Source organism: Kluyvera sp. EC_51, from assembly GCF_019584505.1.
Classification (GTDB): Bacteria; Pseudomonadota; Gammaproteobacteria; order Enterobacterales; family Enterobacteriaceae; genus Kluyvera; species Kluyvera sichuanensis.
In genome coordinates this window covers 1-57,331 of the sequence record NZ_VDAG01000104.1, presented here as the reverse complement: position 1 = coordinate 57,331, position 57,331 = coordinate 1, and the positions used below count along the sequence as shown (strand labels likewise).

Below are 57,331 nucleotides of genomic sequence, written 5' to 3'. Positions count from 1 at the left end.
CGTGCTACCGATGACCACAACAAACGCGTTGAGCTGTACAAACAGGCTCAGGTGGTGATGCACGATCAGGCTCCAGCGCTGATCATCGCTCACTCCACCGTATACGAGCCGGTGCGTAAAGAAGTCAAAGGCTATGTGGTTGACCCATTAGGTAAGCACCACTTCGACAACGTATCTATCGAATAATAAAGACGATGCCCTAACCGGCAGCGCATCGCTTCCTGCCCCCCTTGGGGTGGGAAGCTGTGCCGTATCTGCGCCTCTCGCGTTTAAGAAAGGCGGCAGATTTGTGAGCAATACAGACGACCTGTGACCAGGCGGGCCGTCATTAGAGAGAATCAGGGTTATGTTGCAGTTCATCCTCAAACGATTGGGTCTGGTGATCCCGACGTTTATCGGTATCACCCTCCTCACGTTTGCCTTCGTGCATATGATCCCCGGCGATCCGGTGATGATTATGGCGGGCGAGCGTGGTATTTCCCCTGAGCGCCATGCCCAGCTTCTGGCCGAACTCGGCCTGGATAAGCCAATGTGGCAACAGTACCTCCACTATATCTGGGGCGTACTGCACGGTGACTTAGGCATTTCATTGAAAAGCCGACTCCCGGTGTGGGACGAGTTCGTGCCGCGCTTTAAAGCGACGCTGGAGCTCGGTATCTGCGCCATGATTTTCGCCATTGCCGTGGGTATCCCGGTGGGCGTGCTGGCCGCGGTTAAGCGCGGTTCCATCTTCGATCACACCGCCGTTGGCCTGGCGCTGACCGGTTATTCCATGCCGATTTTCTGGTGGGGCATGATGCTTATCATGCTGGTGTCGGTGCACTGGAACCTGACCCCGGTCTCTGGACGCGTCAGCGATATGGTGTTCCTTGACGACTCTAATCCGCTGACCGGCTTTATGCTGATTGATACCGCCATCTGGGGCGACCCGGGCAACTTCATTGATGCGCTGGTGCACATGGTTCTGCCGGCCATTGTGCTCGGGACTATTCCGCTGGCGGTGATCGTGCGTATGACCCGTTCCTCCATGCTGGAAGTGCTGGGCGAAGACTATATCCGTACCGCGCGCGCCAAGGGTTTAACCCGTATGCGCGTGATCATCGTTCACGCCCTGCGTAACGCGATGCTGCCGGTGGTGACCGTTATCGGCCTGCAGGTGGGTACGCTGCTGGCAGGTGCGATTCTGACGGAAACCATCTTCTCCTGGCCGGGTCTCGGACGCTGGCTGATTGACGCGCTGCAACGCCGTGACTATCCGGTAGTGCAGGGTGGGGTGCTGCTGGTGGCGACGATGATTATCCTCGTCAACCTGCTGGTAGACCTGCTGTACGGCGTGGTGAACCCGCGCATTCGTCATAAGAAGTAAGGGGCCATCATGTCACAAGTTACTGAGAATAAAGCACCGGTGCCGATGACCCCGTTCCAGGAATTCTGGCACTATTTTAAGCGCAATAAAGGCGCGGTTGTCGGCCTGGTTTACGTGGTTATCGTGCTGTTTATCGCTATCTTCGCCAACTGGATTGCGCCGTACAACCCGGCCGATCAGTTCCGCGATACGCTGCTCGCGCCGCCGGCGTGGCAGGAAGGTGGCACCTGGGCGCATCTGTTTGGTACCGATGATGTGGGCCGCGATGTGCTGTCCCGTCTGATGTACGGTGCGCGCCTGTCGCTGCTGGTTGGCTGTCTGGTCGTGGTGCTGTCGCTGGTGATGGGCATTGTACTGGGGCTGGTTGCGGGTTACTTTGGCGGCCTCGTCGATAACATCATCATGCGCGTCGTCGACATCATGCTGGCGTTGCCAAGCCTGCTGCTGGCGCTGGTGCTGGTGGCTATCTTCGGCCCGTCGATCGGCAACGCCGCGCTGGCGCTGACCTTTGTCGCCTTGCCGCACTACGTCCGTTTAACCCGCGCTGCCGTTCTGGTGGAGGTGAACCGCGACTACGTGACCGCTTCCCGCGTGGCGGGTGCCGGGGCGATGCGCCAGATGTTCGTCAACATTTTCCCAAACTGCCTTGCGCCGCTGATTGTTCAGGCATCGCTCGGTTTCTCCAACGCCATTCTCGATATGGCTGCCCTCGGCTTCCTGGGGATGGGCGCACAGCCGCCTACGCCGGAGTGGGGCACCATGCTCTCTGACGTACTGCAATTTGCGCAAAGCGCCTGGTGGGTTGTGACCTTCCCTGGGCTGGCAATTTTGCTGACGGTACTGGCGTTTAACCTGATGGGTGACGGTCTGCGTGACGCGCTCGATCCCAAACTGAAGCAGTAAGGGGACCGAGATGGCGTTATTAAATGTAGATAAATTATCGGTGCACTTCGGCGACGAAGGCACACCGTTCAAAGCCGTAGACCGCGTGAGCTACAGCGTAAACCAGGGCGAGGTTGTCGGCATCGTCGGCGAATCCGGCTCGGGTAAGTCCGTGAGCTCGCTGGCGATTATGGGGCTGATCGATTATCCCGGCCGCGTGATGGCCGAAAGCCTGCTGTTTAACGGTCAGGATCTGAAGCGCATCTCTGAGAAAGAGCGTCGCAACCTGGTGGGCGCCGAAGTGGCGATGATCTTCCAGGACCCGATGACCAGCCTTAACCCGTGCTATACCGTCGGCTTCCAGATTATGGAAGCGATTAAGGTGCATCAGGGCGGCAACAAGAGCACGCGTCGTCAGCGGGCCATCGACCTGTTAAATCAGGTGGGCATCCCTGACCCGGCTTCGCGCCTGGACGTGTATCCGCACCAGCTTTCCGGTGGGATGAGCCAGCGCGTGATGATCGCCATGGCGATTGCCTGTCGTCCGAAGCTGCTGATTGCCGATGAACCAACTACCGCGCTGGATGTGACTATTCAGGCGCAGATTATCGAGCTGTTGCTGGAGCTTCAGCAGAAAGAGAATATGGCGCTGATCCTGATCACTCACGATCTGGCGCTGGTGGCCGAAGCCGCGCACAAAATCATCGTGATGTACGCCGGTCAGGTGGTAGAGACGGGCGCTGCGGGCGATATTTTCCGCGCCCCGCGTCATCCGTACACACAGGCGCTGCTGCGTGCGTTACCGGAATTTGCTCAAGATAAAGCGCGTCTGGCATCACTGCCGGGCGTGGTGCCGGGTAAATACGACCGCCCGAACGGCTGTCTGCTGAACCCGCGTTGCCCGTATGCTACGGATAAATGCCGTAGCGTAGAGCCTGAGCTGAATACCGTTGACGGTGCTCGCCAGTCAAAATGTCACTACCCACTCGATGATGCCGGGAGGCCCACACTATGAGTACGCACGAGGCCACCTTGCAACAGCCGCTGTTGCAGGCAATTGACCTGAAAAAACACTATCCGGTGAAGAAGGGGATGTTCGCCCCGGAACGCTTGGTGAAAGCGCTGGACGGCGTGTCATTTACCCTGGAGCGCGGCAAAACGCTGGCGGTGGTCGGGGAATCCGGCTGTGGTAAATCGACGTTGGGCCGTCTGCTGACGATGATCGAAACGCCGAGTGGCGGTGAGCTTTACTATCAGGGGCAGGATCTGCTCAAACATGATCCGCATGCGCAGAAACTGCGTCGGCAGAAAATCCAGATTGTGTTCCAGAACCCGTACGGTTCTCTGAACCCGCGTAAAAAAGTGGGGCAAATTCTGGAAGAGCCGCTGCAGATTAACACCTCGCTCAGCAAAGAGCAGCGCCGCGAAAAAGCGTTGGCGATGATGGCGAAAGTGGGCTTGAAAACCGAGCACTATGACCGCTATCCGCACATGTTCTCCGGTGGCCAGCGTCAGCGTATTGCGATCGCCCGTGGTCTGATGCTTGACCCGGACGTCGTGATTGCCGATGAACCGGTCTCCGCGCTCGATGTTTCCGTGCGTGCGCAGGTGCTGAACCTGATGATGGATTTGCAGCAGGAGTTGGGGCTCTCTTACGTCTTTATCTCCCACGACCTGTCAGTCGTAGAGCACATTGCTGATGAAGTTATGGTGATGTACCTCGGCCGCTGCGTGGAGAAAGGGACGAAGGACCAGATCTTCAACAATCCGCGTCACCCGTACACCCAAGCGCTGCTCTCCGCGACGCCACGTCTGAATCCGGACGATCGCCGCGAGCGCATCAAGCTGACCGGCGAGCTGCCAAGCCCGCTGAATCCACCGCCGGGCTGTGCTTTCAATGCCCGCTGCCGTCGCCGCTTTGGCCAGTGCACCCAGCTGCAACCGCAGCTGAAAGAGTATGGTGGTCAGTTGGTGGCATGCTTCGCGGTCGATCAGGATGAGAATCCAGAGAAAACGGCGTAACCCGATAACCGAGCCGCAGAGGTAAAACTCTGCGGCTTTTTTCATTTTTGTAGCCCGGGCAAGGCGTTTACGCCGCCCCCGGGACAGCTCGGTGCCTATCCCGGCATCGATTCCCGGCGTCGCATGCGCTCGGCCGGGCTACGCGTAGGTCGGGCGCAATTCTGAAAATGGGGTTGTGACGGCGAGCTGAAAGGTTGTTTGCAGTAGTATCGTCGTCAAGCCGGGTTTCCGGTGAGGCGCAATGTTGCGGGGGCTTGATCCCCGGTGGCATAGGTTGCTGGAATGAGAAAACCCCCGCACGTTGTTTGGTATAAACCAGCAACATAACGGGGGCCATTCTTTGACTCGCAAACAAAGGATAGCCGCGAACTGTTGCTATTGCAACCAAGGCGGCTACATGACGCTTGCAGAGCTTGGCGTGCTTTTCTGGCACGATCTGGCAGCTCCGATTGCGGTGGGAATTATCACCAGCGCCATTCTGAGCTGGTGGCGTAACCGGAAATAACGCTCGCTGAGGGGCGTCTGTCCGCCGCAGTGGCAACATGCGCCCGAACCGGGTCGCAGGAGTAAAACCCTGCGGCCCTTTTCGTTTTTGTCGCCCGGGCAAGGCGTTTACGCCGCCCCCGGCCGGGCTACGCGTAGGTCGGGCGCTATTCTGAAAATGGGGTTGTGACGGCGAGCTGAAGGGTTGTTTGCAGTAGTATCGTCGTCAAGCCGGGTTTCCCGGTGAGGCGCAATGTTGCGGGGGCTTGATCCCCGGCGGCATCGGTTGCTGGAAAGAGAATACCCCCGCACGTTGTTTGGTATAAACCAGCAACATAACGGGGGCTATCACTTGCCTGAACAACAAGAGAATAGCCGCGAACTGTTGCTATTGCAACCAAGGCGGCTACATGACGCTCGCAGAGCTTGGCGTGCTTTTCTGGCACGATCTGGCAGCTCCGATTGCGGTGGGAATTATCACCAGCGCTATTCTGAGCTGGTGGCGTAACCGGAAATAACGCCCGCTGAGGGGCGCCTGTCCACTGCAGTGGCAGCATGCGCCCGAACCGGGCCGCAGGAGTAAAACCCTGCGGCCTTTTTCGTTTTTGTAGCCCGGGCAAGGCGTTTACGCCGCCCCCGGGACCGCTCGGTGCTCATCCCGGCGTCGCTGCGCTCGGCCGGGCTACGCGTAGGTCGGGCGCTATTCTGAAAATGGGGTTGTGACGGCGAGCTGAAGGGGTGTTTGCAGTAGTATCGTCGTCAAGCCGGTTTCCCGGTGAGGCGCAATGTTGCGGGGGCTTGATCCCCGGCGGCATAGGTTGCTGGAAAGAGAAAACCCCCGCACGTTGTTTGGTATAAACCAGCAACATAACGGGGGCTATCACTTGACCAGACATCAAGAGAATAGCCGCGAACTGTTGCTATTGCAACCAAGGCGGCTACATGACGCTTGCAGAGCTTGGCGTGCTTTTCTGGCACGATCTGGCAGCTCCGATTGCGGTGGGAATTATCACCAGCGCCATTCTGAGCTGGTGGCGTAACCGGAAATAACGCCCGCTGAGGGGCGTCTGTCCGCCGCAGTGGCAGCATGCGCCCGAACCGGGCCGCAGGGGTAAAACCCTGCGGCCTTTTTCGTTCTACTGCGGGTACGGCACCCAGGAACCGCCGTTTAAGCGAACGTACGGTTTGCCCTGGTATTGCACGACGACGGCGTTGGAGTTTTCTGACACCGCGGCGGTCTGCGGCAGGTTGCCGGTGAAGGCCGACCAGTCGACGCTATCTTCGGTAAAGATTTTGCCGTCTACCGCGCGGGCAACCAGTTCGGAAATTGCCAGGTAACTGCTTGGCTGATTGATATCAATGGCGGCGCCCTGATGCGGTGCTTTCATGCCAAAGAATTTAATCGCAGCCGGTACGTGGGTAATCGACGGGCTTGGGATATCGCGCAGGCCGGAGACCTGCATTTTATCGCCCTGCAGCGCCGCACCATGCTCTGGCACCACAACCACCATCACTCGACGGCCAGACTTCTCAAGTTCGGTAAAGAAAGCATCCAACTCATCAAACAGCTTCTGCGCGCGGGTCTTGTAGTCCGCCGTTTTGCTCTGTCCCTGGAAGTGGTTACCGTCGTGCAGCGGCAGGATGTTATAGAAGGTTGCCGAGCGGCCACCGGCTGGCATATCCGGTGACTGCAGCCAGCGGTCGAGCACCGCCAGGTCGTCATACACCGGGGAACCGTCGAAGGAGAGCAGGTTAACCGGCAGCTTGCTTTGATCCATCAGCGGGCTCTGCATGCCACCGTTCTCACGTACTTCTTTGAGGAAATCGCCGAATACGCCGTTATGGTCAAGCATCAGGTGCTGGGTGAAGCCGAGTTTGGACAGGTTATCAAACAGGTAGCACTGGTTGCCTGCGGGCTGATACAGATTGGTATGCGACGGCTGACCGCAGCTTGCGCGCAGTAAACGAATCGCGGCCGGGCCGCTGTACGAAGTCGCAGAGTTGAAGTTGCTAAAACGAATATCAAAGTGTGACCACAGCGGATGCTGCATCAGACCCGCCGCTTCGATATCGGAGCTAGCCAGCGAACAGATGTTGATAACCAACAGGTCAAACGGCTGTGCATCTTCCGGCAACTGTGCCGGGAAGGTGGTGGTGCGTTTGCTTTCCGACGCGTAGAAGCTGTTTAACCAGGCATTCAGGTTATCTGACGTTGGCGCGGCGGTTTGCGCGGGAAGGTCGCCGCTTGCCGTCGTGCTGCCTGCTGCTGCGGCGGGTGCCGAGGAAGTTGCGGCGGCAGTAGCGGTGGTTGCTTGCCCGGTTGACCACAAGTTAATGGATGGAAGCAGTGGGCCGACGTTAATCCATACCATCGCAGCGACCACAAAAACGGTAATGCGGATCCACTGATTTAAAAACAGCCAGGCGACCACGAGCACGAAGAAAGCGCCGACCATCTGCCAGTTAATAAAACGGGTGACGAGATCCCAGATGTAATCCGCGCTAAAGCCCGCAATCTGCGAGCCCTGACTCATGATACTCTCCGGGCCCGGCAGCCAGGTATCATGCCAGAACAGCCCTATACCGAGCGGAATGGCAATCCAGTGGCGCCAGCGGTGCAGTCGGCTGTTTGGCAATGGGAAGAGCAGGAATGCCATGAACACCAGGTTCATCATGGGATGGAAATTGAGGTATCCCGCCCACAGCAGGCCAAATTTGACCAGGAAATAGAGGTTCCAGCCAGAGAGGCCCCGCCAGTAGTGCCACAGCGGAGAAGGAGTAACGGCGGCGTTTTTCGTCGAATTAGTCATTTTTTGATTTTGCCCTGACGGCCTGATCCCGGCGTATTACGCCGACGGGTTTAACAAAGCGCGGTTTTAGAAACATCAGACGGAACGCGTTCTCAATACGGCGCTGGTGATGACGTGCCAGATAACCCAGCGGGAAAAAGATCAGCGCGCAGAGAATCACGAGTTGAATAATATCGCTTATCGACATCATGACGATGTTCCTTCGGTATCCGTAGACAGGCGGCACGGCTCGGGATAACGGCGCCAGCTGTTATCTTCATAGGTCGCATTAATCACGTTTTTCGGTTTCGGTGAGATACGCAGTGGCTGCGTCCACAGCTCCGGCTTCACGCTACGCATATCAATCAACTCGGCGGAAATCTGTTTATCTTCAAACCACATCATACGGTTAGAGAAAATATCCCCGGTTGGCAGGGGGAAAATATGGTTGAGTGCTTTATCGAGGTCGTTAACGCGGCAGAAAGGGAGGAACAGCACCAGGCGACGATCGGCGATGGTCACAATATCGCCCATACGGTGCGGACGGCACAGCGTCAGCGCCTGCTCGACGCGTAACCCCGGCGCGGGTCGGAGCGCCACCATCACGCCTTTACTGTCCGCGGGCAGCAGCGTGTTGTTGATGACCTTTTGCACCGCATCGCAGAACACGTCCCACTTCTGGTAGCCCTTCAGCTTCAACGGTTCGGTGTTGGCGAGCAGAGTGGCTAAATCTTCCGGTACGTGACGGTTAAACTGCTGTGTCTGTACGCTTTCTATCAGGGTCAGGCTACGAGAGAGCGGCGCGCTGGCGGAGATAACGATATTGGCCCCGCAGCTTAACAGCAGGCGCTCATCGGTGGCTCGCAGGCTAGGAGTGGTCTCTCGGACAATAAGTTTTAAAGCACTTCCGCGCTGTCGACGCAGAGTATGAATATATCGGGCAAGCTGCTCAACCTGGCTATTTTGGTTTAGCGAGAATATGACGGTTGCGGCCTGTGCGGTACGTGCAGCATTAAAAACAGCGTCATTGGTATCAAATAAAGTCCAGTGCTCTGAAAGTGCCGGTGCGCCTTCGAGAATATTGATGTTACTGAGCACTTCTTTTTCATCGCTGCGCGGCTGGACGTTCGCAACTTCGTCCTGCGCCAGGTGCCAGCCGTGGTCATTTTGTTTAATTAACAGCTGCTGGCGGGCGCTTACCCCTTTTTCATTTGACCAGTAAGATATATCCAGTAGTTGACTATCACCCTGGTAACGTAAACTTGCCAGGCCAGAAAGGGCACGATATTCACCGAGTAAAACGGAGGTTTGAGCGTCGGCATTGTTGCCAGGATTCAGTACCAGAAGCGTGCAGCCATAGTATTTAGCCCATTTTTGAGACTTGTTTACCCAATCATGAACTTTATCAGCAGGAATATTTTTCCAGGCGTTATGTGAGCATAACAGGATAACGAAATAATCGTTGGGTTCGAGCGTGCGCAGTAAATCGCGGCGCATAAAGTATAGACTATCTACGCTATCCTGCATGGTAAACAGCGACACTTTTTTAGGGCCGATATTTCCCTTTAATTCTATAAGGTTATTAGGGTTTTCACCCATGCAAACCACCGCCACTTTCGCCGCATCTTGCTGTGCTGAAAGCGTCTGGTTTAGCAGGCTGACGGCATCCTCATGGCGATCGGTATTCACCCACCACACGCCGCCTGCAGGCATATGACTCACTTCATCCCACAGCGACTGGATACCAATAGAAAATATGGGGTTCATCGTGTCCCTCTTATCGACGATAATCCTGCGTATAAGTTTACTAGTGTAAACGTCAGAATAAACCTAATATTGAAATTAAATAGCATCAGATTTAGCATGTATACTCTGATTTATTAGCGTTATCGTCAGGCGATAAGTGAGCCAATCCCCTGAAACCTGCATAACTATGTGGTTGAAATGAGTAAAAGCAAAACTACTCATCTGCAATCAGAAGTATGACGAGTATAAACGAATTTCATGGAAAGGTTGCCCTTCGAATGATGGGGCGCATTTGTACTTTGATTTCAGAGGGAGCAAAAAAATGTCAGATAATGAACCAGTGACATCAGCTGATTCTCAACTTGGCTACACTTTCCAGAATGATTTTCTCGCACTGAGCCGGGCTTTCTCTCTACCCAATATAGATTACACTGATATTTCCCAGCGTGAAAAATTAGCTGCGGCGTTTAAACGCTGGCCGCTGCTGGCAGAGTTTGCAGAACAAAAAGCCGAACAAAAATAAGGAAGCCATAATGGCTATTCTGGGATTACAGGGCGTTCGCGGTGGCGTGGGTACGACGTCCATCACGGCGGCATTAGCGTGGTCGTTACAGCTGCTCGGGGAGTCGGTGCTGGTCATCGATGCTGGCCCTGACAATATGTTGCGTCTGTCGTTTAACGATGAGATCGGACGGCAGAGCGGCTGGGCGCGCGCGGCGTTGGACGGCGAGGATTGGCGTGACGCGGGATTACGTTACACTTCACTGATTGATGTGCTGCCGTTTGGTCACCTCCAGCCGGGTGAGTTGCAAAACGCGGCCGCGTTGGGCGATACGCTATCGACCATTGCCGATATCGCCGAAACCTTAGAACGCGAAGGGCGCTACCAGTGGATCTTGCTGGATCTCCCGCACGGTTTTTATCCCTGGACTGCGCCGCTGGTCGAAGCCAGTCACTTTACGCTGACGATTCTGAAACCAGACGCTAACTGCCATATTCGCCTGCATCAACAGCCGCTACCGGCTGATACCCACCTTTTGATCAATGGGTTACGCATGAGCAGCCCGCTGCAGGAAGACCTTTATCAGGTCTGGCTGCAAACCCAGCGTCGTCTTCTGCCGGTGGTTATCCATCTGGATGAAGCGATGGCTGAAAGCCTGGCGAACAAGCAGCCGCTTGGCGAATACCGCCACGATTCCCTTGCCGCCGAAGAGATGATTACGCTCGCCAACTGGTGCCTGATGCACTACGCAGGCCGCCGTCCGGTCGCGGAGCGCGAAGCATGATTCGCCTCGGCAGCTGGATATTCGTCCCGCCGGTCTACGTTCGCCTGCGCGAGCGCTATCTTGGTTATCGAAAGGCGGGATCGTCCTGGCTTTCCGCGACATTGACCTGCCTATGGGTGGGGCTGGCATGGCTCTTTCTGCCGTTGGAAAATGCCCGCTGGCAGGCGCTGACTGACCGTCACGACGAACTGTTCCCGCACATTAATTTCTCGCGACCACGCCCGCTGGATCCGCTGCGCTTTGCGCTACAGGCGGTCTGGCTCATTGCCACCAAGCCTGCAGAACAACGCAGCGCTCGCCCCTGGCGACCGCTGGCAGGCATCGATCGTCTGCGCGAGCGCTACAACCGCTGGGCTGATGAGCTGCCGGGCCGGATGAATGCGCAAACCGGCCATCTCGATGAGAAGAAAGAGCTGGCGCACCTGAATCCAAAGCTGCGCCGCCTGATCCTTGGCGTGGTGGTTACGCTCTCCTTAATTCTGGCCCTAGTCTGCATTACCCAACCGTTTAACCCGCTCTCGCAGTTTATCTTCTTGCTGCTGCTCTGGGGCGTGGCGCTGCTGGTGAGGCGCATTCCGGGGCGTTTCTCGGCGCTGATGCTGATCGTGCTCTCGCTGACGGTCTCCTGTCGCTACATCTGGTGGCGCTATACCTCAACGCTCAACTGGAACGACCCGGTAAGCCTGGTATGTGGCCTGATCCTGCTGTTTGCCGAAACCTATGCGTGGATTGTGCTGGTGCTGGGTTACTTCCAGGTGGTCTGGCCGCTGAACCGTCATCCGGTGCCGCTGCCGAAGGACATGAACGAATGGCCTTCGGTCGATATCTTCGTCCCGACCTATAACGAAGATTTGAACGTCGTCAAAAACACCGTTTACGCTTCGCTCGGTATCGACTGGCCAAAAGATAAGATTCAAATCTGGATCCTTGATGACGGCGGCCGCGAAGAGTTTAAGCAGTTCGCCAAAGACGTGGGCGTCCACTACGTAGCACGCACCACGCATGAACATGCAAAAGCCGGGAACATCAACAACGCGCTGAAGTATGCCAAAGGCGAGTTTGTATCGATTTTCGACTGCGACCACGTGCCGACGCGCTCGTTCCTGCAGATGACCATGGGCTGGTTCCTGAAGGACAAGAAGCTGGCGATGATGCAGACGCCACACCACTTCTTCTCGCCTGACCCGTTCGAACGTAACCTGGGCCGTTTCCGTAAAACGCCGAACGAAGGCACGCTGTTCTATGGGCTGGTGCAGGACGGTAACGACATGTGGGATGCGACCTTCTTCTGCGGCTCGTGTGCCGTGATTCGTCGTAAACCGCTGGATGAAATTGGCGGCATTGCCGTGGAAACCGTGACCGAAGATGCGCACACCTCGCTGCGTCTGCACCGTCGCGGCTACACCTCTGCCTACATGCGTTTGCCGCAGGCGGCGGGGCTGGCGACGGAAAGCCTGTCGGCGCATATCGGCCAGCGTATTCGTTGGGCGCGCGGCATGGTGCAGATCTTCCGCATGGATAACCCCCTGTTTGGTAAAGGGCTGAAGCTACCGCAGCGGCTGTGCTACCTCAACGCCATGTTCCACTTCCTGTCGGGCGTACCGCGGCTTATCTTCCTCACCGCACCGCTGGCCTTCCTGCTACTGCACGCCTACATCATCTACGCCCCGGCGCTGATGATCGCGCTGTTCGTGCTGCCGCACATGATTCACGCCAGCCTGACCAACTCAAAAATTCAGGGCAAATACCGCCACTCCTTCTGGAGTGAAATCTATGAAACGGTGCTCGCGTGGTACATCGCGCCACCGACGATGGTCGCGCTTTTTAACCCGCACAAAGGCAAATTCAACGTCACCGCTAAGGGTGGCCTGGTGGAAGAGGAGTACGTCGACTGGGTTATCTCCCGCCCGTATATCTTCCTCGTCCTGCTGAATCTGGTGGGCGTGGCGTTTGGGATCTGGCGCTATATGTACGGCCCGGCGGATGAAACCCTCACCGTGTGGATAAGCCTGGTGTGGGTGTTCTATAACCTGATTATCCTCGGCGGTGCGGTGGCGGTGTCGGTGGAAAGTAAACAGGTGCGTCGTTCGCACCGTGTTGAAATCAAAATGCCGGGGGCTATCTCCCGTGAAGACGGGCATCTCTTCTCCTGTACGGTACATGACTTCTCTGACGGCGGCGTGGGTATTCATATCAACGGTGACGCTCAGGTGCTGGAAGAGCAGAAGGTTAATCTGCTGCTCAAACGCGGCCAGCAGGAGTACGTCTTCCCAACCCAGGTCGTGCGTGTACTGGGCAGTGAAGTGGGGCTCAAGCTGTTGCCGATGAGCACCCGTCAACATATCGATTTTGTACAGTGTACGTTTGCGCGTGCGGATACGTGGGCGCTCTGGCAGGACAGCTTCCCGGAAGATAAACCGCTGGAAAGCCTGATGGATATCCTGAAGCTGGGGTTCCGTGGCTATCGCCACCTGGCCGAGTTCGCGCCACCGGTGGCAAAAGAGATTTTCCGGTCGCTCACCATGCTGGTGGCGTGGGTGGCTTCGTTCATTCCGCGCCGTCCAGAACGTGAGGCGGTAATCGAGCATCCGCTATCGGCTATGGCTCAACAATAATGATGATGAACCGATGAAAAGAAAACTTTCCTGGATTTGTGCAGTGGCGGTGGGCATGGGCAGTTTACTGCCGCTCACGACGCATTCAGAACCGACGACAGAGGTGGCGGTAGCGCCGACTGTTCAGGACAACGCCGCGGCGTCTGCTTCTGCCGACGCGGCAACCACGACGCCGGTGGTGGTGGAAGATGCGCCGTCGCGTGACGTAAAGCTTTCTTTTGCCCAGATTGCGCCGCCGCCGGGCAGCATGGTGCTGCGCGGATCTAACCCGGACGGCGGCATTGAGTTTGGCATGCGCAGCGACGAAGTGGTGTCGAAGGCGATGCTGAACCTGACCTATACGCCGTCGCCGTCGTTGCTACCGACGACGTCTCAGCTGAAGGTCTATCTGAACGATGAGCTGATGGGCGTACTGCCGGTCACCAAAGAGCAACTGGGTAAAAAGGTCTCGACGCAGATCCCTATCGACCCGCTCTATATCACCGACTTTAACCGCGTGCGCCTTGAGTTTATTGGCCACTACCGCGACGTCTGTGAAAACCCGGCGAACACCACCGTCTGGCTGGACGTGGCGCGCAACAGCTCGCTGGATTTGACCTATCAGGCGCTGAAGGTGCGTAACGATCTGTCGCACTTCCCGGTGCCGTTCTTTGACGCCCGTGATAACCGTGCGCTGAACCTGCCTATCGTCTTTGCCAACTCACCGGATCTGCCGCAGCAGCAGGCGGCCGCCATTGTGGCTTCGTGGTTTGGCGCTAAGGCGGGCTGGCGTGGCCAGGCCTTCCCGGTGCTGTTTAATACGTTGCCGGATCGTAATGCCATTGTCTTTGCCACCAACGATCGCCGCCCGGACTTCCTGCGCGATCATCCGGCGGTGAAGGCACCAACGATCGAAATGATCGACCATCCGAACAACCCGTATATGAAGCTGCTGGTGGTGTTTGGTCGTGACGATAACGACCTGCTGAAAGCGGCTCAGGGCATCGCGGCGGGCAATATTCTGTTCCGCGGCGATAGCGTGACGGTGGATGAGGTGAAACCGCTGCTGGCCCGCGCGCCGTACGACGCGCCAAACTGGGTGCGTACCGACCGTCCGGTCACCTTCGGTGAGCTGAAAACCTATGAACAGCAGCTGCAGTCCACCGGGCTGGAGCCGGCGTCTATCAACCTGTCGCTGAATCTGCCGCCGGATCTCTACCTGATGCGCAGTACCGGCATCGACATGGATCTGAAGTACCGCTACACCATGCCGCCGGTCAAAGACAGTTCGCGGATGGACATCAGCCTGAATGACCAGTTCCTGCAGTCGTTTAACCTCAACAGCACCCAGGATGTGAATAAGCTGATGCTGCGCCTGCCGGTGCTACAAGGTCTGCTGGACGGTAAAAACGATGTCAGCATTCCGGCGCTGCGTTTGGGTGCAATGAACCAGCTGCGCTTTGATTTCCAGTATATGAACCCGATGCCGGGCGGCTCGGTGGATAACTGCGTGACCTTCCAGCCGGTGCAGAACCACGTGGTGATTGGCGACGACTCGACCATCGACTTCTCGAACTACTATCACTTCCTGCCGATGCCGGATCTGCGCACCTTTGCCAATGCAGGCTTCCCGTTCACCCGTATGGCGGATCTCTCCGACACGGTGATCGTGATGCCAAAACAGCCGTCTGAAGCGCAGGTGAGCACGCTGCTGAACGCCGTTGGCGTGATTGGTGGCCAGACCGGCCTGGCGGGCTCGAAGATGACCATCGCCGATGATGGCAGCAAGATTCAGGACCAGGATGCTGACCTGCTGTTGATTGGCTCTATCCCGCAAAAACTGAAGGACGATAAGCACATCGACCTGCTGGTGGACGCCACCCAGAGCTGGGTGAAAACGCCAATGCGCCATACTGACCTGCCGAGCATCTATCTTGATGAAGATGACCGTCAGGCTGGCGTGCAGACCGGGATCACCTCTTCCGGCCCGATGGCTGCCGTCGTCGGTTTCGAATCACCGTACCACAAGCAGCGCAGCGTCGTGGCGCTGCTCGCTGACAGCGCCAGCGGTTATGACCTGCTGAACAATGCATTGAACGACAGCGGCAAGCGCGCGGCGATGTTTGGCTCAGTATCGGTGATTCGTGAGTCCGGCGTGAGCAGCCTGCGCGTGGGCGACATCTACTATGTCGGTCATCTGCCGTGGTTCGAACGCGTGTGGTTCGCGCTCTCTAACCATCCGGTTCTGCTGGCTATCTTTGCCGCCATCAGCATCGTGCTGCTGGCTTGGGTGCTGTGGCGTCTGCTGCGTATCATCAGCCGCCGTCGTCTGAACCCGGAAGACGAGTAAGCCGCGATGAAGATGCTTCGCTGGATAGTACTGCTGTGCGTCCTGGGCGGTCAGGCGCAGGCCGCCTGTAACTGGCCTGCCTGGGAGCAGTTCAAGCAGGATTACGTCAGCGCGGAAGGGCGCGTTATCGATCCTAGCGATGCGCGCAAAATTACCACCTCAGAGGGGCAAAGCTACGCGCTGTTCTTTGCCCTCGCCGCGAACGATCGTCAGGCCTTTGCAAGCCTGCTGAGCTGGACGCAGAACAACCTCGCGCAGGGTTCGCTGCGCGAGCATCTACCCGCCTGGCTGTGGGGCAAAAAGAGCGATGACGAGTGGACGGTGCTGGACAGCAACTCCGCCTCCGATTCAGATGTCTGGATCGCCTGGACGCTGCTGGAAGCCGGTCGTTTGTGGAAAAATGATGATTACACGGCAACAGGCAAAGCGCTGCTGGCAAAAATTGCCGATGGCGAAGTGGTGAAAGTTCCCGGTCTGGGACTGATGCTGTTGCCCGGCCGCGTTGGCTTTGCGGAAGAGACGCGCTGGCGCTTCAATCCAAGCTATCTCCCACCGCAGGTGGCGCAGTATTTCAGCCAATTTGGCGCCCCGTGGACTACCCTTCGCGATACCAACCTGAAGCTGCTGCTTGATACCGCGCCGAAAGGTTTCTCACCGGACTGGGTGAGCTACGACAAGAAACAGGGCTGGTTGCTGAAAGAGGCCAGCGTGGTGGGCAGCTACGATGCTATTCGCGTCTATTTATGGGTGGGCATGCTGCACGACGCCGACCCACAGAAAGCACGACTGCTTAAACGCTTTAACGCGATGGCGGCACAGACCGTGAAGCAGGGCGTTCCCCCGGAAAAAGTGGCGATTGCCACCGGGGCGGTGACCGGCGACGGCCCGGTCGGTTTTTCAGCTTCGCTGATTCCATTCCTACAAAATCGCGATGCGCAGGCCGTTCAGCGCCAGCGTGTGGCCGATCATTTTCCCAGCGCGGATGCTTATTACAATTATGTTCTGACCCTCTTTGGTCAGGGCTGGGATCAACACCGTTTTCGCTTCAGCGCCCGCGGCGAATTACTACCTGACTGGGGCCAGGAATGCGCAAGTTCACACTAAGTTTAATCACCCTCTCTCTGGGCCTGACGCTGGTACAGCCGGGCTATGCGGACACCTCGGCAGAAGAACAGCTGCTCAACCAGGTGCGTCTTGGAGAAGCCAGCAAACGGGATGATTTGGTGCAGCAATCGCTGTACCGGCTGGAGCTGATTAATCCCAACAATCCACAGGTGCTGGCGGCGCGTCTGCGCTATCTGCTGCGCCAGGGCGACACCGCCGGTGCGCAAAAGCAGCTGCAAAAGCTGGCGCAGGTGGCACCAAATTCAACGGAATATAACGCTTCTCGCATTGAGATTGGCCTGAACACCGATGCTGGACGTCAGGCGCTGCAACAGGCGCGACTGCTGGCGACTACCGGGCACGTTCCGGAAGCGCTGGCCGACTACGAAAAAGCCTTCAACGGCCCGCCGCCGGACGGCGACTACGCGGTAGAGTACTGGACTGCGGTAGCGAAAATCCCGGCCCGACGCGATGAAGCGGTCAAACACCTGCAAACGCTGAATAAGCAGAACCCTGGCAACGTTGGCCTGCAGATGACGCTTGCTAATATGCTGCTCGCGGCGAATCAGCGAGATGAAGCCTTTAACGTGCTGGAGCAAATGGCGAAATCGGCGGGCGGGCGTGGCCCGGCGAGTGACCTGTGGTTTAAAGCCATCAAAGACCAGCCTGCCAGCCCATCCAGCGTACAGGCGTTGCAGCGTTATCTGATGATTTTCAACAGCGGTGAATCGGCGGACAGCGCTCGTGCCATGCTGGCCGACCAGCAAAAACAGATGGCGGACCCGGTTCTGCGCGCCAAAGCGGTAGAACAGGAAAAAGTGGCGCAGGCAGCGGACAACACGCCGCAGACCTGGCAACTCTACTGGCCGCTGATCCGCAAAGGCGATGCGGCGCTGAAGGCTAATAATCTGGCGCAGGCCGAGAGCTTCTACCAGCAGGCGCGCAAACTGGATGCCACCGACAGCTATGCGGTGCTGGGACTTGGCGATGTAGCCATGGCGCGTAAAGATAGTGCCTCAGCGGAGCGTTTCTATCAGCAGGCGCTGCGCCTCGATCGCGGCAACAGTAGCGCGGTGCGCGGGCTGGCAAATATCTACCGCGCCGAGTCGCCGGAGAAAGCCACCGCCTTTATCAACAGTCTTTCTGCTAGCCAGCGTCGCAGCATTGACGATATCGAACGTAGTCTGACCAACGACCGACTCTCCCAGCAGGCTGAAGCGCTGGAGAATAAGGGAAATTGGTCACAGGCTGCGGAAGTTCAGCGCCGTCGACTGGCGCTCTCGCCGGACGATGTGTGGATAACCTATCGCCTCTCCCGTGACCTGGTGAGCGCCGGACAGCGCGGTGAAGCCGACAACCTGATGCTCAATCTGGCGCGTAAAAAGCCGACCGATGCCGACCAGGTTTACGCTAACGGACTCTATCTTTCCGGTAACGGTCAAGATCAGGCTGCGTTGACGCATTTGGCGGCACTGCCGACAGCGCAATGGACCGATAATATTCGCGAACTGGACCAGCGTCTGCGCAGCGATCAGCTGATTGCTCAGGCCAACCGCCTGCGTGATAGCGGGCAGGAAGTGCAGGCAATTGCGCTGCTGAAACAGCAGCCTGAATCCTCTCGCATTCATTCAACGCTTGCCGACTGGGCGCAGCAGCGGGGCGATAATGCTACGGCGCTGGCTGAATACAATGCCGTGCTGGCAAAAGACCCGCATGACGAAGATGCCCATCTGGGCATGGCGGAAGTGTATGCCGCTGACGGTAATGCGCTAGCAGCACGCCAGCAGCTGGCACAACTCCCTGCCGAAGGCCAACGTTCGCTCAATACTCAGCGACGCATTGCGCTGGTCAGCGCCAAACTGGGTGATACCGCGGCGGCGCAGCAAATGATGACCGCCCTGATTCCTCAGGCCAAAGCCCAGCCGCCGTCTATGGATACGGCGATGGTGCTGCGCGATGCCGCGCGCTATCAGGCGCAGGACGGCAACCCGAAACAGGCGCTGGAGACCTACAAAGATGCGATGGTCGCCACGCAGATTACCCCAACGCGTCCAGTGGATAACGACACCTTTACCCGCCTGACGCGTAACGACGAGAAAGACGACTGGCTTAAGCGCGGCGTGCGCAGTGACGCGGCGGATCTCTATCGTCAGCAGGACCTGAACGTCACCTTGCAGCATGATTTCTGGGGTTCCAGCGGTACGGGCGGTTATTCCGACCTGAAAGCGCATACCACTATGTTACAGGTCGATGCGCCGCTGGCCGATGGCCGGATGTTCTTCCGTTCGGATCTGGTGAATATGGACGCGGGGAGTTTCTCCACCGATAAAAATGACCAGTATAAGAAACAGTGGGGCACCTGTGATTTATCCGCCTGTAGCGGGTCAACGCACCAAAGCGACAGCGGCGCCAGCGTAGCCATTGGCTGGAAAAATGACACCTGGAACGCGGATATTGGCACCACCCCGATGGGCTTTAACGTGGTGGATGTGGTTGGTGGACTGAGCTACAGCAGCGATGTCGGTCCGCTGGGCTATACGGTTAACGCACACCGTCGTCCGATCTCCAGCTCGTTACTGGCATTTGGTGGGCAGAAAGATAATGACAAGGATGGGCACACAGGCACGACCTGGGGTGGCGTCCGCGCTAACGGCGGCGGTATTAGCCTGAGCTACGACAAAGGTGAAGCCAATGGCGTATGGGCTTCACTCGGTGGCGACCAACTGTCAGGTAAAAACGTAGACGACAACTGGCGCGTTCGCTGGATGACGGGGTATTACTACAAGGTTATTAACGAGAATAACCGCCGGGTAACCGTTGGGCTTAACAACATGATCTGGCACTACCAGAAGGATCTGAGCGGCTATACCCTCGGTCAGGGCGGCTATTACAGCCCGCAGGAATATGTGTCGTTTGCCGTGCCGGTTAACTGGCGTGAACGTACGGAAAACTGGTCATGGGAACTGGGGGGGTCGGTCTCCTGGTCGCATTCGCGCACCAGTACGGAGCCGCGCTATCCGCTGATGAACCTGATCCCGCAAACCTGGAAGAAAAAGGCCCACGAGGATGTAAACCACGGTGGCAGCAGCCAGGGCTTTGGTTATACCGCGCGGGCGATTATCGAACGACGCGTCAGTTCCAACTGGTTCGTGGGCGCAGGCGTCGATATCCAGCAGGCGAAGGATTACACCCCAAGCCACGCGCTGCTCTACGTTCGTTATTCCGCCGCTGGCTGGCAGGGCGACCTCGATATGCCGCCGCAGCCGCTCACGCCATACGCAGACTGGTAATTTCACCGCTCCGAATATAGGTATTCGTCTTATATAACCCGGCACCCTGCCGGGTTATAATTATCGCGGCGGAGTCCCTTTTGACTTTGCCGCCAGCCTCGTTATTCTCAATGCCTGAGCAATACGTTCGTATTAGTGGAGAGCTCTTTTGCGCGTTAGCCGTTCCCTTACAATAAAACAAATGGCCATGGTTGCTGTTGTTACCATGTTGTTTTTATTTGTCTTTTGCTTCATTTTACTGTTCCACTTCGTACAGCAGGATCGCTATAACACTGGGGTGCAATTAGAGAGCATCGCCCGCTCGGTACGTCAGCCGCTGTCGGCTGCCATCCTTAAAGCCGATATTCCCGAGGCAGAGGCCATTCTTGGGCGCATTCAACCTGCCGGCATCGTCAGCCGGACGGATGTCGTGCTGCCTAACCAGTTTCAGGCGCTACGCATGAGTTTTATTCCGGAACGTCCGGTTCCGGTCAATATCACGCGCATTTTTGAACTCCCGGTGCAGATTTCACTACCGCTCTATTCGCTGGAACGGCCCGCTAACCCACAGCCGCTGGCCTACCTGGTGCTACAGGCAGACCCTTATCGTATGTATAAGTTCGTGATGAGCGCGCTGGCAACGATAGTGACCGCTTACTTTTTGCTCGTTTTAATGCTGACAGTCGCGCTGACCTGGTGCATCAACCGACTGATTGTCAGGCCGCTGCGCAGCATTGCCTATGAAATTCACGATCTGCCGGGGGCGGATCGCATCGGTCATCAGCTCTCCCTGCCGCGTCTGCACCACGATGATGAAATCGGTACGCTGGTGCGCAGTTACAACCGCAATCAGCAGGCGCTACTACGTCAATATGACGAACTGAGCAATCAGTCGACCCGTTTCCCGGTCTCTGACCTGCCTAACAAAGCTTTCCTGTTAGGGCTGCTCGAACAGAGCCTGGTGCGCAAAACGCCGGTGGCACTGCTGACTATCGCCTGTGAAACCTTGCAGGATACCGCGGGCGTGCTGAAAGAAGAGCAGCGTGAAATGCTGCTGCTGACGCTGGCAGAGAAGATTAAGCAGGTGATCTCGCCGCGCATGGTGCTGGCGCAGGTCAGCGGCTACGACTTCGCGATTCTGGCCTATGACGTCAAAGAGCCGTGGCATGCCATCACATTAGGTCAGCAAGTACTCACTATTATTAATGAGCGCCTGCCGCTGCAGGGCATTCAGCTGCGCCCGAGCGCCAGCGTGGGTATTGCGATGTATAACGACGGGTTAACGGCGGAGCAGTTCTATCGCCGCTCGCTTTCGGCGGCCTTTACCGCACGACGCAAAGGGAAAAACCAGATTGAGTTTTTCGACCCGGAGCAGATGGTAAAAGCGCAAAAGCGCCTGACCGAAGAGAGCGATATCCTGACCGCGCTGGACAATGAGCAGTTCTCCGTCTGGCTCCAGCCGCAGGTGGAAACCAGCACCGGCAAGGTGTGCAGCGCGGAAGTGCTGCTGCGCCAGCGCCAGCCGGACGGTAGCTGGGCGCTGCCGAACGATCTGATAGACAGCATTGAATCCTGCGGCCTGATGGTGACCGTGGGGCACTGGGTGCTGGAAGAGTCGTGCCGACAACTGGCGGCCTGGCAGTCGCGCGGCATTATGCTGCCGCTGTCGGTGAACATCTCGGCGCTGCAGCTTCTGCATCACGACATGGTGTCGGATATGCTGGCCCTGCTCAACCGCTATCGCATTGCGCCGGGTACGCTGGTTCTGGAAGTGACAGAGAGCCGACGCATTGACGACCCGAAAGCCGCTGTCGCCATTTTACGACCGCTGCGCAACGCCGGTGTGCGCATTGCGCTGGATGATTTTGGTATGGGTTACGCGGGTTTGCGCCAGCTACAGCATATGAAATCTGTGCCGGTGGATATTCTGAAGATCGACAAAATCTTTATCGACAGCCTGCCGGAAGATACCAGCATGGTGGCGGCCATCATCCAGCTTGGGCGCAGCCTGAACCTGAAAATGGTTGCTGAAGGTGTTGAAAATAAAGAGCAATATGCATGGCTGCGGGCGGCAAATGTCGATATTTTGCAGGGCTTCCTGTTTGCTCGCGCCGTCCCGATGGAGACCTTTGAGCAGGATTATCTCGGTAAGGACAATTCACTACTGCCGGGAGATCGGAGTTAGCGATTGTGCGTGTCAGCTCAAAGTTTTAACAATTAAGTATCAAATTAACGTACATATATTTCGATAATGTTTCCTGGATGTTATTTTGTGCCAACAGGTAAAAATAATCCCTACATTTCCTGTGGCTATAGCTTAAGGACATCCTATGAAAACCTCTTTCTTCAAAAGCCTCTATTTCCAGGTGTTGACGGCGATAGTGATCGGTGTGCTACTCGGTCACTATTACCCGGAATTAGGTGCGCAAATGAAACCGCTCGGCGATGCCTTCGTCAAACTGATTAAAATGGTTATCGCGCCGGTTATTTTTTGTACGGTAGTGACCGGCATCGCCGGTATGGAAAGCATGAAAGCGGTGGGGCGCACCGGTGCCGTGGCGCTGCTCTACTTTGAAGTGGTCAGCACCCTCGCGCTGATTATCGGTCTGGTGATTGTGAACGTGGTGCAACCCGGTGCGGGGATGAACGTTGACCCGGCAACGCTGGATGCGAAAGCGGTAGCGATGTACGCCGAGCAGGCAAAAGATCAGGGTATTATCGCCTTCCTGATGGATATCATTCCTTCCAGCGTGATCGGTGCCTTTGCCAGCGGCAACATCCTGCAGGTGCTGCTGTTTGCGGTGATGTTTGGCTTTGCGCTGCACCGCCTGGGCAGCAAGGGTCAGTTGATTTTCAACGTTATTGAAAGCTTCTCGCAGGTTATCTTCGGCATCATCAACATGATTATGCGCCTGGCGCCGATTGGTGCGTTCGGGGCGATGGCCTTTACTATCGGCAAATACGGCGTGGGTACGCTGGTGCAGTTGGGCCAGCTTATCATCTGCTTCTATATCACCTGTATCCTGTTTGTGGTGGTGGTGCTGGGTACGATTGCGCGTGCGACCGGGTTCAGCATTTTCAAATTTATCCGCTATATCCGCGAAGAACTGCTGATTGTGCTGGGAACCTCCTCTTCCGAATCCGCGCTGCCGCGTATGCTCGACAAGATGGAAAAGCTAGGCTGCCGGAAGTCGGTGGTGGGGCTGGTTATCCCGACCGGTTACTCGTTTAACCTCGACGGCACCTCGATTTATCTGACGATGGCGGCGGTGTTTATCGCCCAGGCGACCAACAGTCATATGGATATCTTCCATCAGGTGACGCTGCTGGTGGTACTGCTGCTCTCCTCGAAAGGGGCCGCAGGCGTGACCGGTAGTGGCTTTATCGTGCTGGCGGCAACTATCTCGGCGGTGGGACATCTGCCGGTTGCTGGTCTGGCGCTGATTCTGGGTATCGACCGCTTTATGTCAGAAGCGCGTGCGCTGACTAACCTTATCGGTAACGGCGTGGCGACCATTGTCGTGGCGAAACGCGTGAAACAGCTGGACGCTAAACAGCTGGACGATGTGCTCAATAACCGTCCGACGGCGAAAGAACCGCACGAATTATCCTCTTAATCTCCTCACTTAAGCCCGTACTCCCTTGCTGGAGTGCGGGCTCCTGCGCATAATTAGGCGGCGTCATTATTTAGCTATGTTAGCTTATGGTTGCCGTAGATTTTATTTTCCTTAGCCATGTGACGTTTTTGCGATTGTGTGGTCTAACTGACGTATTTACTTCATTATTTTAGGCAATCGCCGCGGCGGTTGTCTTTTATACCCACTGGCCTCCGTGCGCGCGTCGCCCGGATGACGGTGGGGATAACCAGGAACGTTCATCAGGGGTTCACATGCAGGGCACAACAATTCGACTTTTAGCCGGTGGTTTGCTGATGATGGCAGCAGCCAGCTATGTGCAGGCAGAAGCGCTCCAGCCGGACCCGGCCTGGCAACAAGGCACGTTGTCTAATGGCTTTCAGTGGCAGGTACTTGCCACTCCGCAGCGCCCGAGCGACCGTGTAGAAATCCGGCTCTCGATTGATATTGGTTCACTGAACGAAAGCGCCCAACAGACGGGCTATAGCCACCTTATTCCGCGGATCGCCCTGACTCAGAATGGCGGTCTACAAACCATGCAGGCTCGCTCCATGTGGCAGCAGAGCATCGACCCGAAGCGGCCGCTGCCGCCGGCGATTGTCTCTTATGACTACACCCGCTTTAACCTGAGCCTGCCGAACAACCGCAGCGACCTACAGAAAGAGGCGCTGAACTGGCTCGCGACCTCAATTGGTAAACTGAGCATTACACCGGACACCGTCAGCTACGCACTGGGCGTGCAGGATATGGTGGCAACCTGGCCGCAGGATACCAAAGAGGGCTGGTGGCGCTATCGTCTGAAGGGTTCCACCATGCTGGGACACGACCCGGCTGAGCCGTTGAAACTGCCGGTAGATGCTAAACATGTCGCCGAGTTCTATCAGAAATGGTACACCCCGGATGCGATGACGCTGATTATCGTCGGCAACGTCGATAGCCGTGCCACCATTGAGCAGATCAGCAAAACCTTCGGTGGGCTGAAGGGGAAACGTGAAACGCCAGCGGCGGTGCCAACGCTGTCGCCGCTTCCACCGGAAACGGTAAGCATCATGACCAACGCGGTGCGCCAGGATCGTCTCTCTATTATGTGGGACACGCCGTGGCAACCGATTCGTGAGTCTGCGGCGCTGCAGCGTTACTGGCGTGCCGACCTGGCGCGTGAAGCGCTGTTCTGGCATATCCAGCAGAAACTGAGCCGCACCAACATGAAGGATATCGGCCTGGGCTTTGACTGCCGGGTGCTGTATCTGCGCGCCCAGTGCGGCATCAACCTGGAATCGCCGGGCGAGAAGCTGGAAAGCAACCTGGGGCTGGTTGCCCGCGAGCTGGCGGCCATTCGCGAAAAAGGTCTGCCTGAAGATGAATTTGATTCGCTGATTGCGCAGAAGAAGCTGGAGCTGCAAAAGCTGTTCGCCACCTATGCGCGGATGGATACCGACATGCTGATTAGCCAGCGTATGCGTTCGTTGCAGAATCAGGTGGTGGATATCGCCCCGGAACAGTATCAGAAGCTACGTCAGAGCTTCCTCGAGTCGCTGACGCCGGACATGCTCAACCAGGATCTGCGCCAGCAGCTTTCGCAGGATATGGCGCTCGTCCTTCAGCAGCCAACCGGTGAGCCGGAGTTCAATATGAAGGATCTGCAGGAGGTGTGGGGCAAGATTATGCTGGCACCGACGGCAGAAGCTGCCACGGCGACGGAAGAGAGTCATCAGGATGTGACGGATATTCCGCCGGCGCAGTAGCGGGTTTTTCCCCTCACCCTAACCCTCTCCCAGAGGGAGAGGGAACCGTTTGGTTTTCTCCCTCGCCCCTATGGGGAGAGGGCCGGGGTGAGGGGGGAAACCCCCGCACTTAACGTACCGACGAAAAAAAACCTCTCCCAACCGGAAGAGGTTTTTTTATACCCGCGAAACCTTACGCAGGCATCGCGTCGCGTGGAATAATCGCCCCACGGTGCTGAATTACGGTGCTCGCCGTCTGGTGACCGCGCTTCGCCGCTGCTGCCGCATCGCCGCCGGTTAGGCGGACGGACAGATAGCCTGCGCTGAAGGAGTCACCCGCTGCGGTAGTATCCACCACTTTCTCTTTTGGCAGCTTAACTGCTGGTACGTCAACCAGCGCTTCACCGGTAATCGCCACCAGGCAAGAGTCTGCACCGCGCTTCACCACCACTTCACTTACGCCTGCGGCCTGAGTACGAGCAATAACCTCTTCAACCGGCTTCTCGCCCCACAGCGCGTCTTCGTCGTCCAGCGTCAGGAAGGCAATGTCGGTGCACTGCAGCATCTGCTGATAAACCTGCTGAGTTTCTTCTTTGCTGGCCCACAGGCGCGGACGGTAGTTGTTGTCAAAGATGACTTTGCCGCCGTTAGCGCGGCACTGTTTCAGCAGCGCAATCAGCTTCTCACGGCTGGCTGGGCTGAGGATAGCAAGGCTAATGCCGCTCAGGTAGAGGTAGTCAAAGCCTGCCAGCTGTTCGCAGATGGCGGCAGACTGCTCGCTCTCCAGCCAGAATTTAGCGGCGGCTTCGTTACGCCAGTAGTAAAACGTACGCTCGCCGGTCTCATCGGTTTCGATGTAGTACAGGCCAGGCATACGGTCGCTCATGCGTTGAATCAGGTCGGTTTTGACGTTCTCTGCCTGCCAGGCGTCCATCATCTGCTGGCTGAAGGTGTCAGTGCCGAGTGCGGTGACGTAGTTGACGCTCAGTTCAGCAGGAGAGACCTGGCGAGCAATATAGACGGACGTGTTTAAGGTGTCGCCGCCAAAGCCGCGGTTAACTTGTGCGCCCTTCTCGGACAGCTCAATCATGCATTCGCCAATCACGGCAATTTTTTTGGACATAGTCATCAACCTGATTCGGTAAATTTTTCGTAGTGTGCGCTGTGGCTATTCGTTGGTCAACTATATTAAAACAACGTTCCATTATTTTTTTTGAGCTAGCGCGTGTTACGGCCGATTTATCCTCTTTAGTGAAAATAAAATGGCTCAAACTGAACATAAAGTTCTCACTTGCCCCGCCGATAACTTTATCACTAGACCCTCTGACCCTCTCTTCACAGGAAGCTTAAATGACGTTAAAGCAGGTGAACCAGCGGGCGAGAGTACCTGATGCGGAGCTGGAAAGCCTACAGCAACTGCGTTACTGGCAAGAGTGTGAGCGTGTCTATACCTACCAGCCTATCTACACCATTCAGGGCCGCTTGATGGCGATTGAAGTGTTAACGATAGTGACCCATCCCTCTCAACCACAAAAACGTATTGCCCCGGATCGTTACTTCGCTGCAGTTTCTATCGGCCAGCGCATCCATGTCATCAAAGAACAGGTGACGATGCTGGCAAAAAGGAAGCATTTCTTTGAGCAAAATAAGGTGCTGGCATCGGTCAACGTCGATGCGCCCACGCTGCTGGAAATGCGTCAGGACCGGATCCTGAAAACGATGATTGAAACGCTGCCCTGGCTACGCTTTGAATTGGTGGAGCACATGGCGCTGCCGCAAGATTCCACGGTGGCCTCGCTGTGCGAATTTGGCCCGCTGTGGCTGGATGACTTCGGCACCGGTATGGCTAACTTCTCGGCGCTGAATGAAGTGCGCTACGACTACATTAAAGTGGCCCGCGATCTGTTCATTATGCTGCGCAAAACCCCTGAAGGCCGCAAACTGTTTATTCTGCTGATTGAGCTGATGAATCGCTATTGCGAAGGGGTGATTGTGGAGGGGGTTGAAACGCTGGAAGAGTGGCGCGAAATTCAAAACTCACCTGCTGCCGCCGCGCAGGGCTATTTCCTTTCTCGACCGGTGCCGATGTCGACGCTGGAATCCTTGATGATCAATCTGGTGTGAAACTGGCCTACGTGATGTAGGCCAGCTCCATTATTTTAGAGTGATTCGTGACGCGTTTCGTGCGTCAGCAGCAGTGCAATCAGCGTCAGTGCCGCCATGGCTGCCAGATAGACACCCACGTAGAATAACCCATAGCTACTCTGCAACCAGGCCGCGATGTACGGCGCAACGGACGCACCCAGAATCGACGACACGTTGTAGGAGAACGATGCCCCGGTATAACGCACTTCCGTTGGGAAGAGCTCCGGCAGCAGCGCGCCCATTGGGCCAAAGGTCAGACCCATCAGGCTCAGGCCAACCAGCAGATACAGCATAATCAGCGCCGGATTACCGGAGCCCAGCAGCGGCTGGAAGAAGAACAGCGCGAAGATGATAATCAGGCTGGTGATCACAATCATGCTTGGGCGACGACCGAAACGGTCCGCCAGCAGGCCTGCAATCGGCACCATCACGCCAAACCCAATCACCGCCAGCATCAGCATCCACAGGACTTCGTTACGCGGCAGCCCCAGGCCATTCGGCGCGGCGGCGGTGCTGTAGGTCATCGAGTAGACGGTCATGATATAGAACAGCGTATAGGTCGCCAGCATGATGAAGGTGCCAAGCACCGTCACGCGCACGTGCTTGCTGAGCAGGGTGCCCATCGGCACTTTAACCTGTTTCTTAGCGGCAGCGACTTTGGCGAACACCGGCGTTTCATGCAGCGAGACGCGCACGTACAGGCCGATAATCACTAACACCGCAGAGAAGATAAACGGAACGCGCCAGCCCCAGGTCATGAACTGCTCGTCGGTCAGCAGCCAGGAGAGCAGCAGGAAGGTGCCGTTAGCGAAGAAGAAGCCAATCGGTGCGCCCAGCTGCGGGAAGGATCCGTACAGCGCGCGTTTGCGTGGCGGGGCGTTTTCCGTCGCCAGCAGCGCCGCGCCGCCCCATTCACCGCCCAGACCCAGACCCTGGCCAAAGCGCGCCAGCGCCAGCAGGACTGGAGCCATAATGCCGATGGAGGCATAGCTCGGCAGCAGGCCGATAACCACGGTGGAGATCCCCATGGTCAGCAGCGAAGCGACCAGCGTGACCTTACGCCCGACGCGGTCACCGAAGTGGCCGAAGAGCGCGGAACCAATAGGACGAGCGACGAAGGCGATAGCGAACGTTGCCAGCGATTGCAGCGTTGCCGCCGTCGGATCGCCCTGTGGGAAGAAGATATGCGGGAACACGATGACCGCAGCGGTGGCGTAAATATAGAAGTCGAAGAACTCAATGGCGGTGCCGATGAGTGAGGCCACGACGACCTTATTACGCGAGTTAACCGGAGCGGAAGCCTGTTCGTTATCGAGTGTTGTGCTGGTCATAGTCTTTTCTAATATGTATAGCGAACGAAAGGCCATATTAGACATAGCAAAAGCGACATTTCAATCTGTAACAGGATTGTAAAATGGTGAAAAGAGGGGCAAAAAGTGGATAATTTTTATACCAGTAAATTATCAAACATGAAATGCTTCACATTTTTCGTAGATTAGATGATAAAACTGGTTTTTGGTTAAATAAAAGTTACAGGCTGGATTTATATGCTAATTCGGTGGGTTGGGCTGAAATTTTCAGCCCAACCGGGCGGCTAGCGGTGGGTTTTTCCCGGCATTCTCGGGTCGTCCTTGTACTCCGCCGTAGCAATCCACGCGGCGCAGAACAGCGTCAGGCGGGCGAAGAAGTAGAAGAACGCCATCAGGCCAAGCACGGAACCAAACGCGGCGCCGGACGGGGATTTCACCAGCGTCGGTAGCGTCCAGGTCATGATGATTTTGATCACCTCAAAGCCGATAGCAGCAATAAAAGTGCCACGGATCAGTGCCTTTTTACGCGGGCGGTGGCGGGGCAGTCGCCAGAAAATCCAGAAGAACAGCAGGTAGTTGGCGAAGATCGAAATTGCCAGACCTATCAACCGCCAGGCGGGCTTCAGCCACTCAATGCTATCGAGATAGAGCGCTGAGATAATCAGCTGCTGCGCCGACCCGGCCACCGAGGTAATGGAAAGGGTGACAATCAGCGCAATCAGCAGGCCAATCAGCGACACGAAGTCACGCAAGTATTTAATCCAGATGGCCTCCTGATCCTGCGGCGTGCGTTCCCAGACATCGCGCGACTGGGCGCGAATAGCCTCGCGCAGGTTGCCCATCCAGTTGATGCCGGAGTAGAGGGCGATACACAGGCCGACCAGGCCGACGGTGGTACGCTGCTGCACGGCGGTGTTGATGGTGCTTTTGAGCGTGGCGGCGAGCGTCGGGTCGCTGACGTTGGCCAGGATCTTATTGAAGATGTCCTGCAGCAGCGTCGGATGCGAGGCAAGAATAAAGCCGGCGGCGGCGAACGACACCATCAGAATGGGGATCATCGATAAGAATGAAAAGTAGGTAATAGCCGCGCCAAACTGATTTCCCAGCCGATCGTTAAAGCGCTCAGCGGCGCGAATCAGGTGGGCGATGACCGGCTGGCGCTGAATCTTCTGCGCCGTGGTGGTGACGCTGTCCAGCGCCTTGCTAGCCTTTTGCTGTAGACGTTTATCGTTGTTTTCCGACGTCATCAGGGAGATTTTCCTTTTTATTGCTTTTACTTAAGTATAGAGGGTTCCCCGGAGTCGGTACGTTGCACCTCGTCCAAGCAACCCAAAGCGCCGCCGGGATCAATCCACATATCCCTGCAACACGCCGGTTAACCATTCCATAAACAGGTGTACCCGCCGCGATAGGTTACGACGGTGCGGGTAAATTAACGACACCGGCATCGGCTCGGCCCGATGCTGCGGGAGAATTTCAACCAGCTCGCCGCTGTGCAGCGCTTCGCGCACGCCAACGCGCGGCACCTGAATAATCCCCAGCCCTGCCAGGCAGGCAGCATGATAGGTTTCCGTGCTGTTCACCGTCAGCACGCCGCCGGTTTTGACCCACCTGGTGCCGCCCTCTTTCGCTACTTCAAACCCCTGCGGGCGCACGCCGAGATTGGTGGCGTAGTGCACCAGCGCATGGTTGCTGAGGTCGTCCAGCGACTCGGGATAGCCAAAGCGCGCCAGGTAGCCTGGACTAGCACAGTTAATGATGGTCAGTTTGCCGAGCGGTCGGGCAATCAGCCCTGAATCTTTCAACGACCCCACGCGCACCACGCAGTCAAACCCTTCGCGAATCACATCGACTAAGTGATCGCTGCTGCTGAGCTCAAGCTCAATGCCGGGATAGTGCTGCAAAAAAGCGGGCAGTTTGGGGATCACCACCTTACGGGCGATACCTACCGGCATATCCACGCGCAGCCGCCCGCTCACGCTGCTGGGGTCGCTCTGAAACATGCTGTCCAGTTCGTCGAGGTTGCTCAGCAAATCTTTAGCGCGCTCGTAGTAGACCATCCCATCCTGAGTCAGCAGCACCCGTCGAGTGGTGCGGTGCAGCAGGCGGCAACCAAGATGGTTTTCCAGCGCCTGAATTTGTCGCGATACGCTACCTTTAGGAAGGCCAAGGGTATCCGCCGCGCGGGAAAAACTCTCCAGTTCAGCGACGCGGATGAACAGTTGCATTGCGTGAATTTTATCCATCAGCATGCCCTATTGTTGTTCTGAATGAGACAGTGAAGCGTAATCAGGGATATTTATTGTTCTTTTATCACCTAATAAGCTTGTTCTCAACGAACACACCCACTGAAATGAGGTTTCCCATGACTCAACGTATTGCGTTAGTGACCGGCGGTAGCCGCGGACTCGGTAAAAATGCGGTGCTGAAGCTGGCCGCGCAGGGAACGGATATTATCTTCACCTACAACAGTCAACGTGATGCCGCGCTGGAAGTTGTGGCCGAAATTGAGCAAAAAGGAGCGAAAGCCGTAGCATTACAGCTGAACGTCAGCGATGTTGCCAGCTTTGCGGCCTTCACTCAGCAGGTGAAAGAAGCGCTGAATCAGGTCTGGGGTCGCGAGACGTTTGATTATTTAGTGAACAACGCCGGGATTGGCCTGTATGCCTCCTTTGCTGAGACCTCCGAGACGCTATTTGATGAGCTGATGAATATCCATTTCAAGGGACCGTTCTTCCTGACTCAGTCGCTGCTGTCGCTGATGGAAAATGGCGGACGCATCCTCAACGTCTCGACCGGGCTGGCGCGTTTTGCGCTGCCGGGCTATGCCGCCTACGCCTCAATGAAAGGGGCGATGGAAGTGCTGACCCGCTATCAGGCAAAAGAGCTGGGGGCGCGCGGGATTTCGGTCAACAGCATTGCGCCAGGGGCGATTGAAACCGACTTTGGCGGTGGCCGCGTTCGCGATAACGACGACCTGAACAAGTACGTGGCGTCGCAAACCGCGCTGGGTCGCGTTGGGCTGCCGGATGATATTGGCGATGCGATTGCCGCGCTGCTGAGCGATAACCTGCGCTGGATGACCGCGCAGCGCATCGAAGTTTCGGGCGGCATGTTCCTCTAAGACTGCAATAACGCCTTTGCTTTGCAAAGGCGTTATTTACCTATCGTGCGGAAAATAGTCTTAATCAGGAATTATTATTCCCTTTACTTCCGCCTATCCTCGCAATAACCTACATTCCCATTTAATTAATATTATCGTAGCGACACGATTATCTAATCCATTTCTTAATTAAAATATGATGATATATGTGAATGCGTAATGGTGGTGTGACGGTTGTAAGCATTCATAATTATGATGTTTAGAACGCCCGATATCTACGTAAAATGACCCAGGCCAAACGGCGAGTTCTTATTTCAGGTTGTGGGGATTACTCTGCACGCCATTAGAATTCGTTTTATTTTGATATGGGGAATCCATTATGCAGGTAGTGATGTTTGACAGGCAGTCAATATTTATTCATGGAATGAAAATCAGCTTACAGGAACATATTCCAGGAATTGATATTTCTGCTGTCAGTCAGGCCGATGACCTGTGGCGGCAACTGTTACAGCATCCAGATGCGCTGTTGATTCTTGACGGCGGCCTTGATCACGGCTTCTGCCAGTGGCTGCTGCAGGAAAAGCACCAGCAGTTTCCGGAGTCAAAGGGCATTATTATTGTGAATGATTATAACCGTGCCTGGCTGAACGATATGATGGCCTATAACCTACAGGCGATTATCCCCAGGGATGCCAGCGTCGAGATATTTGTACAGACGATCAAAAGCGTCCTGCGCGGTCTGATTTGCCTGCCGGGCGATTGGCGGATGGAGTATGAGCAGGAAAAACAGGGGTTGGATAATCTGAGCCAGCGCCAACGTGAGATATTATCACTGCTGGCCAACGGTGAATCGAATAAGGAAATCAGCCGAACGCTGAATATTAGCGCTGGCACCGTAAAAGCGCACCTTGAATCACTGTATCGCCGCCTGGGTGTTAAAAATCGCACGCAGGCCGCTATGCTGATGAATAATCAGGAAGCTTCAACTCATATCGCCACAGAATAACGCTGCTTCAGCCTGGCGCTGCGTCGCCAGGCTGGTCTGTGACGCCCCTTGTTGCTGCCAGAGCGCCAGCGCATCCGCCATATGGCCCTGGTTCATCTCACGCACGATAGTTGACTGCTGCACGGCTTCCGGCCCCAGGCTGAAGGCCAGCGACATCAGGGCATCGGACTGATGCTGGTTTAATGGCACCTTCATGCAACGGCGCAGCACCTGGTGATAATAATCCACGTCCTGCTGAAACAATTGCTCGGCCTGAGTGAGCGTAATCGGCCCATCAAAACGTTCCTGGTCGCGAATCAAATGCCCGTAGCCTACGATCCACAACCCATCTGCATCCTGATACTTTTCCAGCGACAGCCCCTGATACTGCTTAATTAGTTCCAGCCCTAGCAGGCTCGGCGTAGCGACATGTAACATCTTTGGCCCTCATTCAATGGAATGAGGAGTGTAAAAGAGTCGTCCAGACGGGACTATTGGCCGGATGTCCGAGACGTATCAAATTCATGACTCAGTAAGCCGAAAAGCCAGTCATTTTGCCATTGCCCGGCCAGAAAGTAGCTTTCGCGTAGCTCACCTTCCAGCATAAAGCCCTGCTTTTCCAGCGTACGTCGGGAGGCGATATTACCTGCGGTGACCGTCGCCGTCAGCCGTCGTATACCGCCATGCCGGAAGGCGTAGTCGCAGACCGCGTGCAGCGACTCGCTGCCATAGCCTTTTCCCTGAGCCTGTGGGGAAAACAAAAAACCAACCTCGGCGCAGTCACTATCACGATGGATATAGCCGGTGATCCCCAGCGGTGTTTGTGCAGCGTCGCGCACCACCAGACACAGCCAGTGTTCGGCCCCCGGCGTCCAGGGGGGCAGGCGTGCGTCGAAGGCTGCCCGAATCTCCTCTTCGCTTCGGCTATCTGCCACATAGCGCATTACCTGCGGGTGCTGCTGTAAGGCCAGGAAAAAGGACCAGTCGCTTTCGGTAATCAGGGTGCAGCTTAAACGTTCGGTGGTGAGCGCGATCATAATTTCTCATTCTGATAGGTGGCGCGGGACTGTTAATTTGCCTGAATTGCTCTATGGTGTAACGACAAAAATAACAAAGCAGTAACATATTAATCCTAAGGCTAAAAAACCTTGCTGTAGATTAAGGAATGGGAAAATGTCGACGTTATCGCGACAGGTTGGCCAGCAGTATGAGCATTGCCTGAGCGTGATTCGCCAGGCCTCGATGGAGATCCTCACGCTGCTTAAGCTGCGCGTGACGGAGGGCAAAGATCCCCGTTGGTTTCTGGAACAGCTCGATCAGGCGCGATTGAACCTTGGCGGCTGGGGCGCGGTGGCCCAGCGGCTTAACATTAACGACAGCCAGTTGAGCGAATTTATGCTCCAGCTGCGTCATCTTCAGCAGGGCATTCCCTCATATGAACATGGGCAGACGGCCACCGAAAATCAGCTGATTGCGGCTGAGCGCTTTGTTATGACGCTGGAACAGATAAAACAGCAGCAGCCGCTGCTGATGTTTACCACCGGCTACGCCAGCGATGCGGAACAGCTGCAAGAGCAGGCGGAGCGACAAATTCGCACGATCCACCTTACGCTACGTGGGCTGGTGATGCAGGTCTGGCCGGATATTCCTCATCTCCATCAGTATCTTAGCGTTCAGTTTGGTTCTCACGAAGTGATGCGCTGGCGTTCTCGAAGCCCGACGGAAAGCGTGCTTGATGGCATGACGTTTAGCGAGCTGGCGCTGTTGATTGTCGATAAAAAGGCCTTCTCCCGTCACTACTCTTCGCTTTTTAATCATGCCGCGTCGCTGACCTTTCTTGCCGAACAGCGCCTGACGCTGCATACCTTTCTCGAAGATGTTCGCCGGATGCGTAATAAGGTGCTGGCGCATCATTTGCTGACGGAGGTTGAGTGTCAGTTGTTAGATCTCTATACCGAACAGGTCACCACGCCGGTACAGCACGCCTACGAGCAAGGGCGTACGCGCGTCAATCCCGCTAGCCTGATGGCGGCAGACGGTAGTGAAATTCAGCGTTACTGGACGCTTGCACGGGATTATGCGCATGCCTGGGGCGTTGATGGAAAGCCCATTGCTGACAGCATTGAACGCCTGTCTCATAAGGCGCGTGAGCGTTCTGATACGCGTGAGCGAATTGCCGCAGCCGTACTGTGGGGAGCGGTTGCCGTGACGGTGCTGGGGATGGCGCTTGGCGGTATCAGCCTGTTGACTTCCGAACCGACGTCGCGGCCGTACGTCGAGCCGCCACCGCCGGTTACCGTGGCACAAGCAGAGAGTACAACGACGGCCTCTCCTCGCGATCTGCTGGCCCGGCGCGGGATCTTATGGGATCGCAATGCGCTACGGGCGGCTATCGATCGTAATGATCTTGAGGTGACGACGCTGTTTTTACGCGGCGGGATGACCTGGCAGCTCGCCTGGACGGACTCGGCGATGGCGGCCCAGCACGAAGAGGTGCTGAATCTGCTGTTGCGCTACCACCTGCAAATGGATGAACTGAAACCCTGTCGCCGGTTTATCAATACGCTCACGCTCGAACTGTCGCGCGGCGCTCAGCTCAGCGCGATTCGAAAATCTTATCTACAGGCGTTTTGCACCACTCCCGCCGTGGTGGCGCGTCAGCGTCTGGCGGTGGATAACGCTCAGCAGCGCAGTAAAGCAACGGGCGATGCTGAAAGCAAAAAGTGGCTGACGATTCAGAAATCGGTCTACGATGTGATCCGCTGAAAACAGGACCATACCGCTCCCTCTCCCGGTGGGGAGAGGGCCATGGTGAGGGGGGAAACCTTAAAGCAGCCGGTAGTTGGCGTCCGGCGCCATTTTTGTTGGTATCAGACTGTCTTTCATCATCTCCCGCAGGTCTATCTCAATCGCATTGCAAATCGCGTTAAGCGGCAGGTCGTTATCTTCAGTACCGAATGGGTCTTCCAGTTCGGTCGCGATAGCGTCGAGCGCCAGCAGCGCGTAGGTGGTAAAGATAGAAAACAGCAGGGTCATAAAGCCAAAATCATGGATCAGCAGCAGCGGATATACGGCGCAAAAAATGCCCACCGTCCGGTGCAGCAACAGCGAGTAGGCATAGGGAATCGGCGTGTTGCTGATGCGCTCGCAGCCGCCCTGGATGGTACTCATCTGATTGAGATAATGATTGAAATTGCGATAGATAAACTCATCGGGCCGATGCAGATACAGCCACTGCCCAATATTTTGCAGCAGGGCGTTGCAGGGGGTGGTGAGATGCTGATAGTCCAGCGCGCGCGAAACCGGCACCGGCCCATGACGCAGCTTGGCTTTTAACGTGGCGCAATAGGTAACAATCAGGTCCAGTACCGCCATTTTTTCTTCTGGGCTCGCCTTGGTGGTATTGATGACCTCGCGCATCAGCGACCGGCTCACGATGAGCAGATCGCCCCACAGTTTGCGTGCTTCCCAGTAGCGCAGCCAGGCCGTGTTGTTGCGAAAGCCGATAAACACCGATATCGAAATCGAGATACCGATAAAGTAAAACGAGCTCTCCTTGGCGATGATGCCGTGCAGATTTAAGAGCGGTAGCACATACAGATAGACGATATTCAGCATGATAAAGAAACAGAGCTGAGGAGAAATTTTTCTCATGATGGAACCGCGCCATGAGAATAATTTCCGCAGCCAGGTTTGCTCCGGCCTGACGATCATGATTTACGCCTTCTCTGGGGACAGCGCTAAAATAGAGTCGTAAACCACCTGCAGGCGCTCCAGGTAATGGGCAAACACGCTGGCTTTATCATTAATAGAAATGTGGCGGTCCAGGTTACCCTGCATGTCGATACAGGCGGATGGAAGTTCAATGCGGCCAAGCTCGGCGGATTCCACTTCGAAATGGATCTCGATTTCGCCAAAAAGGCGTGTGCGAATAATATTGATGTAGACGCCATCGAAAACGCACACGCAGAGACGGCCTTTTTCGCTCGGCTGAATATAGTGATGATACTGCCGCCCGGTCGTGGTGATTTGCGTGATAAGCTCCATGGAATAGAGATTCCAGTATTTGTCCATTTTATTTTTCTGATTAAAAATGAGCAGCGATTTTTCTTCTGGCGAAATAGTACAAATAGTCATTATCTTAACTTATCGAGATGAGTGGTTGGAAAAATAGTTAATATCGCCACGGGAGATTACATGGCATTTTGTATCACGTTATACTGGGTCACAAAGTTAATATAGTCGCGAAGCACCGTAGGGTTATGCGTTTTGCTCTGATAGATCATCCAGAGATCTATTTTTTGAACATCCCACTGTGGCAATAGCGTGACCAGTTGGGCGCTTTGCAAATACGGCTTAACAATATATTCGGGTAAAATTGCTACCCCGGTTCCCTGCAGCGTTTGCTGCAAAATATAGGTCAGGTTGTCGCTGGTATGGCGCAACGGCATTGCTAATTCATAAGACTCATCGTGCTGGAATAGCGCAATACTTTTCCAGGTCTGGTGCGTAATCAGTTCACAGGACTGTAGCGCCTCAGGGTGCTGAATATCGTGCGCGGCCTGGTACTGCGGCGTACAGACGATAAAGCGGTTAAATGTCCCGAGGAAGCGGCCAATACAGGTGTCATCAGACGGCTTACCGATACGGTACGCCACGTCAAACTCACTGCCAACGTTGCCATAGAAAGAGTCTGCGGTAATTATCTGTAGCTCAATGTTGGCATGCGTTTGCAGGAACTGATGGTGCACGGCGGGTAAAATGCTCGCCATAAATCCCGGCGGGGCAATAATCTTCAGTTTCCCACCGGTCTGATTATGCAGCGCCTGCACCGTTTTATCGCCGCGTACGCTGGCATCGACCACTTCATGGCAGTAGGCCAGATAGCGCTCGCCGTCGGCGGTTAGCGATATTTTTCGCGTCGTGCGATTCAGCAACCTGACGTTGAGATACTCCTCAAGAGCACTAATTCGCTGGCTGATACGCGACTTTGTCATACCCAGTTCAGCGGCGGTTTTGGTAAATGAACCGTTTTCTACGAGAAGCGCAAAAAGCGCCATATCCTGAACGTGCTTGAGCATAACTTAACCTTAATGTACGACAGCGCGAAATTATACGGAGGGGGCATGGCGCTGTATATACCGGATTGTTTAATAAAGAAGACCGAATTGTTTAATTAATCGCACTCACAAAATAACATACTTTAGATATGATCGGCATGGCAATAAGCATCAATAATAAAGTATTAACTGAATGCCTATAATGGGTTATAAAAATAATCAATGATGATTATTTTAGCTGATTATTATCCTGGCGGTGATGGCGGTGATGGCGGGGTTAAAAAACGGTATAAAAGAAAGCGAATAATAAACGCATGTTTCTAAAGCGTAAATAATGCAGGCCGGGTGAGAGAAACGCCATCCGGCACGATGTTGTACCGTACCGGATGGGGTTAGTACGGCAGGTTAGTTCAGCACAATGCGCGCTACGCTATCCGGCCCTTTCGTCGAGTAGTCTTTATTAAAGTCCTGCTTCAAGGTCACGTACAGCGTGTTGCCGTCATCGGAAAGCAGCAGGCTGTTCGGATGAGTGGTGAAGTCCCAGCTCTGCTTCACGGCATAGCTGGTGGCATCGAGGCGCAGCACCTTCTTCGACTCACGCTGGCTGATAAAGAGCTCATTGCGCTTCGCGTCAAACTTGATGCCCAGTGCATCACCCTCAATGCGTTTAATGACCTTACCGGTGTGCTCATCAAACACCAGCGTGGTTTTAGCTTTCGAATCATCAGTGACGAACAGACGGCCGGTTTTCGGGTCTTCCGCCATATTCAGCAGCAGGTACTCTTTGCCGTCGCCCGGCGTCCAGCGCTGCTCAATTTTGTAGCTTTGTGGGTTGATAACCAGCACTTCGCCAGCGCCGTTGGTCGCGTAAATACGTTTTGTCACCGGTGAGTAGATGATGCCGGTAACCCATTTGCCCGCGTTATCAATTCGCGCCTTCTGGGTCATGGTTTTGGCATCTACCACCGAGATAAAGCCCGGGTCGGCCACGCGACCGATAAACAGCAGGCCGTTATGGAACAGCACTTCACGTGCGCCTGCCGGGTTGCCGTCTTTGCCTTTTCCATCCAGCGTCAGACGCTGCAGTACCTTGCCGCTTTTAGCCTCTACTTTTGACACGCCACCATCCAACGAGTTGGTGACGTAAAACGTTTTGCCGTCGTCATCGACCGCCGTGCCAAAGTTTTTCAGGTCAGTATGGGTGGTACCCGTGACGGCAAGGGTGGTGGGATCGAGGCGATAAATCACGCCGCCGTTGACGTCTTTAAAGCTCTGAGCGCTGGCAACAAATAGCGATTTCTCGCCGGAGAACAGCGCCATTTCGTACAAGCCATCGCCCAGCTCATGTTGAGTGACGGAAGCGGCTGTTTTCAGCGCGGCGGCGCTTTCGGCAGGCTGTGCATTTTCGGCGAAGGCGGGCAGTGCAGGGAGGATAAAAGCGGCGACAAGCGCGGCGCAGAGCGCCGTTTTGCGCGGGCTGAATAACGATACCATTCGAAACTCCATCATGAGATAAACGGTTCCCGACCGGGGTAGAGCGACGGCGGGATTTTTTAATAAGAATGAGAATAATTATTATTTATCACAAATAAGACGTTTCGACGACCGCCATTTTTCGGCGGCGTGGACACAGAGGGTTTTTGAGCCGCGTTAAAACGAGTGGTTTATCCCTGTCGTGGCTGGGCCACCTGGCGACGAAGCTCCTCCAGAACTTCATCCAGAATAAACTGCACTCGCCACGGCTGGTATTCACGTTTGCGGTAGATAGCCACCAGATCGAGCCACCATTCGTACTGTTCGGCGAAGCATGGGGCGAGCACCCCGGATTGAATATCGACCTGTACGCTACTTTTCGGAGCAAATACAATCCCAAGCCCGTTGCGCGCTAACTCCAGCGCCGACTGTGTGTTATCGCAGATATAGTTGCCGGTGACGCGAAAATCGCGGATCTCCTGGCTTCCCGCGAGGCTAAAACGCCAGATATTGGCATTATTAATCAGCATCGAATCCATCAGAATGCAGGAATGCTTGTCGAGGTCATCCGGCGAGGTGATAGGGTGCTCCATCAGATACTGGGTGCTGGCGTAGGCGCTGACCGCATATTTCGCGATAAAACTCGCCACCAGGGATTCATTTTTGGGCTGAACGCAGGAAATTAAAATATCGCAATCATCGGGAAATTCAGAACCTTCATAAAATGATTTTCGTTCCAGATTGAACGTTTTCAAATATAGGCTGATATTGCCGATATCTTTTATGGTATTGACCACGTTACGTGCCAGATAGGCGTTAATCATGGTCGGTGAGTAAATGGTGACGCGGCCATTTTTCTCATGCTTATAGTCAGCCACGAAATTATTAAGCTGGTTTTCTTTTTCCAGCAGATCGTTAACGTAGGGAAGCAACGACTCACCAAAGCGGGTTAGGGTGAGCTTACGCGAGGAGCGCTCAAAGATTTTAAGCCCCACTTTTGCTTCAACATCAGAGAGGTAGCGACTGACGTTGGCCTGCGCCATGCCCAGCACGGTAGCGGCGTGGCTGATATTTTCGCTGGCGGCCACCACCGAAATTATTTTTAATTCCTGAGGCTTAATCTGAAGTTTCTTCATTGCCCGGCTCTATATATAAATTGATATAGATCTATATAAATATTGAGATTGCATCAATATTAATACGAATATTATCATATTTGACATCAGGATATTATATTAGGTTGGAACAACGGGAATGTCAATTAAGCGTAATGCTGCGCTACTGTTATCGCTCTCTTTTATTTCAGGTGCATCATCGGCGGCGCTATCGGTTGGGGCAGGTGCGGTATTTAATGAATCTATTTATCGCGGGTATAATGAAAATACTCATGCGGTGCCTATCGTTAATTATGAAGGTGATTCATTTTATATTCGTCAAACCACGTTAGGCTATGCGCTATTTAAAAATCAGCGCGATGAAGTCAGCCTGACGGCTTCCTGGCTGCCGCTCACCTACGACCCGTCGGATAACGACGATAGCGCCATGAAGCTGCTGGATAAGCGTAATAGCACCGCAATGGCCGGTGCGACGTGGTATCACCATGAAAAGTGGGGAAGCCTGAAGGTGTCGGCGGCGGCAGATATTCTGGATAACAGCAACGGCTGGGTCGGTGAGCTCTCTTATTTCCGCGTGCTGCCAATGGGTCGGCTGGCGATTATCCCTACGCTGGGGGTTTATTACTATGACGATAGCTTCAACCGTTATTACTACGGCGTATCGGGCGCGGAATCCCGCCGCAGCGGGTTAGCGCAATGGTCGCCGGGCAGCAGTTGGATGCCGTACGTTGGGCTGACGATGAAGTACCCGCTGACCAACAACCTGATGCTGACGGCTAACGCGAGCTATAGCGTGCTGCCGGATGAGATTAAAAATAGCCCGATGGTTGATCGTGATGGGAGTTTTACCGTGCTGACTGGGGTGAGTTGGCGGTTTTAGTGCTCGGAGCAATCCCGGCGGCGCTTCGCTTGGCCGGGCTACACGCTCATGTAGCCCGGGCGAGGCGTTTACGCCGACCCCGGGGGAAAGCCCGCACAAAAAAAGCCAGACATCCGTCTGGCTTTTTGTCGTTCAAGCAATCTGCCTTAGCGCATGGTCACAAACTCTTCCGCCGCCGTAGGGTGAATCGCCACGGTGTTGTCGAAGTCTTTCTTGGTGGCGCCCATTTTCAGCGCCACGGCGAAGCCCTGCAGGATTTCATCCATGCCGAAGCCAATGCCGTGAATACCGACGATCTTCTCTTCCGGGCCAACGCACACCAGCTTCATACGGCACGGCTGGCGGTGCGAGGTGACGGCGGTGTACATGGCGGTGAAGGAGGATTTATAGACCTTCACGGCGTCGTCGCCATACTGCTCGCGCGCCTGCGGCTCGGTTAAGCCCACGGTGCCGATTGGCGGGTGGCTGAAGACCACGGTCGGGATGTTGCTGTAGTCCAGATGCTCATCCGGCTTGTTGTTAAACAGACGCTCGGAGAGGCGACGGCCTGCGGCCACTGCCACCGGGGTCAGCTCTACCGCACCGGTGTTATCGCCCACGGCATAAATGCCAGGAACGCTGGTGTTCTGGAACTTATCAACGACGATGTAGCCTTTATCGTTGGTTTTCACGCCCGTTGCTGCCAGGTTGAAGTTATCGTTCGCCGGTTCGCGACCAATCGCCCAAATCAGGCAGTCAACGGTCTGGCTGCGGCCATCTTCCAGCTCCAGGGTCAGGCTGCCATCGGCATTTTTGACCACGGCTTTTGGAATGGCGTTAGTGTGCAGCTGCGGGCCTTCGGCGTTCATCACCTCAACCAGTGTCTCGACGATTAACGGGTCGAAGCTGCGCAGTGGCGCGTGTTTACGTACGAACAGATGGGTTTCAGCACCCAGGCCGTTGATCACGCCCGCCAGTTCCACGGCGATATAGCCCGCGCCCACCACGGCAACGCGCTTCGGCAGTGCCGGAAGCTCGAAGAAACCGTTGGAGTCGATACCGTATTCCACGCCTGGAATATTCGGGTGACTTGGACGGCCGCCGGTGGCGATCAGGATATGATCGGCAGTGATCGTCTCACCGTTCACTTCGATGGTTTTCGCGTCAACAAAGCGCGCAAAGCCTTTGATTACGTCAACCTTGTTCTTACCCAGCACGTTGTCGTAAGAAGTATGAATACGGTCGATGTAGGCGGTGCGGCTAGCCACCAGTTTATCCCAATCGAAGTTGTTGATGGTGGTGTCGAAACCGTAGTCCGGGCCATACATGTGAATCGCTTCGCGAATCTGCGCGGCATGCCACATCACTTTTTTCGGTACGCAGCCGACGTTAACGCAGGTACCGCCGAGATCTTTGGCTTCGATTAACGCACACTTCTGGCCATACATGGCTGCGCGGTTAATGGAGGCGATACCGCCGCTGCCGCCGCCAATGGCGATGTAGTCGTAATGTTTGGTCATGGCCGCTCCTGAATGTTCAATGTTGAGCGGGTGAGCATCATGCTACCCGCCAAAATACTCGCGATTGTATACCTGAAGCTGATAGGTTCCACCGATGCCTGCGATTACTCCGGCACGATCCAGTTTACCAGCGTGTGCCCGGTACCTGCCGGAACCAGCTTGCTGTGCAGCCATGGCAGTACGTTGTTCATCTGTGCTTCCAGCTTCCATGGCGGGTTAATCACAATCATGCCTGAGGCGGTCATGCCGCGCTGATCGCTGTCCGGGCGTACCGCCAGCTCAATTTGCATGATTTTGCGAATGCCGGTCTCTTCAAGGTCGCGGATCATGCGCTTGATTTGCTGACGCAGCACGACCGGGTACCACAGGGCATAGGTGCCGGTGGCAAAACGCTTGTAGCCATCGTTGATCCCGCTCACGACCGCCTGGTAGTCAGTTTTAATTTCATACGGTGGGTCGATAAGAATCAGGCCGCGGCGAGAAACCGGCGGTAGCTTGGATTTCAGCTGCTGGTAGCCGTCGGCACGATCAACGCGGGCGCGATTATCTTTCTGGAATTCAGCGCGCAGCAGCGGGAAGTCGCTTGGGTGCAGCTCGGTCATCTGCAGGCTGTCCTGCTCACGCAGCAGCTGGCGGGCAATCAGCGGGGAGCCAGGGTAGTAGCGCAGCTGGTCGGTGCGGTTGAAGTGTTTGACCACGGAGATGTACGGCACCAGCTCTTCCGGCAGGTCGTCCTGCTGCCAGATGCGGGCGATCCCTTCCAGGTATTCCCCGGTTTTTTCGGCGTGCTCGCCACTCAGCTGATAGCGGCCTGCCCCGGCGTGGGTGTCCAGATAGAGAAACGGTTTTTCTTTCTCTTTCAGCGATTCAATGATCAGACTCTGAACGGTGTGTTTTAAAACGTCGGCGTGGTTGCCTGCGTGAAAGCTGTGGCGATAACTGAGCATGGGTGCGGATATTCCGGGAATTAAACAAGATAGCTGACAGTTTACCGCAGATCCGGGCAGATTACCGCTGTAGCGCGGCGTCGTTTCTATTTGTGGCAATAATGTTGCAAAACATGAACGTGTCATAAAAACGTCAAGTGACGGGTTTAGCGTCAACGGCAGGCAAGGTAATTGTTTGAATAAAAGGAAAATAATGAAACTGCAAATCACACTGCTGGCCGCTGCGATGGCGCTGGCGATGCCGGTACTGGCAAAAGACGTGTCCGTGAATCAGGCGGCGGCTATCGCTAACACCGTTACCCCAACGGCGGTCAGCCCGGCGTTTGATGCGCTGGAAGGGCAATCACTGACGGCGCTGCGCGCGGCGCTGAAAGGGGACGCGCCGACGCTCACCCGCGACCAGCTGGAAAAAGCGAAACAGAACAAAACGCAGGCCGATAAAGCCTGGCTGAAGGCCAGCGGCTATGACTTCCAGACCAAAGCTAACCAGCAGGCGGGTATCGCGCTGCTCTCAGCATTCAGTAGCCTGCCAGAGACGGTGGTGAAGCAGAACCTGGCAACGGTGACCGATATTAACCGTGATGCGACCCAAACCGCCCGCCACCAGGCGCTGGCGGATGCGGAAGGCATCAACCACCTCTACTTCCTGAGCGACGCGATGGGCCCACGGCTGGGCAAAGCGTTTATCGCCGCTTACGACAAAGGTGAACTCAGCAAAGCGGCGGCGCTGATTAAAGCCTCTGAAGTGAGCACCAGCGCGGCGAAAAAACACTTCAACAATCCGCGTCCGTTCCTGATTCAGGGCAACACCATTCACCTCGTGCCGGACGACGTGGTGATTAAAGATAACCATCCGTATACCGCCGACGGCGGCTCGTTCCCAAGCGGACACACCAATACCGGCTACACCGACGCGCTGCTGATGGCGGAGATGATCCCGGAGCGTTTTGACGCGCTGGTGACCCGTGGTGCGCGCTATGGTTACTCGCGTATCGTGCTCGGCGTGCACTACCCGCTGGACGTGATGGGCTCCCGTATGGTGGCGCAACGTAACGTCGCCCACTACCTGAACGATGCGAAGTACCGCGCGCTGTTTAACGAAGCTCGCGACCAACTGCGTGCGGCGCTGGAAAAAGAGTGCGGCACGACGCTTGCGGAGTGCGCAAAAACGGCAGGCAAAGATGACCCGTACCGCGACCCGGCGATGCGTGACTTCTATCGCTTCACCATGACCTACGACCTGCCGCAGCAGAAGGGTGAAAAACAGAGCGTTACGGTGCCGCAGGGCGCTGAAGTGCTGCTGGAAGCGGCGCTGCCGAATCTCTCTGCCGCACAGCGTCGCGCGCTGATGGTGAAAAGCGCGCTGCCGGCGGGCTATCCGCTTTCAGGCACCACCGCCGACCAGCAGTTCTGGCAGCGTCTGAACCTGCCTGCCGCCTATGAAATGGCGAAAAAGCCGCACTGATTAGCGCAGCATGTTGAGGGAAGGCGGTACCGGCTGCGGTATCGCCTTTTTTAAATGTGCATAAAGTCTGTCGATATCCGGGGTCTGCGACGATCCCTGCGGCCACACCAGCCAGTAACCATCCCCCGTAGCAACGGCATCGTTAAAGGGCAGCGTCAGCAGTTCGCTGGTGAGTGCCTCCTGGCTCAGCAGTAAGTCGCCAATCGCCACGCCGTGTCCACCAATCGCGGCCAGATAGCCCTGCTCAAGGGTATCGAAGACCTTGCCGCGAGCGGTATTTAGCCCTGGCCATTGCCCGGTTCGCTTCAACCAGCGTCGCCAGTCGCGGCGATCCGGAGAGGGGTGAATCAGCTCGCAGCGCTCGAGATTTTTCCTGGCCTGCTTGGTGAGCCCTGGGGCGCAGATAGGCACCAGCCACTCCTCAAACAGCAGCTGACTTTGTGTCCCGGCGCCAAATTGGCCGTCGCCCAGTAAAATCGCGCAGTCGTAGGGTTCGTGGCTGAAATCAACCGTGTCGGTATCCATCCACACGCTGGAGAGCGCGATTTGCGGTGAGGTGAGCGGTTGCAGCGCTGCCAGCAGCCAGCGCATGGTTAGCGTGGAGGGCGCCTTTACGCGAAGCTCGCGGCGACGTCGGCCAAAGGCCTCACAGGCCCGCTCCAGACTTTGAAAACCTTCGCTGAGCTGCGTTGCCAGCGCTTGTCCGGCGTCGGTCACGGTGACGCGCGGCCCGTGTCGCTGAAAAAGGGCGCAGTCAAACCACTGCTCCAGCGTGCGGATATGGCGGCTCACCGCCCCAGGCGTGACGTTGAGTAATTCAGCGGCTTTGCTGAATGAACCTAAGCGAGCGGCGGCTTCAAAAGCGCGCAGAGCGTACAGCGGGGGGAGCGACATGGTGATTATCTATTGTGAGTTTTACTCACATTGAAGCGTAGTTTTTTCCGTTTTTCAACGCGCCTACCCCGCCGAATAATGGCGGGCACTGGCTCGTTAATCGTAGGGAGAAAATGATGAATATGGCTCTGCTCGCCGCCTATATGCTGGCGGTACTACTGCTGCTTGCGACGCCCGGCCCGGTGGTGGCGCTGGTTATGGGAACGGCGGCGCGGGAGGGGAGTCGTCGGGCATTTATGACAGTTCTCGGTACTAACAGCGCATCGCTGATGCTGATGGTGTTGGCAGCCTTGATGCTGCTCGGTGTGGTGGCGTTGTCGCCGGTCATGCTGTCTCTGCTGGGCGTTCTTGGCTCACTTTATATCGGCTGGAGTGCCGTCAGTAGCCTGATGCACAAAGCGCAGGGTGTCGAGGCGGTACCCGCGCGCGGCGGCCTGCTGAAGGGCTTTCTGGTCGGTATTTCAAACCCAAAGGACATTCTCTTTTTTGTCGCCTTCTTCCCGCAGTTTATTGCCATCACGGACGACTTTACCCTGAGCATGCTGACGCTCTCGCTGGTGTGGGTGGTGTTTGATATTACCGTTCTGTCGCTCTATATCCTGACGGTTCAGCGCCTGTTGTCGGGAAGGTATGCTCTCCGCCTCGAACGCCTCTCAGCGCTGTTTTTACTGGCGGTTGCGCTGTTCGGCATTGTTTACAACGTCGGTGAAATGAGTGCCCACTATCATTGAAATTCCCCCAACTATCCCCCATTCTAGATCTATCGCTAAAGCGCCGCTGAGCGCTTCATTTCTTTCTTAGACCAGGACTGCGCATATGACCAATCCATTACTGACCCCCTTCGACCTACCGCCGTTTTCCCAGATTCAGCCCGAACATGTTGTCCCTGCCGTGACCAAAGCACTGAACGACTGTCGTGAGAATGTGGAACGCGTAGTGGCGCAGGGCGGGCCGTATAGCTGGGAAAACCTCTGCCAGCCGCTGGCGGAAGTGGACGACGTGCTGGGGCGCATCTTCTCGCCAGTGAGCCACCTGAACTCAGTCCAGAACAGCCCGGAACTGCGTGAAGCCTATGAGCAGACGCTGCCGCTGCTGTCGGAATACAGCACCTGGGTCGGTCAAAACGAAGGGCTGTACAACGCCTACCGCGACCTGCGTGACGGCGATAACTACGCCACCTTGAACACCGCGCAGAAAAAAGCGGTCGATAACGCGCTGCGTGATTTTGAATTGTCCGGAATCGGCCTGCCGAAAGAGAAACAGCATCGCTACGGCGAAATTGCGACCCGCCTGTCCGAGTTGGGCAACCAGTACAGCAACAACGTGCTTGATGCCACCATGGGCTGGAGCAAGCTGGTGACCGATGAAGCTGAACTCTCCGGCATGCCGGAAAGCGCGCTGGCCGCGGCGAAAGCCCAGGCTGAAGCCAAAGAGCAGGAAGGTTACCTGCTGACGCTGGATATCCCGAGCTACCTGCCGGTGATGACCTACTGCGACAATCAGGCACTGCGTGAAGAGCTGTACCGCGCCTACTCCACTCGCGCCTCCGACCAGGGGCCGAACGCCGGTAAGTGGGATAACACCCCGGTGATGGAAGAGATTCTGGCGCTGCGCCACGAGCTGGCTCAGCTGCTGGGCTTTGAAAGCTACGCCTTTAAATCGCTCGCCACCAAAATGGCGGAAAATCCACAGCAGGTGCTCGACTTCCTGACGGATCTCGCCAAACGCGCTCGTCCGCAGGGTGAGAAAGAGCTGGCCCAGCTGCGCGCTTTCGCCAAAGCTGAATTTGGCGTCGACGAACTGCAGCCGTGGGATATCGCCTACTACAGCGAAAAACAGAAACAGCATCTCTACAGCATCAGCGATGAGCAGCTGCGCCCATACTTCCCGGAAAATAAAGCGGTTAACGGTCTGTTCGAAGTGGTTAAGCGCATTTACGGCATCACCGCTAAAGAGCGTACCGACGTTGACGTCTGGAACCCGGAAGTGCGCTTCTTCGAGCTGTATGACGAAAGCAACGAACTGCGCGGCAGCTTCTACCTCGACCTGTACGCCCGCGAACACAAGCGCGGCGGGGCGTGGATGGATGACTGCGTTGGCCAGATGCGTAAACTCGACGGCACGCTGCAAAAACCGGTCGCCTACCTGACCTGTAACTTTAACCGCCCGGTGAACGGCAAACCGGCGCTGTTTACCCATGACGAAGTGATCACCCTGTTCCATGAGTTCGGCCACGGCCTGCACCACATGCTGACCCGCATCGAAACTGCCGGTGTGTCCGGTATCAGCGGGGTGCCGTGGGATGCGGTCGAGCTGCCAAGCCAGTTTATGGAAAACTGGTGCTGGGAGCCGGAAGCGCTGGCGTTTATCTCCGGCCACTATGAAACCGGCGAACCGCTGCCGAAGGAACTGCTGGATAAAATGCTGGCGGCGAAAAACTACCAGGCCGCGCTGTTTATCCTGCGTCAGCTGGAGTTCGGTCTGTTCGACTTCCGCCTGCACGCCCAGTACAACCCGCAGCAGGGTGCGAAAGTGCTCGAAACGCTGGCCGAAATCAAGAAACAGGTCGCCGTGGTACCAGGCCCGACCTGGGGTCGTTTCCCGCACGCGTTCAGCCACATCTTTGCCGGTGGCTATGCGGCGGGCTACTACAGCTACCTGTGGGCCGACGTGCTGGCGGCAGATGCCTTCTCTCGCTTTGAGGAAGAGGGGATCTTCAACCGTCAGACTGGGCAGTCGTTCCTCGACAACATCCTGACCCGCGGTGGTTCTGAAGAACCGATGGCGCTGTTCAAACGCTTCCGTGGCCGTGAGCCTCAGCTGGATGCAATGCTTGAGCATTACGGGATCAAAGGCTGATTGTTGTCGTGAAAATCTGCTTAATTGATGAAACGGGCGCCGGAGACGGCGCCTTATCTGTTCTCGCCGCCCGCTGGGGGCTGGAACAGGATGACGACAACCTGATGGCGCTGGTGATGACCCCGGAGCATCTGGAACTGCGTAAACGCGATGAGCCCAAGCTTGGCGGTATCTTCGTCGATTTTGTCGGCGGGGCGATGGCGCACCGACGCAAATTCGGCGGCGGTCGCGGTGAAGCGGTGGCGAAAGCCGTGGGCGTGAAAGGCGGTTATCTGCCGGACGTGGTGGATGCGACGGCGGGGCTGGGGCGCGATGCCTTTGTGCTGGCCTCCGTTGGTTGTCGCGTGCGGATGCTGGAGCGTAACCCGGTGGTGGCGGCGCTGCTCGACGACGGCCTGGCGCGTGGCTACGCGGACCCGGAGATCGGCCCGTGGTTGCAGGAGCGGCTACAGCTAATTCATGCGTCCAGCCTGACGGCGTTAACCGATATCAGCCCGCGTCCGCAGGTGGTGTATCTTGACCCGATGTTCCCGCATAAGCAGAAAAGCGCGCTGGTGAAGAAAGAGATGCGCGTGTTTCAGTCGCTGGTGGGGCCGGATTTGGATGCGGATGGTTTACTGGAACCGGCGCGTCAGTTGGCAACCAAACGCGTGGTGGTGAAACGCCCGGATTACGCCCCGCCGTTGGCGGACGTGGCGACGCCGAATGCGGTGGTCACCAAAGGGCATCGGTTTGATATTTATGCGGGGACGGCGGAGTAATTTTACCCCTCACCCTAACCCTCTCCCCAGGGGGGAGAGGGGACCGATCGTGCGGTTTGCACCCTCTGCTTTCTCCCTCGCCCCTTTGGGGAGAGGGCCGGGGTGAGAGGGCTTGCACAATCTTAAACAAACGGTGCCAGCGGATCCGCAATCTCAAACGCCACCGCACGATCCGCTTTCGGCGGATAAATCAGCTCGCTGACAATCGACACTTTCAGCTTCTTCGCCTCTTCACGCTTGAGCTTCACCTGCTGATCCCAGCCTTCGCTATACACCGCACCCCATGCGCCCAGATCCAGACAGGTCACATACATCTCCTGGCGATACGGCAGCGGTGCTACGTCCAGCACGCTTGCCGCGGCGTTGTTCCCGGCAAATTTGCCCAGCAGAATGGCGTGCTGGCAGGTCATCAGCGCGTGGTTGCCTTTGTCATCGGTCGCGGCGTAAGCCACATCGCCAGTCGCGTAGATATCGTTATGGCCCAGCACCTGCAGGTTGCCGTTGACGTGCAGACGCCCCTGACGGTCGCGCGGCGCATCAATCTGTGCGGTCAGCCCGTTGGCCTGTACGCCGACGGTCCAGATAACGGTTTGCGAGGCGATAACCTGGCCATCTTTCAGCGTGACGCCGGAGGCATCCACGCTCTCCACTTCCGCGTTCACCAGCCACTCCACGCCCAGTTCGGCGGAGGCTTCGATAATCACGTCGCGTAATTCCTGGCTCCAGCGGCCGCCCGGCTGCGCGCCGCGCTCAACTACGACAACTCTGGTCTTAGCATCTTCACCCAGAATTTCACGCAGACGGCCAGGAAGCTCCAGCGCCATCTCAATCCCGGTGAAGCCACCGCCGCACACCACCACGGTGTTACGCGCTTCGCTTTCTGGCTGGCCAGCCAGATCTTTCAGATGCTGTTCCAGGACCGTCGCGCTTTCCAATTGGTCGAGGTCGAACGCGTGTTCGGCGGCGCCGGCAACGATATCGCGGTTTACATGGCTGCCGCTGGCAAGTACCAGGCGGTCGTAGTGGCGCAGGCGCACTTCACCGTTCTCATCTTTCCAGCTCACCTCTTTTGAGGCCGGGAGGATCTGCTCAACGGTGCCGCGCAGGAACTTAACGCCGGTGACGTCGAACAGCGGCATCAGTGGGGAAACCAGCGTCTGAACGTGGCTTTCATAAAAACGCGGACGCACGCGCAGCTCTGGCTGTGGCGCAATCACCGTAATATCAACGGCCTGCTGGTGTTTGTCTGCCAGACGCGCGGCGCTCAGCGCTGCCCACATACCGGCAAAACCGGCACCGACGATCAGAATTTGTTTACGCATTAGGTTTGTCTCACTGGTGACTACGATTAATTGACTCGGATTTTATTTGTCGTAGTTAAAGATTGCAACGTGATTCGCTTCAGCAAACGCATCAGAAGACACATTTTTAAATTATCTATTTGATATTTAATTAATTAAATTTTTATGTGTTCAGTATTTATGCTTGCTATCTGGAATGCGTCAGATGAAAAAGCTACAATAACTCAGATTAATTTTGGCTGAGATAAGAGCGCATGGCATTCTACAGTTCTGGGGTTGAGTACGGCATACATAGTCTGATGTGCATGGTGGACGGCAAAGGTGACGCCCGCGATATGAGCGTGCGTGAAATTGCCGAACTGCAAAGCGTGCCCTACGACTATCTGGCCAAAATCTTTACTCGCCTGTCGAAGGCCGGGCTGGTGCGCAGCATCGAAGGGAAGGGCGGCGGTTTTCAGCTGGCGAAACCGGCTGAAGACATTACGGTGCTGGACGTGGTCAACGCGATCGATGGCGATAAGCGTATTTTTGAGTGCCGGGAGATTCGTCAGCGTCTGGCGGTGTTTGATGAGCAGCCGCCGGAGTGGGCCTGTGAAGGTATCTGTGGCGTGCGCTCGGTGATGGACATGGCGCAGCAGCGGATGGAAGAGGCGTTAGGCCAGCATACGATTCTGGACCTGGCGCGTAAGATGTACCGCAAAGCACCGGATACGTTCGTGGTAGAGGTACAAGAGTGGATTGCCGGGCGGAAAAACGCGTGAACTAAGTAGCCCGGCCGAACGCAGTGACGCCGGGGAAAACCCCCCGGAGTCGGCGCTGGTGCGCCTCGTCCGGGCTACTGAATCAGATTTACTCTTCTTCGTCGTCACGCAGTGGAACAATCAGCATATCAACGTGAACGGTGTTGATCAGCTGACGAGCAGAAGACATCAGTTTGCTCCAGAAATCCTGGTGATGACCGCAAACAACCAGGTCCATATCGTATTTCTTGATAGCATCAACCAGCACCTGACCCAGGTCGCCGCTACCGCTCAGGGTTTCGGTGATTGGGTAGCCCGCACCGGTAGAGAGTTCGCTCAGCGCGTGATGGGTCTCTTCAGAGATACGTTTCTGCATATCGCCCAGATTGACATCAATCAGCCCGGTGTAGAGATCGGAATAGTTCACGTCAACGTGAATCAAAGAGACTTTCGCATTGTAAGGGCGAGCCATTGATACCGCTTTCTCCACCAGAACTTTGCTTTCTGGTGAAAGGTCGACGGCGATAAGAATGTGTTTGTAAGCCATAGTGTTACTCCTTCCATAAAGTTGTCGATGACTGTTGGACCAGACAGCCCATGCGCTGTCCCTTGCCCGCGTCCTGCGTGCTATCTGCGCGGGGTTTGCCCTTAAAGACCTAATTGTAGAAGATATTTCTACCTTATAGTGGCCTTGGGGCGCCGTCAATGCATCCGGTTCGCCAATTAGTTAAACAAATTTTTCAATCTTACGTATTGATAACGATTAACCTTGTGGTAAAAAATTTAACTGATCTTCTACACTATTTAATGAGCCGATCGAATAAATAAACGTGATCGGAATCGCACTCTTTTACTGAGGTGTTGGTGGGAAATTGGGGAGCGGTATGCCCTGGGGGATATCTCTGAGGGCTGGTCGCCGGGGAGGAGTTATGATCAGCACGATTGCGCTGTTTTGGGCCCTGTGTGTCGTTTGTGTGGTGAATATGGCACGTTACTTCTCGTCACTACGTGCGCTATTGGTGGTACTACGAGGTTGCGATCCCTTGCTCTATCAGTATGTCGATGGCGGTGGCTTTTTCACCTCCCACGGCCAGCCGGGCAAGCAGATGCGCCTGGTCTGGTACATTTACGGGCAGCGTTACCTCGACCATCACGACGATGAGTTTATTCGCCGCTGCGAACGCGTTCGCCGTCAGTTTATTTTGACCAGTTCGCTCTGTGGATTGGTGGTCATCAGCTTAATTGCGTTGATGATTTGGCACTAAGTAAAAAAAAACGGGCCAGTTTCCTGACCCGTTTTTATGTTTTTATCGCCGCTGACTTAGATAAGCTTCAGCGAGATCCAGTACAGCACGCCGGACAGAATGATAGAGGCCGGCAGGGTGAAGACCCAGGCCATCAGAATGTTGGTCACGGTTTTACGCTGTAACCCGCCGCCATCAACCAGCATGGTACCCGCCACGGAAGAGGAGAGTACGTGCGTCGTGGAGACCGGCATCCCGGTATAGCTTGCCAGACCGATGGACACCGCAGAGGTCATCTGTGCGGACATACCCTGAGCGTAGGTCATGCCTTTCTTACCGATTTTTTCACCGATAGTGGTGGCAACGCGACGCCAGCCGATCATGGTACCAATGCCCAGTGCCAGTGCGACCGCCATAATAATCCAGATTGGCGCGTACTCAATGGTGCTCAGCATGTCGGTTTTCAGCTTCTTCAACAGACGCTGATCGTCGGCATTCACTTCCGGCATCTTGGCCACTTTATCGGTGGTATCAGAGATGCAAAGCATGATGCGACGAAGTTGACCGCGCTGCTCTACCGAGAGTTTATCGTAGCTCTCGATTCCCGACAGCATTGCCTTGGTACGCTCAAGCGCGTTCATGGTATTAGCCGGGTGGCAATGGAACTCAGTGGCTTCCAGTGCTGCAGGGGTTAACGGGTCAGCGCTGTTCTGTACTTTCAGCAGCAGTTCAGGACGCTGCTGGAAGAAGGTTTCAACGTTGTTGACCGCATCGCGGGTACGAGTGATTTCGTAGCCGGAAGCGTTCATGTTAACCACGAAGCCTGCCGGAGCAACGCCAATCAGTACCAGCATCACCAGACCAATGCCTTTCTGACCGTCGTTCGCGCCGTGGGAGAATGCCACGCCAATCGCGGAGAGGATCAGAGCAATACGGGTCCAGAACGGCGGCTTTTTCTTACCGTCTTTCTTTTCACGTTCAGCAGGAGTCAGGTGGATACGGGCGCGTTTTTTGGTGCCGCTCCAGAAACGACGCAGCAGGAAAATCAGACCGCCAGCAAAGACCAGACCCACAATTGGTGACACGATCAACGACGCGAAAATGTTAATCACTTTCGGGATGTTGAGTGCATCAACCACGGACGTTCCGGTCATCATCGCATTGGTTAAACCAATACCGATAATGGCACCGATAAGCGTGTGGGAGCTGGACGCAGGCAGACCAAAATACCAGGTGCCGAGGTTCCAGATAATAGCCGCCAGCAGCATGGAAAAGACCATGGCGAGGCCGTGAGCGGAGCCCATATTGAGCAACAGATCCGTCGGCAGCATATGCACGATGGCATAAGCTACACTCAGGCCGCCCAACAGAACGCCGAAGAAGTTAAAGATCGCAGCCATCGCCACAGCAAGCTGTGAACGCATAGCGCGAGTATAAATTACGGTAGCCACTGCGTTAGCCGTATCGTGGAAGCCGTTAATCGCTTCGTAGAAAAGAACAAACAACAGTGCCAGTACTAACAACAGCCCGGTATGTAAATCCAGACCAGCAAACAAATGTAACATAGGACGTTACGCCATTTTGAGGACATGAACGCGCGGCATTATCAGGGACATTGGCGGCGCGGGCAAAGTGAAATCTCTATTTTTTTTGATATTTATCCATGTAATTTTAAAGGTAGAAAAGAATTATTTATTTTGTATCAATCGGATAAGTCGGGTTTGTCTATATTTCACTGGTACGACTTCGGTGAAAAATTTACAATTCCCGACAATACCTAAGTTGAGGATAGTGCGTGGAAAGGTTTGATGCCATTGTAGTAGGTGCCGGAGCGGCAGGAATGTTTTGTGCCGCCATGGCGGGGCAGGCAGGGCGCCGCGTTTTGCTGTTAGATAACGGTAAAAAACCAGGGCGTAAAATCCTCATGTCCGGCGGCGGTCGCTGCAATTTTACTAACCTTTATGTCGAACCCGCGGCATATCTGAGCCAGAACCCGCATTTTTGCAAATCTGCGCTGGCGCGCTATACCCAATGGGACTTTATCGACATGGTCGGCAAGCACGGTATTGCCTGGCATGAAAAGACCCTCGGGCAGCTTTTCTGCGATGACTCCGCCGATCAGATCGTAGCGATGCTGGTCGCCGAATGCGAAAAAGGCAACGTGACCACGCGCCTGCGCAGCGAAATACTGAGCGTCACCCGTGACGACGAAGGCTACACCCTGCAGCTCAACGGTGATGAAGTGTCGGCGGATAAGCTGGTGATTGCCAGCGGCGGCCTGTCGATGCCGGGCCTTGGGGCGACACCGTTCGGTTATAAAGTTGCCGAGCAGTTTGGTCTGAAGGTGCTGCCTACTCGCGCGGGCCTGGTGCCGTTTACGTTGCACAAGCCAATGCTCGAACAGCTGCAGGTGCTTTCCGGCGTGTCGGTGCCGTCGGTCATCACCGCGCAGGACGGCACGGTGTTCCGCGAAAGTCTGCTTTTCACCCACCGTGGCCTATCTGGCCCCGCAGTGCTGCAAATCTCAAGCTATTGGCAGGCGGGCGAGTTCGTGAGCATTAATTTACTGCCGGATATCGACCTGGCAGACTTCCTCGACGTTCAGCGTGCCGAGCACCCGAACCAGAGCCTGAAAAACACGCTGGCGATGCAGCTGCCGAAACGGTTGGTTGAATGCCTGCAACAGCTTGGACAAATTCCTGACGTCACCCTTAAGCGGCTGAACGTTCGCGAGCAGCAAATGCTGGTCGATACCCTGACCGACTGGCGCGTACAGCCAAACGGCACCGAAGGCTATCGCACGGCGGAAGTGACGCTGGGCGGCGTGGACACCAATGAACTCTCTTCACGCACCATGGAAGCAAAGAAAGCGCCGGGGCTGTACTTTATCGGCGAAGTGATGGACGTGACCGGCTGGCTGGGCGGTTATAACTTCCAGTGGGCGTGGTCCAGCGCCTGGGCCTGTGCGCAGGCGCTGGCGGAATAATGGATTAATGCTGCTGACTAAAAAGCTGTAATAGCATCTCTACCTGTTCGTCGAGCGGGGCTAAATCCCGTTTGACGATCAGATGCAGCGGCGTGGCGCGTCGTACACCGTGGCTGAGCGGCAGCGTTTTTAACATCCCCTGCGCCAGCTCGTTCTGAATTCTCTCCTCCGGCAGCCAGCCGTATCCCACTTGATACATCACCGCGTCAATCGCGGCATCAATGGTTGAAAAGGTCCACGCGTCGCGCCCGGCCTGGCTGCCGCTGTCGTTATCGGCAATGCGAATCAGCGGCCAGGGGCGCAGTTGTTCGTCGTTGAGCGGGCCCTCCAGGTTGAAGAGGGGATGATCGCGATGGGCGACGGCGACAAAATCGATATTCATCAACCATTCACCGCGCCCGGTGATGTCCTGACGGCGGGTCAGCACCATCACGTCCGCTTCAGCCTGAATCACATCGTTACCGCTGGCGTTCTCCAGCACTTCGGTTAAGCGCACCTGCGTTTGCGGATAGCGCTGCTGAAACTGGCGCAAAATGGCGAATAGCCGCTCGCGAGGGAAAATACTGTCGACCACTAAATCCAACCGGGTGCGCATGCCTTCACGCAGCGTGGCGGCGCGGGTCTCTACCCAGGCGAAGGCCTTAAGTAGCGGTTTGACCTGCGCGAGCAGCAGCTCACCGGCCGGGGTTAACACCGCCCGGCGGCCTTCAGGGATAAGCAGCGCTACGCCAAGACGTTCCTGCAATAATGCCAGGTTGTAGCTCACCGACGACTGGCTACGGTGAGTCTCTTCAGCCGCCTTTGCAAAGCTGCCCAGCTCCACCACCTTCTCCAACAGTGCCCATTGTTCCAGCGTCGTTTTATGCATAATTGATTTAAAAAGTAGATGGGTTTCATTGAAACATAGCGTTATTCATTTACTTTTTAAAGCAATAAGATCTCTGCATCGACACAAGGAGATTACATTATGAGCAACTTTGATAAACACGATCTGAGCGGTTTCGTTGGCAAACATCTGGTATATACCTACGATAATGGCTGGAACTACGAGATTTACGTTAAAAACGACCACACCCTTGATTACCGTATTCACAGCGGCATCGTGGCGAATCGTTGGGTGAAAGATCAGCAGGCCTACATTGTTCGCGTTGGCGAAAGCATCTACAAAATTTCCTGGACCGAGCCGACCGGTACCGACGTCGGTAATGACTCCAACTTATTGATAGTGTTTTATGTTCAGATAATGCCCGATGACTTTGTCATGCAGCTCCACCGATTTTGAGAACGACAGCGACTTCCGTCCCAGCCGTGCCA

The 57,331-nt window shown here is 55.8% G+C and carries 51 protein-coding genes and 1 pseudogene (1 of these 52 cut by a window edge); 30 read left to right on the top strand and 22 right to left on the bottom strand.

Annotated elements, in window-relative coordinates:
• The 8 genes from dppA to FHC49_RS19730 form a co-directional block, all read left to right on the top strand.
• Positions 1–186, top strand: the final stretch of a protein-coding gene (gene dppA / locus FHC49_RS19765; protein WP_185667425.1) for a dipeptide ABC transporter periplasmic-binding protein DppA. The gene continues 1,422 nt to the left of window position 1, outside the view; only the last 186 of its 1,608 coding nucleotides appear in the window; its start codon lies beyond the left edge, outside the window; its stop codon occupies positions 184–186.
• 160 nt (positions 187–346) lie between these two features.
• Complete coding sequence (gene dppB, locus FHC49_RS19760) at positions 347–1,366, top strand: dipeptide ABC transporter permease DppB (protein ID WP_220440669.1); 1,020 nt, start codon at positions 347–349, stop codon at positions 1,364–1,366.
• 9 nt (positions 1,367–1,375) lie between these two features.
• Positions 1,376–2,269, top strand: coding sequence for a dipeptide ABC transporter permease DppC (gene dppC, locus FHC49_RS19755; protein WP_185667423.1), 894 nt, complete (start codon positions 1,376–1,378; stop codon positions 2,267–2,269).
• A gap of 10 nt (positions 2,270–2,279) precedes the next feature.
• Positions 2,280–3,263, top strand: a complete 984-nt coding sequence (gene dppD, locus FHC49_RS19750) for a dipeptide ABC transporter ATP-binding protein (RefSeq protein ID WP_185667422.1) — start codon at positions 2,280–2,282, stop codon at positions 3,261–3,263.
• Positions 3,260–4,270, top strand: coding sequence for a dipeptide ABC transporter ATP-binding subunit DppF (gene dppF / locus FHC49_RS19745; protein ID WP_220440668.1), 1,011 nt, complete (start codon positions 3,260–3,262; stop codon positions 4,268–4,270). Before dppD ends, dppF begins: the two co-directional genes overlap by 4 nt.
• Positions 4,271–4,667: 397 nt before the next feature.
• Positions 4,668–4,775, top strand: a complete 108-nt coding sequence (locus FHC49_RS19740; RefSeq protein WP_115073682.1) for a type I toxin-antitoxin system toxin Ldr family protein — start codon at positions 4,668–4,670, stop codon at positions 4,773–4,775.
• A gap of 388 nt (positions 4,776–5,163) precedes the next feature.
• Positions 5,164–5,271, top strand: a complete 108-nt coding sequence (locus FHC49_RS19735; RefSeq protein WP_115073682.1) for a type I toxin-antitoxin system toxin Ldr family protein — start codon at positions 5,164–5,166, stop codon at positions 5,269–5,271.
• 424 nt (positions 5,272–5,695) lie between these two features.
• Entirely contained in the window at positions 5,696–5,803 is a 108-nt protein-coding gene (locus tag FHC49_RS19730) for a type I toxin-antitoxin system toxin Ldr family protein (protein ID WP_115073682.1), read from the top strand.
• An 86-nt stretch (positions 5,804–5,889) separates the two neighbouring features.
• Here FHC49_RS19730 and bcsG read toward each other — a convergent pair whose 3' ends face one another.
• From bcsG to bcsE, 3 genes are read right to left on the bottom strand one after another with little or no spacing between them, the layout of a single operon-like run.
• Positions 5,890–7,563, bottom strand: a complete 1,674-nt coding sequence (bcsG, locus tag FHC49_RS19725; RefSeq protein ID WP_220440667.1) for a cellulose biosynthesis protein BcsG — start codon at positions 7,561–7,563, stop codon at positions 5,890–5,892.
• Positions 7,556–7,753 carry a cellulose biosynthesis protein BcsF gene (bcsF, locus tag FHC49_RS19720; RefSeq protein ID WP_185667419.1) on the bottom strand — a complete coding sequence of 66 codons (198 nt, stop codon included), beginning with the start codon at positions 7,751–7,753 and terminating at the stop codon, positions 7,556–7,558. Before bcsF ends, bcsG begins: the two co-directional genes overlap by 8 nt.
• Positions 7,750–9,309 (bottom strand): cellulose biosynthesis protein BcsE, encoded by a 1,560-nt coding sequence (gene bcsE, locus FHC49_RS19715; protein ID WP_220440666.1) that lies wholly within the window; start codon positions 9,307–9,309, stop codon positions 7,750–7,752. Before bcsE ends, bcsF begins: the two co-directional genes overlap by 4 nt.
• Positions 9,310–9,610: 301 nt before the next feature.
• On the opposite strand from bcsE, the gene bcsR reads away from it, so the two are divergent.
• The 9 genes from bcsR (at position 9,611) to FHC49_RS19670 (ending at position 25,271) form a co-directional block, all read left to right on the top strand.
• On the top strand, positions 9,611–9,811 hold the full coding sequence (gene bcsR, locus FHC49_RS19710; RefSeq protein WP_185667417.1) for a cellulose biosynthesis protein BcsR: 201 nt from the start codon (positions 9,611–9,613) through the stop codon (positions 9,809–9,811).
• A 10-nt stretch (positions 9,812–9,821) separates the two neighbouring features.
• Entirely contained in the window at positions 9,822–10,574 is a 753-nt protein-coding gene (gene bcsQ / locus FHC49_RS19705) for a cellulose biosynthesis protein BcsQ (protein WP_220440665.1), read from the top strand.
• Positions 10,571–13,189, top strand: a complete 2,619-nt coding sequence (gene bcsA, locus FHC49_RS19700; protein WP_220440664.1) for a UDP-forming cellulose synthase catalytic subunit — start codon at positions 10,571–10,573, stop codon at positions 13,187–13,189. Before bcsQ ends, bcsA begins: the two co-directional genes overlap by 4 nt.
• Positions 13,190–13,202: 13 nt before the next feature.
• Positions 13,203–15,518 (top strand): cellulose biosynthesis cyclic di-GMP-binding regulatory protein BcsB, encoded by a 2,316-nt coding sequence (gene bcsB, locus FHC49_RS19695; RefSeq protein ID WP_220440663.1) that lies wholly within the window; start codon positions 13,203–13,205, stop codon positions 15,516–15,518.
• 6 nt (positions 15,519–15,524) lie between these two features.
• Complete coding sequence (gene bcsZ, locus FHC49_RS19690; protein ID WP_185667413.1) at positions 15,525–16,622, top strand: cellulose synthase complex periplasmic endoglucanase BcsZ; 1,098 nt, start codon at positions 15,525–15,527, stop codon at positions 16,620–16,622.
• Positions 16,604–19,912: a cellulose synthase complex outer membrane protein BcsC gene (gene bcsC, locus FHC49_RS19685; RefSeq protein WP_220440662.1), complete on the top strand. Its 3,309-nt coding sequence runs from the start codon at positions 16,604–16,606 to the stop codon at positions 19,910–19,912. The genes bcsZ and bcsC overlap by 19 nt, the downstream gene beginning before the upstream one ends.
• A gap of 148 nt (positions 19,913–20,060) precedes the next feature.
• Positions 20,061–22,076 carry a biofilm formation regulator HmsP gene (gene hmsP, locus FHC49_RS19680; protein WP_220440661.1) on the top strand — a complete coding sequence of 672 codons (2,016 nt, stop codon included), beginning with the start codon at positions 20,061–20,063 and terminating at the stop codon, positions 22,074–22,076.
• Between the two features lie 145 nt (positions 22,077–22,221).
• A complete protein-coding gene (locus FHC49_RS19675) occupies positions 22,222–23,508 on the top strand; it encodes a dicarboxylate/amino acid:cation symporter (protein ID WP_185667410.1) in 1,287 nt (428 codons plus the stop codon).
• A gap of 272 nt (positions 23,509–23,780) precedes the next feature.
• Positions 23,781–25,271 carry a pitrilysin family protein gene (locus FHC49_RS19670; RefSeq protein WP_185667409.1) on the top strand — a complete coding sequence of 497 codons (1,491 nt, stop codon included), beginning with the start codon at positions 23,781–23,783 and terminating at the stop codon, positions 25,269–25,271.
• Positions 25,272–25,443: 172 nt separating this feature from the next.
• Here the strand turns inward: FHC49_RS19670 and FHC49_RS19665 are convergent, their stop codons facing one another.
• Complete coding sequence (locus FHC49_RS19665; protein ID WP_035893927.1) at positions 25,444–26,373, bottom strand: sugar kinase; 930 nt, start codon at positions 26,371–26,373, stop codon at positions 25,444–25,446.
• Positions 26,374–26,600: 227 nt separating this feature from the next.
• Here FHC49_RS19665 and pdeH point away from each other — a divergent pair, with 227 nt between their 5' ends.
• Complete coding sequence (gene pdeH / locus FHC49_RS19660; RefSeq protein ID WP_185667407.1) at positions 26,601–27,374, top strand: cyclic-guanylate-specific phosphodiesterase; 774 nt, start codon at positions 26,601–26,603, stop codon at positions 27,372–27,374.
• A 35-nt stretch (positions 27,375–27,409) separates the two neighbouring features.
• On the opposite strand, the gene FHC49_RS19655 is transcribed toward pdeH, so the two are convergent.
• The 3 genes from FHC49_RS19655 to FHC49_RS19645 all read right to left on the bottom strand — a co-directional run bounded on the left by FHC49_RS19655 (position 27,410) and on the right by FHC49_RS19645 (position 30,951).
• A complete protein-coding gene (locus FHC49_RS19655; RefSeq protein ID WP_185667406.1) occupies positions 27,410–28,726 on the bottom strand; it encodes an MFS transporter in 1,317 nt (438 codons plus the stop codon).
• Positions 28,727–28,989: 263 nt separating this feature from the next.
• On the bottom strand, positions 28,990–29,952 hold the full coding sequence (gene yhjD, locus FHC49_RS19650) for an inner membrane protein YhjD (RefSeq protein ID WP_370631778.1): 963 nt from the start codon (positions 29,950–29,952) through the stop codon (positions 28,990–28,992).
• Between the two features lie 99 nt (positions 29,953–30,051).
• On the bottom strand, positions 30,052–30,951 hold the full coding sequence (locus FHC49_RS19645) for a LysR family transcriptional regulator (protein ID WP_220440660.1): 900 nt from the start codon (positions 30,949–30,951) through the stop codon (positions 30,052–30,054).
• A 119-nt stretch (positions 30,952–31,070) separates the two neighbouring features.
• On the opposite strand from FHC49_RS19645, the gene FHC49_RS19640 reads away from it, so the two are divergent.
• Complete coding sequence (locus FHC49_RS19640; RefSeq protein WP_185667404.1) at positions 31,071–31,829, top strand: SDR family NAD(P)-dependent oxidoreductase; 759 nt, start codon at positions 31,071–31,073, stop codon at positions 31,827–31,829.
• A gap of 358 nt (positions 31,830–32,187) precedes the next feature.
• The gene (locus FHC49_RS19635; RefSeq protein WP_220440659.1) at positions 32,188–32,814 is read left to right on the top strand and encodes a response regulator transcription factor; all 627 of its coding nucleotides are present in this window, start codon (positions 32,188–32,190) and stop codon (positions 32,812–32,814) included.
• On the opposite strand, the gene FHC49_RS19630 is transcribed toward FHC49_RS19635, so the two are convergent.
• The gene (locus tag FHC49_RS19630; RefSeq protein WP_220440658.1) at positions 32,791–33,231 is read right to left on the bottom strand and encodes a lysozyme; all 441 of its coding nucleotides are present in this window, start codon (positions 33,229–33,231) and stop codon (positions 32,791–32,793) included. The genes FHC49_RS19635 and FHC49_RS19630 overlap by 24 nt on opposite strands.
• Positions 33,232–33,284: 53 nt before the next feature.
• A complete protein-coding gene (locus tag FHC49_RS19625) occupies positions 33,285–33,830 on the bottom strand; it encodes a GNAT family N-acetyltransferase (protein ID WP_185667401.1) in 546 nt (181 codons plus the stop codon).
• Positions 33,831–33,966: 136 nt separating this feature from the next.
• Between FHC49_RS19625 and FHC49_RS19620 the strand changes: the two genes are divergently transcribed.
• A complete protein-coding gene (locus FHC49_RS19620; RefSeq protein ID WP_220440657.1) occupies positions 33,967–35,559 on the top strand; it encodes an STY4199 family HEPN domain-containing protein in 1,593 nt (530 codons plus the stop codon).
• Between the two features lie 60 nt (positions 35,560–35,619).
• Here the strand turns inward: FHC49_RS19620 and FHC49_RS19615 are convergent, their stop codons facing one another.
• The 5 genes from FHC49_RS19615 to FHC49_RS19595 all read right to left on the bottom strand — a co-directional run bounded on the left by FHC49_RS19615 (position 35,620) and on the right by FHC49_RS19595 (position 40,462).
• Entirely contained in the window at positions 35,620–36,507 is an 888-nt protein-coding gene (locus tag FHC49_RS19615; RefSeq protein WP_220440656.1) for a bestrophin family protein, read from the bottom strand.
• A gap of 3 nt (positions 36,508–36,510) precedes the next feature.
• On the bottom strand, positions 36,511–36,930 hold the full coding sequence (locus FHC49_RS19610) for a hypothetical protein (protein ID WP_185667398.1): 420 nt from the start codon (positions 36,928–36,930) through the stop codon (positions 36,511–36,513).
• A 56-nt stretch (positions 36,931–36,986) separates the two neighbouring features.
• Entirely contained in the window at positions 36,987–37,874 is an 888-nt protein-coding gene (locus tag FHC49_RS19605; protein ID WP_220440655.1) for a LysR family transcriptional regulator, read from the bottom strand.
• 384 nt (positions 37,875–38,258) lie between these two features.
• Positions 38,259–39,347 (bottom strand): YncE family protein, encoded by a 1,089-nt coding sequence (locus tag FHC49_RS19600; protein ID WP_220440654.1) that lies wholly within the window; start codon positions 39,345–39,347, stop codon positions 38,259–38,261.
• A 170-nt stretch (positions 39,348–39,517) separates the two neighbouring features.
• A complete protein-coding gene (locus tag FHC49_RS19595; RefSeq protein ID WP_220440653.1) occupies positions 39,518–40,462 on the bottom strand; it encodes a LysR family transcriptional regulator in 945 nt (314 codons plus the stop codon).
• A gap of 118 nt (positions 40,463–40,580) precedes the next feature.
• Between FHC49_RS19595 and FHC49_RS19590 the strand changes: the two genes are divergently transcribed.
• Complete coding sequence (locus FHC49_RS19590) at positions 40,581–41,321, top strand: MipA/OmpV family protein (protein WP_220440652.1); 741 nt, start codon at positions 40,581–40,583, stop codon at positions 41,319–41,321.
• 146 nt (positions 41,322–41,467) lie between these two features.
• Here FHC49_RS19590 and gorA read toward each other — a convergent pair whose 3' ends face one another.
• Both gorA and FHC49_RS19580 read right to left on the bottom strand, forming a co-directional pair.
• Positions 41,468–42,820, bottom strand: coding sequence for a glutathione-disulfide reductase (gene gorA / locus FHC49_RS19585; RefSeq protein ID WP_185667393.1), 1,353 nt, complete (start codon positions 42,818–42,820; stop codon positions 41,468–41,470).
• Between the two features lie 104 nt (positions 42,821–42,924).
• On the bottom strand, positions 42,925–43,767 hold the full coding sequence (locus tag FHC49_RS19580; protein ID WP_220440651.1) for a 23S rRNA (adenine(2030)-N(6))-methyltransferase RlmJ: 843 nt from the start codon (positions 43,765–43,767) through the stop codon (positions 42,925–42,927).
• Positions 43,768–43,960: 193 nt separating this feature from the next.
• Between FHC49_RS19580 and FHC49_RS19575 the strand changes: the two genes are divergently transcribed.
• Complete coding sequence (locus tag FHC49_RS19575) at positions 43,961–45,232, top strand: phosphatase PAP2 family protein (protein ID WP_220440650.1); 1,272 nt, start codon at positions 43,961–43,963, stop codon at positions 45,230–45,232.
• On the opposite strand, the gene FHC49_RS19570 is transcribed toward FHC49_RS19575, so the two are convergent.
• Positions 45,233–46,126, bottom strand: coding sequence for a LysR family transcriptional regulator (locus tag FHC49_RS19570; protein ID WP_220440649.1), 894 nt, complete (start codon positions 46,124–46,126; stop codon positions 45,233–45,235).
• Between the two features lie 116 nt (positions 46,127–46,242).
• Here FHC49_RS19570 and FHC49_RS19565 point away from each other — a divergent pair, with 116 nt between their 5' ends.
• The 3 genes from FHC49_RS19565 (at position 46,243) to rsmJ (ending at position 49,746) form a co-directional block, all read left to right on the top strand.
• Positions 46,243–46,857 carry a LysE family translocator gene (locus tag FHC49_RS19565; protein WP_220440726.1) on the top strand — a complete coding sequence of 205 codons (615 nt, stop codon included), beginning with the start codon at positions 46,243–46,245 and terminating at the stop codon, positions 46,855–46,857.
• Between the two features lie 85 nt (positions 46,858–46,942).
• A complete protein-coding gene (gene prlC, locus FHC49_RS19560; RefSeq protein ID WP_220440648.1) occupies positions 46,943–48,985 on the top strand; it encodes an oligopeptidase A in 2,043 nt (680 codons plus the stop codon).
• Positions 48,986–48,993: 8 nt separating this feature from the next.
• Positions 48,994–49,746 (top strand): 16S rRNA (guanine(1516)-N(2))-methyltransferase RsmJ, encoded by a 753-nt coding sequence (rsmJ, locus tag FHC49_RS19555; protein WP_185667388.1) that lies wholly within the window; start codon positions 48,994–48,996, stop codon positions 49,744–49,746.
• Positions 49,747–49,868: 122 nt separating this feature from the next.
• On the opposite strand, the gene FHC49_RS19550 is transcribed toward rsmJ, so the two are convergent.
• On the bottom strand, positions 49,869–51,068 hold the full coding sequence (locus tag FHC49_RS19550; protein WP_220440647.1) for an NAD(P)/FAD-dependent oxidoreductase: 1,200 nt from the start codon (positions 51,066–51,068) through the stop codon (positions 49,869–49,871).
• Positions 51,069–51,301: 233 nt separating this feature from the next.
• Here FHC49_RS19550 and FHC49_RS19545 point away from each other — a divergent pair, with 233 nt between their 5' ends.
• Positions 51,302–51,808, top strand: coding sequence for an Rrf2 family transcriptional regulator (locus FHC49_RS19545; protein ID WP_185667386.1), 507 nt, complete (start codon positions 51,302–51,304; stop codon positions 51,806–51,808).
• Between the two features lie 88 nt (positions 51,809–51,896).
• On the opposite strand, the gene uspA is transcribed toward FHC49_RS19545, so the two are convergent.
• Positions 51,897–52,334 carry a universal stress protein UspA gene (uspA, locus tag FHC49_RS19540; protein WP_035894835.1) on the bottom strand — a complete coding sequence of 146 codons (438 nt, stop codon included), beginning with the start codon at positions 52,332–52,334 and terminating at the stop codon, positions 51,897–51,899.
• Between the two features lie 382 nt (positions 52,335–52,716).
• Between uspA and uspB the strand changes: the two genes are divergently transcribed.
• Positions 52,717–53,052 carry a universal stress protein UspB gene (gene uspB, locus FHC49_RS19535; protein WP_185667385.1) on the top strand — a complete coding sequence of 112 codons (336 nt, stop codon included), beginning with the start codon at positions 52,717–52,719 and terminating at the stop codon, positions 53,050–53,052.
• A 56-nt stretch (positions 53,053–53,108) separates the two neighbouring features.
• Here uspB and pitA read toward each other — a convergent pair whose 3' ends face one another.
• Positions 53,109–54,596 carry an inorganic phosphate transporter PitA gene (pitA, locus tag FHC49_RS19530; RefSeq protein WP_185667384.1) on the bottom strand — a complete coding sequence of 496 codons (1,488 nt, stop codon included), beginning with the start codon at positions 54,594–54,596 and terminating at the stop codon, positions 53,109–53,111.
• A 230-nt stretch (positions 54,597–54,826) separates the two neighbouring features.
• Here pitA and FHC49_RS19525 point away from each other — a divergent pair, with 230 nt between their 5' ends.
• A complete protein-coding gene (locus FHC49_RS19525; protein WP_220440646.1) occupies positions 54,827–56,017 on the top strand; it encodes an NAD(P)/FAD-dependent oxidoreductase in 1,191 nt (396 codons plus the stop codon).
• Positions 56,018–56,021: 4 nt separating this feature from the next.
• On the opposite strand, the gene FHC49_RS19520 is transcribed toward FHC49_RS19525, so the two are convergent.
• A complete protein-coding gene (locus tag FHC49_RS19520) occupies positions 56,022–56,885 on the bottom strand; it encodes a LysR family transcriptional regulator (protein ID WP_220440645.1) in 864 nt (287 codons plus the stop codon).
• Between the two features lie 96 nt (positions 56,886–56,981).
• Between FHC49_RS19520 and FHC49_RS19515 the strand changes: the two are divergent.
• A pseudogene (locus FHC49_RS19515) lies at positions 56,982–57,236 on the top strand (phenolic acid decarboxylase); the annotation flags it as partial.
• On the opposite strand, the gene FHC49_RS19510 reads toward FHC49_RS19515, so the two are convergent.
• Positions 57,234–57,331, bottom strand: a 98-nt coding sequence (locus tag FHC49_RS19510) for an IS1 family transposase (protein WP_000851394.1), incomplete at its 5' end; no start/stop codon positions are given. The pseudogene FHC49_RS19515 and the gene FHC49_RS19510 overlap by 3 nt on opposite strands.

Excerpts from the sequence above, each read along its gene's own strand:
- dppB (WP_220440669.1), top strand. The coding sequence starts at position 347 with ATGTTGCAGTTCATCCTCAAACGATTGGGTCTGGTGATCCCGACGTTT.
- dppC (WP_185667423.1), top strand. The coding sequence starts at position 1,376 with ATGTCACAAGTTACTGAGAATAAAGCACCGGTGCCGATGACCCCGTTC.
- dppD (WP_185667422.1), top strand. The coding sequence starts at position 2,280 with ATGGCGTTATTAAATGTAGATAAATTATCGGTGCACTTCGGCGACGAA.
- dppF (WP_220440668.1), top strand. The coding sequence starts at position 3,260 with ATGAGTACGCACGAGGCCACCTTGCAACAGCCGCTGTTGCAGGCAATT.
- FHC49_RS19740 (WP_115073682.1), top strand. The coding sequence starts at position 4,668 with ATGACGCTTGCAGAGCTTGGCGTGCTTTTCTGGCACGATCTGGCAGCT.
- FHC49_RS19735 (WP_115073682.1), top strand. The coding sequence starts at position 5,164 with ATGACGCTCGCAGAGCTTGGCGTGCTTTTCTGGCACGATCTGGCAGCT.
- FHC49_RS19730 (WP_115073682.1), top strand. The coding sequence starts at position 5,696 with ATGACGCTTGCAGAGCTTGGCGTGCTTTTCTGGCACGATCTGGCAGCT.
- bcsG (WP_220440667.1), bottom strand. The coding sequence starts at position 7,563 with ATGACTAATTCGACGAAAAACGCCGCCGTTACTCCTTCTCCGCTGTGG.
- bcsF (WP_185667419.1), bottom strand. The coding sequence starts at position 7,753 with ATGATGTCGATAAGCGATATTATTCAACTCGTGATTCTCTGCGCGCTG.
- bcsE (WP_220440666.1), bottom strand. The coding sequence starts at position 9,309 with ATGAACCCCATATTTTCTATTGGTATCCAGTCGCTGTGGGATGAAGTG.
- bcsR (WP_185667417.1), top strand. The coding sequence starts at position 9,611 with ATGTCAGATAATGAACCAGTGACATCAGCTGATTCTCAACTTGGCTAC.
- bcsQ (WP_220440665.1), top strand. The coding sequence starts at position 9,822 with ATGGCTATTCTGGGATTACAGGGCGTTCGCGGTGGCGTGGGTACGACG.
- bcsA (WP_220440664.1), top strand. The coding sequence starts at position 10,571 with ATGATTCGCCTCGGCAGCTGGATATTCGTCCCGCCGGTCTACGTTCGC.
- bcsB (WP_220440663.1), top strand. The coding sequence starts at position 13,203 with ATGAAAAGAAAACTTTCCTGGATTTGTGCAGTGGCGGTGGGCATGGGC.
- bcsZ (WP_185667413.1), top strand. The coding sequence starts at position 15,525 with ATGAAGATGCTTCGCTGGATAGTACTGCTGTGCGTCCTGGGCGGTCAG.
- bcsC (WP_220440662.1), top strand. The coding sequence starts at position 16,604 with ATGCGCAAGTTCACACTAAGTTTAATCACCCTCTCTCTGGGCCTGACG.
- FHC49_RS19675 (WP_185667410.1), top strand. The coding sequence starts at position 22,222 with ATGAAAACCTCTTTCTTCAAAAGCCTCTATTTCCAGGTGTTGACGGCG.
- FHC49_RS19670 (WP_185667409.1), top strand. The coding sequence starts at position 23,781 with ATGCAGGGCACAACAATTCGACTTTTAGCCGGTGGTTTGCTGATGATG.
- FHC49_RS19665 (WP_035893927.1), bottom strand. The coding sequence starts at position 26,373 with ATGTCCAAAAAAATTGCCGTGATTGGCGAATGCATGATTGAGCTGTCC.
- pdeH (WP_185667407.1), top strand. The coding sequence starts at position 26,601 with ATGACGTTAAAGCAGGTGAACCAGCGGGCGAGAGTACCTGATGCGGAG.
- FHC49_RS19655 (WP_185667406.1), bottom strand. The coding sequence starts at position 28,726 with ATGACCAGCACAACACTCGATAACGAACAGGCTTCCGCTCCGGTTAAC.
- yhjD (WP_370631778.1), bottom strand. The coding sequence starts at position 29,952 with ATGACGTCGGAAAACAACGATAAACGTCTACAGCAAAAGGCTAGCAAG.
- FHC49_RS19645 (WP_220440660.1), bottom strand. The coding sequence starts at position 30,951 with ATGGATAAAATTCACGCAATGCAACTGTTCATCCGCGTCGCTGAACTG.
- FHC49_RS19640 (WP_185667404.1), top strand. The coding sequence starts at position 31,071 with ATGACTCAACGTATTGCGTTAGTGACCGGCGGTAGCCGCGGACTCGGT.
- FHC49_RS19635 (WP_220440659.1), top strand. The coding sequence starts at position 32,188 with ATGCAGGTAGTGATGTTTGACAGGCAGTCAATATTTATTCATGGAATG.
- FHC49_RS19630 (WP_220440658.1), bottom strand. The coding sequence starts at position 33,231 with ATGTTACATGTCGCTACGCCGAGCCTGCTAGGGCTGGAACTAATTAAG.
- FHC49_RS19625 (WP_185667401.1), bottom strand. The coding sequence starts at position 33,830 with ATGATCGCGCTCACCACCGAACGTTTAAGCTGCACCCTGATTACCGAA.
- FHC49_RS19620 (WP_220440657.1), top strand. The coding sequence starts at position 33,967 with ATGTCGACGTTATCGCGACAGGTTGGCCAGCAGTATGAGCATTGCCTG.
- FHC49_RS19615 (WP_220440656.1), bottom strand. The coding sequence starts at position 36,507 with ATGATCGTCAGGCCGGAGCAAACCTGGCTGCGGAAATTATTCTCATGG.
- FHC49_RS19610 (WP_185667398.1), bottom strand. The coding sequence starts at position 36,930 with ATGACTATTTGTACTATTTCGCCAGAAGAAAAATCGCTGCTCATTTTT.
- FHC49_RS19605 (WP_220440655.1), bottom strand. The coding sequence starts at position 37,874 with ATGCTCAAGCACGTTCAGGATATGGCGCTTTTTGCGCTTCTCGTAGAA.
- FHC49_RS19600 (WP_220440654.1), bottom strand. The coding sequence starts at position 39,347 with ATGGTATCGTTATTCAGCCCGCGCAAAACGGCGCTCTGCGCCGCGCTT.
- FHC49_RS19595 (WP_220440653.1), bottom strand. The coding sequence starts at position 40,462 with ATGAAGAAACTTCAGATTAAGCCTCAGGAATTAAAAATAATTTCGGTG.
- FHC49_RS19590 (WP_220440652.1), top strand. The coding sequence starts at position 40,581 with ATGTCAATTAAGCGTAATGCTGCGCTACTGTTATCGCTCTCTTTTATT.
- gorA (WP_185667393.1), bottom strand. The coding sequence starts at position 42,820 with ATGACCAAACATTACGACTACATCGCCATTGGCGGCGGCAGCGGCGGT.
- FHC49_RS19580 (WP_220440651.1), bottom strand. The coding sequence starts at position 43,767 with ATGCTCAGTTATCGCCACAGCTTTCACGCAGGCAACCACGCCGACGTT.
- FHC49_RS19575 (WP_220440650.1), top strand. The coding sequence starts at position 43,961 with ATGAAACTGCAAATCACACTGCTGGCCGCTGCGATGGCGCTGGCGATG.
- FHC49_RS19570 (WP_220440649.1), bottom strand. The coding sequence starts at position 46,126 with ATGTCGCTCCCCCCGCTGTACGCTCTGCGCGCTTTTGAAGCCGCCGCT.
- FHC49_RS19565 (WP_220440726.1), top strand. The coding sequence starts at position 46,243 with ATGAATATGGCTCTGCTCGCCGCCTATATGCTGGCGGTACTACTGCTG.
- prlC (WP_220440648.1), top strand. The coding sequence starts at position 46,943 with ATGACCAATCCATTACTGACCCCCTTCGACCTACCGCCGTTTTCCCAG.
- FHC49_RS19550 (WP_220440647.1), bottom strand. The coding sequence starts at position 51,068 with ATGCGTAAACAAATTCTGATCGTCGGTGCCGGTTTTGCCGGTATGTGG.
- FHC49_RS19545 (WP_185667386.1), top strand. The coding sequence starts at position 51,302 with ATGGCATTCTACAGTTCTGGGGTTGAGTACGGCATACATAGTCTGATG.
- uspA (WP_035894835.1), bottom strand. The coding sequence starts at position 52,334 with ATGGCTTACAAACACATTCTTATCGCCGTCGACCTTTCACCAGAAAGC.
- uspB (WP_185667385.1), top strand. The coding sequence starts at position 52,717 with ATGATCAGCACGATTGCGCTGTTTTGGGCCCTGTGTGTCGTTTGTGTG.
- pitA (WP_185667384.1), bottom strand. The coding sequence starts at position 54,596 with ATGTTACATTTGTTTGCTGGTCTGGATTTACATACCGGGCTGTTGTTA.
- FHC49_RS19520 (WP_220440645.1), bottom strand. The coding sequence starts at position 56,885 with ATGCATAAAACGACGCTGGAACAATGGGCACTGTTGGAGAAGGTGGTG.